Annotated in this window: 55 protein-coding genes and 3 pseudogenes; 20 read left to right on the top strand and 38 right to left on the bottom strand. The window is 70.4% G+C overall.

Going from position 1 to position 55,648, the window contains the following annotated elements; all coding sequences use genetic code 11:
- From ETD86_RS14915 to ETD86_RS14925, 3 genes and pseudogenes are all read left to right on the top strand, one after another.
- Positions 1-319, top strand: a pseudogene (locus ETD86_RS14915) (NADH-quinone oxidoreductase subunit H); the annotation flags it as partial.
- 56 nt (positions 320-375) lie between these two features.
- Positions 376-696 (top strand): ArsR/SmtB family transcription factor, encoded by a 321-nt coding sequence (locus ETD86_RS14920; protein WP_211370043.1) that lies wholly within the window; start codon positions 376-378, stop codon positions 694-696.
- Positions 693-1,211, top strand: coding sequence for an SRPBCC domain-containing protein (locus tag ETD86_RS14925; RefSeq protein WP_138666749.1), 519 nt, complete (start codon positions 693-695; stop codon positions 1,209-1,211). The genes ETD86_RS14920 and ETD86_RS14925 overlap by 4 nt, the downstream gene beginning before the upstream one ends.
- A gap of 60 nt (positions 1,212-1,271) precedes the next feature.
- On the opposite strand, the gene ETD86_RS14930 is transcribed toward ETD86_RS14925, so the two are convergent.
- The 9 genes and pseudogenes from ETD86_RS14930 to ETD86_RS14970 all read right to left on the bottom strand — a co-directional run bounded on the left by ETD86_RS14930 (position 1,272) and on the right by ETD86_RS14970 (position 8,689).
- Complete coding sequence (locus ETD86_RS14930; protein WP_138666750.1) at positions 1,272-2,312, bottom strand: VWA domain-containing protein; 1,041 nt, start codon at positions 2,310-2,312, stop codon at positions 1,272-1,274.
- The gene (locus ETD86_RS14935; RefSeq protein WP_138666751.1) at positions 2,313-3,263 is read right to left on the bottom strand and encodes a VWA domain-containing protein; all 951 of its coding nucleotides are present in this window, start codon (positions 3,261-3,263) and stop codon (positions 2,313-2,315) included.
- 64 nt (positions 3,264-3,327) lie between these two features.
- Complete coding sequence (locus ETD86_RS14940) at positions 3,328-4,212, bottom strand: DUF58 domain-containing protein (protein WP_138666752.1); 885 nt, start codon at positions 4,210-4,212, stop codon at positions 3,328-3,330.
- Between the two features lie 2 nt (positions 4,213-4,214).
- Positions 4,215-5,204 (bottom strand): AAA family ATPase, encoded by a 990-nt coding sequence (locus tag ETD86_RS14945; RefSeq protein WP_138666753.1) that lies wholly within the window; start codon positions 5,202-5,204, stop codon positions 4,215-4,217.
- 27 nt (positions 5,205-5,231) lie between these two features.
- Positions 5,232-6,020 (bottom strand): trypsin-like peptidase domain-containing protein, encoded by a 789-nt coding sequence (locus ETD86_RS14950; RefSeq protein ID WP_138666754.1) that lies wholly within the window; start codon positions 6,018-6,020, stop codon positions 5,232-5,234.
- A 243-nt stretch (positions 6,021-6,263) separates the two neighbouring features.
- Positions 6,264-7,241, bottom strand: coding sequence for an aldo/keto reductase (locus ETD86_RS14955; RefSeq protein ID WP_138666755.1), 978 nt, complete (start codon positions 7,239-7,241; stop codon positions 6,264-6,266).
- Between the two features lie 2 nt (positions 7,242-7,243).
- Complete coding sequence (locus ETD86_RS14960) at positions 7,244-7,630, bottom strand: DUF2255 family protein (protein ID WP_138666756.1); 387 nt, start codon at positions 7,628-7,630, stop codon at positions 7,244-7,246.
- Between the two features lie 66 nt (positions 7,631-7,696).
- Positions 7,697-7,846, bottom strand: a pseudogene (locus ETD86_RS14965) (IMP dehydrogenase); the annotation flags it as partial.
- A 288-nt stretch (positions 7,847-8,134) separates the two neighbouring features.
- Positions 8,135-8,689, bottom strand: a complete 555-nt coding sequence (locus ETD86_RS14970) for an MmyB family transcriptional regulator (protein WP_246147912.1) — start codon at positions 8,687-8,689, stop codon at positions 8,135-8,137.
- Between the two features lie 539 nt (positions 8,690-9,228).
- Here ETD86_RS14970 and ETD86_RS14975 point away from each other — a divergent pair.
- Positions 9,229-9,633 carry a hypothetical protein gene (locus ETD86_RS14975; protein WP_138666757.1) on the top strand — a complete coding sequence of 135 codons (405 nt, stop codon included), beginning with the start codon at positions 9,229-9,231 and terminating at the stop codon, positions 9,631-9,633.
- Positions 9,634-9,944: 311 nt separating this feature from the next.
- Positions 9,945-10,682, top strand: a complete 738-nt coding sequence (locus ETD86_RS14980; RefSeq protein WP_138666758.1) for a hypothetical protein — start codon at positions 9,945-9,947, stop codon at positions 10,680-10,682.
- Here ETD86_RS14980 and ETD86_RS14985 read toward each other — a convergent pair.
- Entirely contained in the window at positions 10,676-11,467 is a 792-nt protein-coding gene (locus tag ETD86_RS14985; protein WP_138666759.1) for a maleylpyruvate isomerase family mycothiol-dependent enzyme, read from the bottom strand. The two genes, ETD86_RS14980 and ETD86_RS14985, sit on opposite strands and share 7 nt — an antisense overlap.
- A 312-nt stretch (positions 11,468-11,779) precedes the next feature.
- Here ETD86_RS14985 and ETD86_RS14990 point away from each other — a divergent pair, with 312 nt between their 5' ends.
- Positions 11,780-12,139, top strand: coding sequence for a hypothetical protein (locus ETD86_RS14990; protein WP_138666760.1), 360 nt, complete (start codon positions 11,780-11,782; stop codon positions 12,137-12,139).
- A 281-nt stretch (positions 12,140-12,420) separates the two neighbouring features.
- Positions 12,421-13,485: a serine hydrolase domain-containing protein gene (locus ETD86_RS14995; RefSeq protein ID WP_170223082.1), complete on the top strand. Its 1,065-nt coding sequence runs from the start codon at positions 12,421-12,423 to the stop codon at positions 13,483-13,485.
- Positions 13,486-13,711: 226 nt separating this feature from the next.
- Here the strand turns inward: ETD86_RS14995 and ETD86_RS15000 are convergent.
- A pseudogene (locus tag ETD86_RS15000) lies at positions 13,712-13,852 on the bottom strand (YbhB/YbcL family Raf kinase inhibitor-like protein); the annotation flags it as partial.
- Positions 13,845-15,023, bottom strand: a complete 1,179-nt coding sequence (locus tag ETD86_RS15005) for an MFS transporter (protein ID WP_138666761.1) — start codon at positions 15,021-15,023, stop codon at positions 13,845-13,847. The pseudogene ETD86_RS15000 and the gene ETD86_RS15005, both read right to left, overlap by 8 nt.
- A gap of 120 nt (positions 15,024-15,143) precedes the next feature.
- On the opposite strand from ETD86_RS15005, the gene ETD86_RS15010 reads away from it, so the two are divergent.
- On the top strand, positions 15,144-16,109 hold the full coding sequence (locus tag ETD86_RS15010; RefSeq protein ID WP_138666762.1) for a GlxA family transcriptional regulator: 966 nt from the start codon (positions 15,144-15,146) through the stop codon (positions 16,107-16,109).
- An 87-nt stretch (positions 16,110-16,196) separates the two neighbouring features.
- Positions 16,197-16,709, top strand: coding sequence for an isochorismatase family protein (locus ETD86_RS15015; protein ID WP_138666763.1), 513 nt, complete (start codon positions 16,197-16,199; stop codon positions 16,707-16,709).
- A 72-nt stretch (positions 16,710-16,781) separates the two neighbouring features.
- On the opposite strand, the gene ETD86_RS15020 is transcribed toward ETD86_RS15015, so the two are convergent.
- From ETD86_RS15020 to ETD86_RS55110, 5 genes are all read right to left on the bottom strand, one after another.
- Complete coding sequence (locus tag ETD86_RS15020) at positions 16,782-18,185, bottom strand: hypothetical protein (protein WP_138666764.1); 1,404 nt, start codon at positions 18,183-18,185, stop codon at positions 16,782-16,784.
- A gap of 119 nt (positions 18,186-18,304) precedes the next feature.
- Entirely contained in the window at positions 18,305-19,018 is a 714-nt protein-coding gene (locus ETD86_RS15025) for a cadmium resistance transporter (protein ID WP_246147913.1), read from the bottom strand.
- A gap of 97 nt (positions 19,019-19,115) precedes the next feature.
- Positions 19,116-19,958, bottom strand: a complete 843-nt coding sequence (locus tag ETD86_RS15030; protein WP_138666765.1) for an SMP-30/gluconolactonase/LRE family protein — start codon at positions 19,956-19,958, stop codon at positions 19,116-19,118.
- Positions 19,959-20,136: 178 nt separating this feature from the next.
- Entirely contained in the window at positions 20,137-21,111 is a 975-nt protein-coding gene (locus ETD86_RS15035; RefSeq protein WP_138666766.1) for a hypothetical protein, read from the bottom strand.
- A gap of 124 nt (positions 21,112-21,235) precedes the next feature.
- Positions 21,236-21,424: a hypothetical protein gene (locus tag ETD86_RS55110; RefSeq protein ID WP_170223083.1), complete on the bottom strand. Its 189-nt coding sequence runs from the start codon at positions 21,422-21,424 to the stop codon at positions 21,236-21,238.
- Between the two features lie 165 nt (positions 21,425-21,589).
- Between ETD86_RS55110 and ETD86_RS15040 the strand changes: the two genes are divergently transcribed.
- Positions 21,590-22,183 carry an XRE family transcriptional regulator gene (locus ETD86_RS15040; RefSeq protein ID WP_170223084.1) on the top strand — a complete coding sequence of 198 codons (594 nt, stop codon included), beginning with the start codon at positions 21,590-21,592 and terminating at the stop codon, positions 22,181-22,183.
- Here the strand turns inward: ETD86_RS15040 and ETD86_RS15045 are convergent.
- Genes ETD86_RS15045 through ETD86_RS15065 form a run of 5 tightly spaced genes read right to left on the bottom strand, consistent with a single transcriptional unit; the run spans position 22,168 to position 29,188 of the window.
- Positions 22,168-23,955: an ABC transporter ATP-binding protein gene (locus ETD86_RS15045; RefSeq protein ID WP_138666768.1), complete on the bottom strand. Its 1,788-nt coding sequence runs from the start codon at positions 23,953-23,955 to the stop codon at positions 22,168-22,170. The genes ETD86_RS15040 and ETD86_RS15045 overlap by 16 nt on opposite strands.
- A 1-nt stretch (position 23,956) precedes the next feature.
- The gene (locus ETD86_RS15050; RefSeq protein WP_138666769.1) at positions 23,957-24,772 is read right to left on the bottom strand and encodes an ABC transporter permease; all 816 of its coding nucleotides are present in this window, start codon (positions 24,770-24,772) and stop codon (positions 23,957-23,959) included.
- Complete coding sequence (locus tag ETD86_RS15055) at positions 24,769-25,722, bottom strand: ABC transporter permease (RefSeq protein WP_138666770.1); 954 nt, start codon at positions 25,720-25,722, stop codon at positions 24,769-24,771. Before ETD86_RS15055 ends, ETD86_RS15050 begins: the two co-directional genes overlap by 4 nt.
- Complete coding sequence (locus ETD86_RS15060; RefSeq protein ID WP_138666771.1) at positions 25,722-27,569, bottom strand: alpha/beta hydrolase family protein; 1,848 nt, start codon at positions 27,567-27,569, stop codon at positions 25,722-25,724. Before ETD86_RS15060 ends, ETD86_RS15055 begins: the two co-directional genes overlap by 1 nt.
- Complete coding sequence (locus ETD86_RS15065; protein WP_138666772.1) at positions 27,569-29,188, bottom strand: ABC transporter substrate-binding protein; 1,620 nt, start codon at positions 29,186-29,188, stop codon at positions 27,569-27,571. The genes ETD86_RS15060 and ETD86_RS15065 overlap by 1 nt, the downstream gene beginning before the upstream one ends.
- Before the next feature lie 160 nt (positions 29,189-29,348).
- Here ETD86_RS15065 and ETD86_RS15070 point away from each other — a divergent pair, with 160 nt between their 5' ends.
- Positions 29,349-30,332: a TAXI family TRAP transporter solute-binding subunit gene (locus ETD86_RS15070; RefSeq protein ID WP_246147914.1), complete on the top strand. Its 984-nt coding sequence runs from the start codon at positions 29,349-29,351 to the stop codon at positions 30,330-30,332.
- 51 nt (positions 30,333-30,383) lie between these two features.
- Here the strand turns inward: ETD86_RS15070 and ETD86_RS15075 are convergent, their stop codons facing one another.
- On the bottom strand, positions 30,384-31,913 hold the full coding sequence (locus ETD86_RS15075; protein ID WP_138666773.1) for a sensor histidine kinase: 1,530 nt from the start codon (positions 31,911-31,913) through the stop codon (positions 30,384-30,386).
- Positions 31,914-31,919: 6 nt separating this feature from the next.
- Entirely contained in the window at positions 31,920-32,603 is a 684-nt protein-coding gene (locus ETD86_RS15080; RefSeq protein ID WP_138666774.1) for a response regulator transcription factor, read from the bottom strand.
- Between the two features lie 172 nt (positions 32,604-32,775).
- Between ETD86_RS15080 and ETD86_RS15085 the strand changes: the two genes are divergently transcribed.
- From ETD86_RS15085 to ETD86_RS15095, 3 genes are read left to right on the top strand one after another with little or no spacing between them, the layout of a single operon-like run.
- Complete coding sequence (locus ETD86_RS15085; RefSeq protein ID WP_138666775.1) at positions 32,776-33,813, top strand: tripartite tricarboxylate transporter substrate-binding protein; 1,038 nt, start codon at positions 32,776-32,778, stop codon at positions 33,811-33,813.
- Position 33,814: 1 nt separating this feature from the next.
- Positions 33,815-34,276: a tripartite tricarboxylate transporter TctB family protein gene (locus ETD86_RS15090; protein WP_138666776.1), complete on the top strand. Its 462-nt coding sequence runs from the start codon at positions 33,815-33,817 to the stop codon at positions 34,274-34,276.
- A 20-nt stretch (positions 34,277-34,296) separates the two neighbouring features.
- The gene (locus ETD86_RS15095) at positions 34,297-35,802 is read left to right on the top strand and encodes a tripartite tricarboxylate transporter permease (RefSeq protein WP_138666777.1); all 1,506 of its coding nucleotides are present in this window, start codon (positions 34,297-34,299) and stop codon (positions 35,800-35,802) included.
- A 54-nt stretch (positions 35,803-35,856) separates the two neighbouring features.
- On the opposite strand, the gene ETD86_RS15100 is transcribed toward ETD86_RS15095, so the two are convergent.
- The gene (locus ETD86_RS15100) at positions 35,857-36,513 is read right to left on the bottom strand and encodes a maleylpyruvate isomerase N-terminal domain-containing protein (RefSeq protein WP_138666778.1); all 657 of its coding nucleotides are present in this window, start codon (positions 36,511-36,513) and stop codon (positions 35,857-35,859) included.
- A 316-nt stretch (positions 36,514-36,829) separates the two neighbouring features.
- Here ETD86_RS15100 and ETD86_RS15105 point away from each other — a divergent pair, with 316 nt between their 5' ends.
- Positions 36,830-37,438 (top strand): dihydrofolate reductase family protein, encoded by a 609-nt coding sequence (locus ETD86_RS15105; protein ID WP_211370044.1) that lies wholly within the window; start codon positions 36,830-36,832, stop codon positions 37,436-37,438.
- 139 nt (positions 37,439-37,577) lie between these two features.
- Here ETD86_RS15105 and ETD86_RS15110 read toward each other — a convergent pair whose 3' ends face one another.
- The 3 genes from ETD86_RS15110 to ETD86_RS15120 all read right to left on the bottom strand — a co-directional run bounded on the left by ETD86_RS15110 (position 37,578) and on the right by ETD86_RS15120 (position 39,140).
- Positions 37,578-37,994 (bottom strand): VOC family protein, encoded by a 417-nt coding sequence (locus ETD86_RS15110; RefSeq protein WP_138666780.1) that lies wholly within the window; start codon positions 37,992-37,994, stop codon positions 37,578-37,580.
- A gap of 5 nt (positions 37,995-37,999) precedes the next feature.
- Positions 38,000-38,380 carry a helix-turn-helix transcriptional regulator gene (locus ETD86_RS15115; RefSeq protein WP_246147917.1) on the bottom strand — a complete coding sequence of 127 codons (381 nt, stop codon included), beginning with the start codon at positions 38,378-38,380 and terminating at the stop codon, positions 38,000-38,002.
- Between the two features lie 163 nt (positions 38,381-38,543).
- Positions 38,544-39,140: a TetR family transcriptional regulator gene (locus ETD86_RS15120; RefSeq protein WP_246147915.1), complete on the bottom strand. Its 597-nt coding sequence runs from the start codon at positions 39,138-39,140 to the stop codon at positions 38,544-38,546.
- A gap of 98 nt (positions 39,141-39,238) precedes the next feature.
- On the opposite strand from ETD86_RS15120, the gene ETD86_RS15125 reads away from it, so the two are divergent.
- Positions 39,239-39,499: a hypothetical protein gene (locus tag ETD86_RS15125; RefSeq protein WP_138666782.1), complete on the top strand. Its 261-nt coding sequence runs from the start codon at positions 39,239-39,241 to the stop codon at positions 39,497-39,499.
- Between the two features lie 51 nt (positions 39,500-39,550).
- On the opposite strand, the gene tnpA is transcribed toward ETD86_RS15125, so the two are convergent.
- The gene (gene tnpA, locus ETD86_RS15130; RefSeq protein WP_138666783.1) at positions 39,551-39,967 is read right to left on the bottom strand and encodes an IS200/IS605 family transposase; all 417 of its coding nucleotides are present in this window, start codon (positions 39,965-39,967) and stop codon (positions 39,551-39,553) included.
- A 455-nt stretch (positions 39,968-40,422) separates the two neighbouring features.
- Here tnpA and ETD86_RS60065 point away from each other — a divergent pair, with 455 nt between their 5' ends.
- Positions 40,423-40,659, top strand: coding sequence for a transposase (locus tag ETD86_RS60065; RefSeq protein ID WP_425465635.1), 237 nt, complete (start codon positions 40,423-40,425; stop codon positions 40,657-40,659).
- Here ETD86_RS60065 and ETD86_RS59620 read toward each other — a convergent pair.
- Positions 40,634-41,854, bottom strand: a complete 1,221-nt coding sequence (locus tag ETD86_RS59620; RefSeq protein WP_138666784.1) for a cytochrome P450 family protein — start codon at positions 41,852-41,854, stop codon at positions 40,634-40,636. The genes ETD86_RS60065 and ETD86_RS59620 overlap by 26 nt on opposite strands.
- A gap of 200 nt (positions 41,855-42,054) precedes the next feature.
- On the opposite strand from ETD86_RS59620, the gene ETD86_RS15145 reads away from it, so the two are divergent.
- Positions 42,055-42,723, top strand: a complete 669-nt coding sequence (locus ETD86_RS15145; RefSeq protein ID WP_138666785.1) for an HAD family hydrolase — start codon at positions 42,055-42,057, stop codon at positions 42,721-42,723.
- A gap of 58 nt (positions 42,724-42,781) precedes the next feature.
- Here ETD86_RS15145 and ETD86_RS15150 read toward each other — a convergent pair whose 3' ends face one another.
- Positions 42,782-43,756 carry an aldo/keto reductase gene (locus ETD86_RS15150; RefSeq protein WP_138666786.1) on the bottom strand — a complete coding sequence of 325 codons (975 nt, stop codon included), beginning with the start codon at positions 43,754-43,756 and terminating at the stop codon, positions 42,782-42,784.
- Between the two features lie 80 nt (positions 43,757-43,836).
- Between ETD86_RS15150 and ETD86_RS15155 the strand changes: the two genes are divergently transcribed.
- Positions 43,837-44,475, top strand: coding sequence for a TetR/AcrR family transcriptional regulator (locus ETD86_RS15155; RefSeq protein WP_138666787.1), 639 nt, complete (start codon positions 43,837-43,839; stop codon positions 44,473-44,475).
- Between the two features lie 55 nt (positions 44,476-44,530).
- Here ETD86_RS15155 and ETD86_RS15160 read toward each other — a convergent pair whose 3' ends face one another.
- The 5 genes from ETD86_RS15160 to ETD86_RS15180 all read right to left on the bottom strand — a co-directional run bounded on the left by ETD86_RS15160 (position 44,531) and on the right by ETD86_RS15180 (position 52,934).
- Positions 44,531-45,718, bottom strand: coding sequence for a YncE family protein (locus ETD86_RS15160; protein ID WP_138666788.1), 1,188 nt, complete (start codon positions 45,716-45,718; stop codon positions 44,531-44,533).
- 151 nt (positions 45,719-45,869) lie between these two features.
- Positions 45,870-48,422 carry a polysaccharide lyase family 8 super-sandwich domain-containing protein gene (locus ETD86_RS15165; RefSeq protein ID WP_211370045.1) on the bottom strand — a complete coding sequence of 851 codons (2,553 nt, stop codon included), beginning with the start codon at positions 48,420-48,422 and terminating at the stop codon, positions 45,870-45,872.
- A 53-nt stretch (positions 48,423-48,475) separates the two neighbouring features.
- A complete protein-coding gene (locus ETD86_RS15170) occupies positions 48,476-51,466 on the bottom strand; it encodes an AfsR/SARP family transcriptional regulator (protein WP_138666789.1) in 2,991 nt (996 codons plus the stop codon).
- 10 nt (positions 51,467-51,476) lie between these two features.
- Positions 51,477-51,908, bottom strand: coding sequence for a pyridoxamine 5'-phosphate oxidase family protein (locus ETD86_RS15175; RefSeq protein WP_138666790.1), 432 nt, complete (start codon positions 51,906-51,908; stop codon positions 51,477-51,479).
- 12 nt (positions 51,909-51,920) lie between these two features.
- On the bottom strand, positions 51,921-52,934 hold the full coding sequence (locus ETD86_RS15180; protein WP_138666791.1) for an NADP-dependent oxidoreductase: 1,014 nt from the start codon (positions 52,932-52,934) through the stop codon (positions 51,921-51,923).
- 61 nt (positions 52,935-52,995) lie between these two features.
- Here ETD86_RS15180 and ETD86_RS15185 point away from each other — a divergent pair, with 61 nt between their 5' ends.
- On the top strand, positions 52,996-53,556 hold the full coding sequence (locus ETD86_RS15185) for a hypothetical protein (protein ID WP_138666792.1): 561 nt from the start codon (positions 52,996-52,998) through the stop codon (positions 53,554-53,556).
- A 107-nt stretch (positions 53,557-53,663) separates the two neighbouring features.
- Here the strand turns inward: ETD86_RS15185 and ETD86_RS15190 are convergent, their stop codons facing one another.
- Complete coding sequence (locus ETD86_RS15190; protein ID WP_138666793.1) at positions 53,664-54,878, bottom strand: hypothetical protein; 1,215 nt, start codon at positions 54,876-54,878, stop codon at positions 53,664-53,666.
- Positions 54,879-54,897: 19 nt separating this feature from the next.
- Complete coding sequence (locus ETD86_RS59100; protein WP_138666794.1) at positions 54,898-55,623, bottom strand: DUF4386 domain-containing protein; 726 nt, start codon at positions 55,621-55,623, stop codon at positions 54,898-54,900.
- Positions 55,624-55,648: the final 25 nt, after the last annotated feature.

The following is a 55,648-nucleotide window of genomic DNA, read 5'->3' on the forward strand; positions in this document are numbered from 1 at the left end:
GCGCTATGACCAGCTGATGTCGCTGGGCTGGAAGGTGCTGATTCCGGTCAACCTGGCCTGGATCTTGCTGGTGGCGGGTGTGCGCACCGTGGTGCTCAACGAGGACAGCAGGATGATCGCTCTTGCGATCACCGGGATCATCGTGGTCGGGGCGCTGGCCATCTGGATGCGGTTCGACACGGTCAACCAGCGGCGCAAGGAAGCCAGGAAGGCCCAGGTCGAAGCCGAGTTCGAGGAACTGTCCAACGAGCCGACGGCCGGCGGCTTCCCGGTGCCGCCGCTCGATCTGCCGCACTACCACGGCGTTTCGCGGCCGTAGCGCCTGGGACAGGACGCGTCGCGGTCCGTAGCCCTGGGTTGCAGAATCATATTTCTATGTGGAAATATGAGGAGGTGAGCGCCTACGCAGCCCTGGCTGAGCCGCACCGCAGGCAGATCCTCGACCTCCTGCGTGAAGGCGAGCGGCCTGTCGGGGAGCTGGTGAAACGCCTTGATCTCAGCCAGCCCGGCGTGTCCAAGCACCTCAAAGTGTTACGCGAGGCCGGACTCGTCGTGGTGCGCACGGAGGGCAAGCAACGCGTGTACGCGCTGCGCCCAGACCCCCTTGCCGAGGTGGACCAGTGGCTGGAGCCCTATCGCGCGTTCTGGTCGAGGCGCCTCGAGGCCCTGGAACAACACCTGGAGGAGAACCCATGATTCACGGAACCCTGGAAACGATCGACGGTCGCCCGGCGCTGCGCTTCGAGCGCACGCTCGCCTACCCCGTCGAGCGCGTGTGGCGAGCTGTCAGCGTGCCGGCCGAGCTCGAGCGCTGGTTTCCCGCAGCCGCCGACTGGACACCGGCGACGGGCGAGACCTTCGAGGCCTACGGTGCGACCGGCGAGGTGACTGAGGTCGATCCACCCCATCGCCTGGCTTGGACCTACGCCGGCCAGCTGTACAGCTTCGATCTGGCCGCTCATGGAGACGGCTGTCGCTTGATCTTCACCCACGTCATCGACGACCGCGACCTCTCGGCGCAGACCGCCACCGGATGGGAGGCCTACCTTTCGCGGCTCGAGCCTCATCTCGCCGGCAAGGACCTCTCCGAAGAGGAAGCACACGAGCAGTGGGCGGAAATGCACGAACGCTACGCCGAGCGCTTCGGGGTCGACCCGACGCCGGGTCGGCGCTTCGCGGCGGCTCTGCGTGGAGACAACGGCGACGCCTGAGCTATCGCACTCCTCAGAGAACCGGCTGGGACCGCCGAGGCGTTTCGGCCACGGGTACCGTCAGCGGGTCGGCGTCCGGGGGCGGTTCCACCAGAGGGAGAGGGACAGGGCCGCGGTGATGAGGATGGCGCCGCCGGCGGCGAAGGCGGCGGCTGTGTCGACCCGTTGATGGATGACGGTGAAGCTGCCGGGGAGGGCGTCGAGGGCGGTTCGGAGCTGGTCGGCGTTCTCGGCGCGGTGGTAGGAGCCGCCGGTGGTCTGGGCTATCTGTTTGAGTGCGGGCTCGTCGATGGTGCGGGGGTTGCGACCGCTGTCGAATCGGCCGCGGCTGAAGCCGCCGAAGCCACCGTCGAACTGTGAGTTGTCGCACACCATCGGGGCCGGGTTCGTGGTGCCGAAGCCGATGGTGAAGACGCGGACGCGGCGCAGGGCTGCTTCCTGGGCGGCGATCTGCGGGTCGACGCCCTGGGTGTTGGCGCCGTCGGTGAGCACGACGATCGCGGCGCCGACGTGGCCTTCTCCGCCGCCCCGGGGGTTCGCCCCGGTGGCGGCAACCGACGGGTCGACCTCGGCGATCGCGTCGATCGAGGCGAGCATGGCCTGCCCGATCGCGGTGCCGCGGGACACGGTGAGGTTGTCCAGCGCCTCGAGCAGCGACTTGGTGTCGTCGGTGGGAGGGACGAGCAAGCCCGCGGTGCCCGCGAAGGTGACCAGGCCGATGCGCGGCCCGCCCCGCTGCGACTCGATGAACTCCGCGGCGGCCTTCTTCGCGGCGGTGATGCGGTTGGGGTCGACATCCGTGGAGCACATGGAGCCGGAGGTGTCGAGCGCGAGCAGGATCGTCGCCGACGTCTGCGGCACGGGCACCGACGCCTGCGGCCGCGCGGCCCCGACCGCGAGCAGCGCGAGTCCGGCCACGAACAGTGCCGCGGGGATCTTCCGCGTCCAGCGCGTACGGCCGGGCAGGGCGCTGCGTACGAGCGCCATCGAGGTGACGCGCACGGCGGCCCGCCGGCGGCGGCGCCGCGCCCACTCGCGGATGGCGAAGATCAGCGGGATGACCAGGATTGACAGCAGCGCCCACGGCCATGAGAACGACATTCAGATCACCCGTCCAGACCGGAGCACGGTGAGCGCCGCTCCCGCGGTGAGCAGCGCGAGGGCGAGCCCGATCAGCCCGCCGGCGAGGGGCAGCGGCTCGTCGGAGACGGTGAGCCGCAGATCGATCGTGTCGGCGATCCCGTCGAGCCGCGCAGTGTCGGAGGCGGGGTGGTAGGCGCCGCCGGTGGTCTGCGCGATCAAGGTGAGGGTGTCCTCCTCGAGCGAGGTCTGCAGGTGGTAACCGTCGACCTTCACCGTCGCCCCGGCCGTGGTGCCGACCCCGACGGTGTGGATGTGGACGCCCGCCTCCTGGGCCACGACTGCGGCCTGTTCGACGTCCGCACCCTGGTTCTGGCCGTCGGAGAACATCACGATCGTCGCCGACGGCCAGTAGCCGATGTCAGGCGCGGTGCCGTCGCGGCCGATGGCCACCGGCTTGCCAGTGATCGCCGACAGCGAGGCCGTGATGGCCGTCCTCAGCGAGGTGCCACCGGTGATCTTCAGCCGGTCGATGGCCTTGAGCGCGATGGAGTGGTCGGCGTCGGGCCGTGCGACGGTGAGCGCCCCCCGTTCGAACGCGACGACTCCGATGTCGACACTGTCAGGCTGCGCCGCCACGAACGCGCGGGCCGCCCGCTGCGCTGCCGCCAGCCGGGTGGGCGCGACGTCGTCGGCACCCATGCTGTTGGAGACGTCGATGGCGAGGATGACGGTGCCCGCGGTCCGCGGGACCGGCATCATGGCCGCCGGTCCGGCGGTGGCGATCGCGAGTACCCCGACGCCGGCGATCGTCAGGCCGATGCCGAGGTACGCCTGGCGGCCGCCCGGCACAGCGACGCCGGCCGCGGCGAGGGCGGCCGCCCGGCGGCGCGCCGAGACGACGGTCGCCCAGGCGAGCGCCGCCGTGACGAGCAGTCCGACAGCCAGCAGCAGCGGGGAGGACAGGGTCATGAGACCTCCTTCGTCGGCCTCATGACCAAGGTGCTGTGTCCATTGATGACCTCGACAGGCTCGGTCATGTCGACCGGTCCCGGGTTCGGGCGACGACCTCGACGAGTGCCTCGGCCAGATCGCGGTCGGTGTCGATGCGGTGGACGGGCACCCCGGCCCGGCGCATGCCCGCCGCGAGCCGGGCGTCGCGGGCGTCGACGGCGGCGCGGAAGCGGACCCGTAACAGCGGGTCGGCGGAGTCGACGACGAGTTGCTCGCCGGTCTCGGCGTCCTCGACCACGATCAGCCCGGCTTCGGGCAGCACGTCGTCGGCCGTGTCCACGATCCGCAGGGCGACCACCTCGTGCCGCCGGGCCAGGCGCTGGAGCGAGCGCTCCCAGTCGCCGTCGCCGATGAAGTCCGACAACACGACGATGAGTGCACGGCGGCGCGCGAGCCGTCCGGCCGCGTCGAGCATCTCCGCCAGGTCGGTGGTGGCGCCACCGCGCGCCTCGGAGGTGCGTTCCAGCTCGGCGCCGATCCGCAGCGTGTGCCGCCGGGAGGTGCCGGGCGGCACGACGCGCAGCGTCCCGGTGTCGAACAGGAGGGCGCCGACGCGGTTGCCGCCCCGGCCGAACATCCGGGCGAGGACGAGCGCGAGCTCGGCGAGCACGTCGTGCTTGCCGCGTCCCGGCCGGCCGGCCGCCATCGACGCCGACCGGTCGAGCACGAGCCACACCGTCAGCTCGCGGTCCTCGGTGAACACTCGCAGGTGCGGCTCGTCCAGTCGTGCGGTCACGTTCCAGTCGATGTGCCGGGCGTCGTCGCCGTCGCTGTACGCGCGCAACCCGGTGAAGTCGATCCCGGAGCCGCGGTGCGCGGTGCGGTGGGCGCCCTGGAGCCGGCCGTCGAGCCTGCGGACGACCTTCCACTCCAGGCGGAGCAGGAGCCTCTCGGGGGCGGTGGCCATGGTCAGCGGTTCTGCAGGACGACGTCGGGGGCCCGGACAGCTCCGAGCACCCTGGTGATGATCGTGTCGGCGTCGACGTCGTCCGCGAGAGCCTCGTAGGACAGCACGAGGCGGTGGCGCAGCACGTCGAGCGCGAGCTCGGACAGGTCGTGCGGCAGGACGTAGTCGCGGCCGCGCAGGAACGCCAGCGCCCGGGCGCCCGTGACGAGCGCGATGGACGCCCGCGGGCTCGCCCCGTAGGTGACGTACCCTTCCAGCTCGCCGAGCCCGGCCGTCGCGGGGGAACGCGTGACGGCGACCAGCCGTACCGCGTAGTCGACGATCGCCGGATCGACGTACACCTCCTGCGCGCGGGCTCGCATCGCGATCAGGTCCTTGGCCGTCACCGTCGGCTGTGGCGGCTCGGGCGGACGCAGCGCCCGTCCGACGATCGCTTGCTCTTCGGCCTGCGTCGGATAGTCGACGACCACCTTCATCATGAAACGATCGACCTGCGCTTCGGGCAGCGGGTAGGTGCCCTCCGACTCGATCGGGTTCTCCGTCGCCATGACCAGGAACGGCTCGGGCACCCGGAACGTCTCACGGCCGATCGTCACCTGATGCTCCTGCATCACTTCCAGCAGGGCGCTCTGCACCTTGGCGGGGGCGCGGTTGATCTCGTCGGCCAGCAGCAGGTTCGCGAAGACGGGGCCGAGCTCGGTTCGGAACTCCCCGGAGTGCTGGTGGTAGACCCGCGTGCCCACGAGGTCGGCGGGCACCAGGTCGGGGGTGAACTGGACGCGCTGGAAACTCCCGGCCATCGCGGCGGCCAGCGACCGCACCGCGAGCGTCTTGGCCAGGCCCGGCACGCCCTCGACGAGCAGGTGACCATCGGCGATCAGCGCGACGGCCATGCGCTCCAGCAGGACGTCCTGCCCGACGATCGTGCGTTTGACCTCGAACAGCAGACGTTCGAGCGGATGCGCAGACTCGGGGGACTTGGTCGAGGTCATATGGTTTCCTTCTCGTGACGCATCCGGTCAGATCTCAAGTCCGTCGCCCGGCGGGCCGTCGCCTTCGCCACCACCCAGGGCCGCGCCGATCGGCACCGCGAACGCGATGCCGGCGAACGCCTCGTCGCCTCCCGGGTCGGCGATCGAGACGACGATCCCGATGACCAGGCCGCGAGCGTCCAGGAGGGGACCGCCGGAGCTGCCCGGGTTGACGGAGGCGTCGAACTGGATGAGCCCGCTCAGGTCGCCGTCCTCGGCACTCCGGTTCAGGCCCGACACGACGCCGGTGGAGACGCTGTAGGTCAGGCCCAGCGGATTGCCGATCGCCACCACGGGCGCGCCCACTGCCACGCCGCCGCCGAGCGTCGCCGGGACGACGATCTCCGGGAGCTCCGTGGGCTTGAGGGCCGCGACGTCGCGCTTGGGATTCGACGACACGACAACGGCCTTCGCCTTGGTGCCGTCAGCGAACGTCAGGTCGACGTCCTTCGTGCCTTTGACGACGTGGTGCGCGGTCAGAATCGTCCCGTCCTCGGCCGCGATGACCCCGGTTCCGAGCGACCGCCCGGCCCGGATGACCACCACCGACGGCCCGACCCTCTTGTAGACGTCGGCCACCGTGAGCGTCGCACTGGGCGTCGGCGTCGCGCTCGGCCTGGGCGCGGCCCCTTCGCCGTTCCCACCGCTGCTTCCCAGCCAGTACGCCAGCACCGCCACGACGACAAGTGCGCCACCCCCGGCGACAAACCGCCGAGCCCTCCCGGCCACGACTCCCTGAGCCTTGGCCGCACCAGCCTCCTGCGGTACGCGCTCCATGTCCCCAATTTATAAAAATCAGGTAAAAGTACTATAAAGCCCGCTTAAGAACTCCCTGAGAACCGGCTCCGCAGTCGAACGCGCGCAGCACGGAGAGGATGGCGGGCGCCAACTGGCATGGCGGTGCCAGGCCGCACGCGAGCAGGGCACGTCGGCGGCGCACGACGACCGGCCTCGGATCCGGGGCTGCGGATGCCCTGGCGCCGGCCAAGGGTCAGTCCGGGAGGCGGATGTCGCCGGCGATCAGCGTTGGATCATCCGCATCTGCTCCTCGTTGTGGTCCTCCCCGGCGGCCGGGGGCAGGCTGTCGAGCTCGGCGAGCTGTTCGGCGGTCAGCTCGATGCCGTCGGAGGCGATGTTCTCCTCCACCCGGGCGACCCGCTTGGTGCCGGGGATCGGGGCGATGTGCTCGCCCTTGGCAAGCAGCCAGGCCAGCGCGATCTGTGCCGGGGTGGCGCCCACGTCGGCGGCGATGGCCCGCACCTCGTCGGCGAGGGCCAGGTTGCGCTGGAAGTTCTCGCCCATGAAGCGCGGGCTGGTCTTGCGCCAGTCGGTGTCGTCGAACTCCTCGGGCGAGCGGATCGCGCCGGTCAGGAAGCCGTGCCCGAGCGGCGAGTACGGCACGAAGCCGATGCCCAGCTCGCGCAGCACCGGCAGCACCCGCTCCTCCACGTCCCGGGTCCACAGCGAGTACTCAGACTGCACGGCGGTGACCGGGTGCACGGCGTGCGCGCGCCGGATCGTGTCCGGCCCCGCCTCCGACAGGCCGATGTGACGGATCTTGCCCTGCTGCACGAGCTCGGCCAGGACGCCGACGGTGTCCTCGATCGGCGTGTCCGGGTCGACGCGGTGCTGGTAGTACAGGTCGATGTTGTCCGTGCCCAGACGCTTGAGGGAGCCGTCCACGGCGGTGCGGATGCTGGCCGGACTGCTGTCGAGGCGGCCGGGGCCGCGGCCGGTGTGCGAGATCATCCCGAACTTGGTCGCCACGACGGCCTGGTCGCGGCGGCCCTTCAGGGCCTTGCCGACGAGTTCCTCGTTGGCGTACGGGCCGTAGACCTCGGCGGTGTCGAGGAAGGTGACGCCCAACTCCAGTGCCCGGTGGATGGTACGGATGGATTCGGCGTCGTCGCTGCCGGCGCCGGTGTAGCCGAAGGACATGCCCATCGCACCCAGGCCGATGCGGGAGACGTCCAGATCTCTCAGAGTGGTGTGCTTCATGATCACCTTTCCGGAACGAACTTGATCGTCGCGGCTCGCGACTCGGGGTTGACGACGCCGCCGATGACGCCGGCGCCGTGGCGGTGGTACTTGGTGCGGTAGACCTCGTCGATCCGCTCGTGGAGGGCGGAGTCGGCGGGATCGACGTCGGAGAAGCCGACGTCCGCCGCTACGCCGCCGGCCGAGATGCGGCCCTGTCGGCGGGTTCTGGTACCGCGGTACCAGGCGCCGGAGCGTCCGTTCATGCAGCGGACGTACAGGTCGTCGCCGACGCGGACGACCCACATCGTCACCGGCCGGCGCAGTATGCCGTCGTCTCGCCGGGAGGCGAGGTCCAGTTCTTCGGCGTCGCCGATAGCGGTGAGTTCATCGTTCGTCCAGGTGGCCATCGCGGTCGTCTCCTTCGCGTCAGGGCTGGATGAGGACCTTCAGCGCGGTCCGGCCGCGACGCCGGCGGCCTGGGTGTCGTGGTGCGGGTGCAGGTCGCTGCCACAGATGCACGAGCGCACGATGCGTACGATCGCGTCGGTGGGCTGCCGCAGGACCGGGTCGGGCGGGTTCTCCACGCGCACGTCACCGGCGCCGTAGATGAAGGTAGCTCGCATCAGAGTTTCCGTATCTCGCATTCGTCGTCGGACCTACCCGCGGCCGATCGACCGGCGGGCCTGGTCCAGGTCCGTTACGGGTAAAGCCGTGCGGCCTCGGTCGACCTCCATCAAACGTGCAGGCTCGGGCGCGCGGCAGGGCCTGTTGTTACAGGTAATGGCAGGACCCCCCAGCCGGGATGTACGACCCGCTGCGCGGCCCCTCCCGCCGGGCATCGGCGCGGTGCGGGGAATGCGCAGTGGATCGCGCGCTCGGGAGATACGGAGCAGGATGCCGGTGGCGGTGGGTCAGCTCTGGTCCGGGGCCGCCTGCTGTGCCTCGGCGAGGTCCTGGGTGGCCGCCCAACTGGCGAGCATCTTGAGGGCGTCGGCGGTGGGGCTGCCAGGGGTTGCGGTGTAGACGTTGAGGGTCAGGCCGGGCTCAGACGGCAGCTCCATCGATTCGAAGTTCAGGTCGAGCCGGCCGACCACCGGGTGGCGCAGCCGCTTGTGACCGCTGCGGTGGAACTGCACGTCGTGGGAGGCCCAGCGTTGCCGGAAGACCTCACTCCGCGTCGACAGCTCACCGATCAGCTCGATCAGCGCCGGGTCGTGCGGGTTGCGGCCCGCCTCCAGCCGGAGCATGGCGGCCGCGTCGTTGGCGACCCGGTCCCAGTCGACGAAGAACTCACGCGCCGCCGGGTCGAGATAGACGAACCGGGTGGTGTTCGCCGGGCGGCGCGGGACGGCCAGGACGGGGGCGTACAGGGCGCGGGCCAGGCCGTTCATGGCGACGATGTCGTGGCGGCCGTTGCGCACCCAGGCCGGGGTGTCGGTGATGGCATCCAGCACCTGCTGGATCACCGGCCGCACCGTGGCCGGGACCGTGCGGCGGCGGCGCCGGCCCGGGCCGACGGCCCGGGCCAGGGAGAACAGGTGCTCCCGCTCGGCCTCGTCGGGCGTCGCTCCCTCGGCCGCCCGGATAGTCGTTGACCGGGATCATCCGACCCGCACAAGAGGGGCGGCATACGATCCGTCCGCGCCGATCTGGCCGCCTGGATCTCTGGCGGGCCGCCGTCCTGACCTGGCTGCGGCGCGTCGGCCTGCGCTGAGCACCTCGGCGGGCGTTCATCACCGGAGCCCCCCACCAACTGCACCAACCCTCGCGCTGACCATGCCGTGTCGTGTCAGCGGCCGCGTCAGGACGGCAACGGCCCGGTATCAGGGCGGTCGGCGAAGGTGGACGCCATGAACGGTTCAGCGATCGCGGCCTCAAGGCCGGGAGAGACCCCCTCGGACGACCCGGCCTGAGCACTCCAGCCCCCCGAGCACCAACAGGACCGCAGTCCACCAGCCGTCCATTCCATCGGACTTTCGTAACAGATTCAAAGGAGCACACCACCATGTCCATCACCCTTAACGACCAGGACAAGCTCACCCTGCGGACCGCCGCGTGGGGCGCTGTCTCGCTGATGTCCGCCGCCGGTGCCGCCGGCTCGGCCCACAAGGTCGCCACCCACGGCTCCATCGCCCTGACCTCCGCCACCGGCCTGGTCGGGCACGTGCTCACCAAGGCGCCCAAGGGCGTGAAGTACGGCAAAACCGTCGCCGAACTCGCCGACCAGGTGCTGCCGGCCCTGACGGCAGCCATGAGCCTGCTGAACAAGCAGGCTCCGGCAGAGGCCGGCAACTTCCGCCGCACCGTCACCGTCGCCATCGACGCAGCCGCCCGGACCCACCAGGGCGAGCCCAGCCCCACCCTGGCGGAGATGGCCCGCAAGATCACCGAAGCCCTCGACGCCGCTTGACGGCATGCCGACCCGCGCAGCACAGCCCGTCACGGGGTCCTCTCCGGACCCCGTGACACGGCGGCGTGCCGGCGGGGTCATGCCCTGATGGGCGTGCACGCCCGTCCGACGACTCAGTTCCCCGATCAGTATCGAAACCTCACTTGACCTTCACACCGGTATCAACGTCAACGATGCTGCCATGAGCAGCCTCGCACTGTACGACCGAGCCATGCGGAACCGGCTCGAGCGACGGTTGCGGGGGCGGCTGATCGCTGGATCGTATGGGCCATCGGCCGTACAAATCATGGTCTTTACAGTAGGAAGGCATCGTGACCAACGATCAACGGCATGGCAGTCGATGGCAGGACCGCTCGCGCATGACGCGTCCCCTGGAGATCCTGGTGAGCGCCCTGGCGGTCGGAGCGGGATTCGGCGCGGCGACCTCCCTCGTGAACGCCCTCTCCCACAACAACGCCGACCTCGAAAGCAGTGCCTATACGACCAGCGGGTGGTCAATCGCGGAAATCATGAGCCTGCTGCTCGACTCCGGTTGGGCTTGGGCGGGTTTGGCGGTCGCAGCGGGGTGGCTGGTCACCCGCGCCAGGGAGAGCCGTCCCAGAACACTGGCGCAGGGTGGTGCTGCCGCTGGTGCACTGGCCCTGCTCGCGGCCACGGCTGCCTACAGCATCGTGGACTCCATCCGTAGCGGCGAGCAGATCCCCTGGTACATGTCCGAACCGGCCGTGTGGTGGGTCGCCAGTGTCGTCCTCGGAGCGCCCTTGGGTGCCGTTGGTGCATGCGTCAAACGACCGGGAGCGATCGGTTTGCTCGCGAGATTGACCGTGCCGGTCGGCGCCGCCGTACAGATGGTCGTGCTTCCGCCCGGCAGGAACGAGGTGGTCGAGACCGCAGGGAAGACGATCGTATGGACGGTGGCTGCCGCGAGCATCGGCTACATCGTCGTCCGCTACCTCCTCGTCGAGCGACGTCGGCGCTCCCTGGCAGTTGCGGAATCGCTGCCGAGCACGGCGGGTATTGCCAGACCGCGGTCATCGTCAGCTCAGTAGCCGGGGAAGACCCGGCGCAGCAGGTCGAGGTCGGCGGCGCCGGCCGCGACCACGTCGCCGGGCGTGTACAGGGGCGCGAGCCGACCGGCGACCAGCCGCAGCCAGGACTCGGCGGGCAGGGTGAGCGTGCCGTCGGGCTGCTCGGGCACGTCGAAGTCCACGCTGATCGGCGCCTCCAGACGCAGCGCGAAGACGGAGGCGGGCTCGGTCGTGGTGACCCGGACGACCATGCGCCGGCCGTCGAGCTGGTCCGCCTTGCCGATCCAGGCGAACAGGTCAGGTGCCCCGTGCAGGAGAGCCGCCGTAGCGTCCGGGGCCAGCGTGGCGTGCTCGTCGAAGGCGACGCGGACGTCCCATGAGTGCAGGGTGAGCTCGCTGAGCCGCATCCGCGCCGCGGTCGCCACGTCCACCGGTGCGGGAAGGAACCCCAAGTCGATGCGGAGTTTCTCGCGGGTGCCCGCGTCCAGCGACTCGAAGAGTGCGGTCAGGGCCTGGTTCGCCTGCAGGAAGCCGTCGGCGCGCTCCCGCCGGGTCATGGCGTTCCACCTGTCCCAGATGGACTGGTTGGCGTCCTGGCCGGCGCGCGGCTCGCCGTCGAGCGCGGTCTGGACGACGGCCCGCAAGATCACGGCGCCGCTGCCCAGGTGGCTGAGGACCTGCGAGATGTCCCACTCGGCCGCGCCGGACGGCCGGGCCAGGTCGTCGTCGCTGAACCCGGACACCAGCCCGGCGAGGTCGTCGTATCCGGTGCGGAGTGCGGTAATGACGGTATCGGCGCTGCTCATCTCTTCTCCAAGTCGTCGATCACTACGTACGGTACTCGCAGAAGGGTGTTGTCCCGGGACGTAAGGGTGTTAGCGGTGCCCTCCGTCGATCGCCCAAGGACGTTGTCGGGCTGTCCTCGGTCGCGCCGGCCCAGTCCTTGGCCTCGGCTGGCGCGACGTCCTGCCACTCTAACGAGAGCAGGTCGAGAAAGCGCGCGCGGCAAGATCGGGATAACGTGGCGCCCATTGGAGGAGATCGACAATGTCGATGGCCCCAGACACCACCTTCAACCATCGCGCCGGCGTGGAAACGTTCCGCGAAGAGGAGGACGCGTGACAGCGACACGAGTACTGGTGATCGGTCTCGATCCCGCCAAGATCCAGGGCTGGGACCCGGAGCCGGTCCAGGTGGCGATGGCACGGGGTCAGGCCCGTTTCGACGATCATGGTATCGAGGCCGACTGGTGCCTGGTGGCACCCGACGAGAACCCCGAAGGAGCGATCGTGGAGGCGCTGACCCGCACAGACTACGTCTGCGTGGTGATCGGGGCCGGCATCCGCAAGCACGAGCCGTTGCTCGAGCTCTTCGAGAAGGTGGTCAACCTCGCGCGGCAGCACGCGCCCGACGCGGCCATCGCCTTCAACAGCAGCCCCGAGGACTGCGCCGACGCGGCTCTGCGGTGGCTGCGGTAATCAGCACGGCAACGGTGCGAAGGTGCGGGAGACGGCCTCCCGGCTGGAGAGGGCCCTCTACAGCCCCAACCTCACCCCTCCGGATCCCCAGCCCCCAGGGGTCAAGGTGTCCGGGCGATCCAGGCCCGTGGGCGGAGCACCGGGGGTCGTGGTGACCAGCCCGTTCCCGGACGAGGCAAGGCCATGGTCCCGCTGGTCGGCCTCTTGCTGTGGTTTTCCGCAGGAGGAGTAGGTGGAGCACCCCATTCTGCCGCGGGCCGGCCTTCCATAGCTTTGAGCCCATGATGCAGACGCTGATGAACGTGCTGGTAGCGGCAACCGTTGCGACAGGTGGTCAGGGCGCCGGGGTACGCCCCGAGTTGGAGACGATCGTGGCGGGCAAGGGGGCGACAGCCGCTCTGGCCCGGGTCTCCGACGGCAACCGCACCTGGTCCGGCGCCGTGGGTGTGCGCGACATCGAGCGCGGCGGGCGGCCCTCGCCCAGCGGGTACTTCCGGATCGGCAGCGTCACCAAGACGTTCGTCGCGACCGTGCTGCTCCAACTCGTGGACGAGGGGAAGGTGCGGCTCGACGATCCCATCGACCAGTACTTGCCGGGCCTGGTACCGGGTGGGGAACGCATCACGGTCCGTCAACTCCTCAATCACACCAGCCATCTGTACGACTACATGAGTGAGCCGGGATACTCGACCAACCGGTGGCGCGGAGATGCCCGGTTCCGCTCTTACCAGCCGCGTGAGCTGCTGAAAGTGGCCTTCGCCAAGAAGCTCCCCGATGACGGCAAGTGGCACTACTCCAACACCAACTACGTGGTGCTCGGGCTGCTGGTGGAGAAGCTGACCGGTAAGCCGTACGGAGAGGAGGTCTCGCGCCGCATCCTGCGCCCGCTGGGACTGCGCCACACGCTGGTGCCGGGCGACCGGGCGGGTGTGCCGTCGCCGCACGCCAAGGGGTACGAGCCGATGCCCGACCTCGTGGACGCGACGCGGATGAACCCCTCGCTCGACTGGGCGGCGGGCGAGATGATCTCGACCACGGCGGACCTGGAGCGGTTCACGTCCGCCCTGCTGAGCGGCAAGCTGACCAGCGCCGAGTCGCTGCGGGCCATGCGCACGACCGTCGCGACAGGGGTCGGATTCGGCTATGGGCTCGGCCTGCAGGCGTACACGCTGCCGTGCGGCACGGTGTGGGGTCACAGCGGCGAGCTGATCGGATACCAGACGTTCGCCTTCCGCTCGGACTCGGGTAAGTCGCTGACCATGTCGATCAACCCCTCCACCCGCAACCCGTCCACGGAGGAGGTCATGGGCATCGCGGTCAAGGTGTTCTGCGGGTCCGCAAGCTGAGGACCTCACCAAGGCCGGTCACTCACGACCAGCCACGTCGTGCGGGCGGCGCCCTCGTCTCGGCCGCCGGGGACCGTCATGCCTTGATCTGCGCGTCCCCCGCCGCCGCCTCATCACCTACCTCGCCTCCCCGAAAGCCGCCCTTCATTACTGGCGATCACACCCTCTCCGAGCTGATAGCCGGCCATCAGGCGGGGATCTCGGCGGTGGCGGTCAGGGCCGCGCGGGCGTCGTTGGGGAGCTGGAAGGCACCCTCCGGGAGGCCCGAGCCGATCTCGTCGCCCGCGCCCTCGGGCAGCTCGGTGACGGTGGCGGGGATGTCGGCCACCGCCCAGTGCCAGAATCCGGATCCGGTCGGATCAGTCGGCGACGCCGACCGGGGGCTCGGCCGGCGCCGGGCGGCGCGGCCGTACTGAGCCGGCCACGAGGACGGCGAGCCCGGCGGCGGTGACGCCGGCGCCGACCCACAGAGGGGAGACGAAGCCGTATCCGGCGGCGATGGCCAGGCCGCCCAGCCAGGCGCCGAGGGCGTTGCCGATGTTGAAGGCCGCGATGTTGGCGCCCGAGGCCAGCGTGGGGGCGTCTTGGGCGTACTTCATGGTCCGCAACTGGAGCCCGGGCGCGGTGGCCAGTCCGGCCGTGCCCATCAGCAGCAGGCAGACGATCGTCATGACCTTGCTCTGGGCGGTCAGCGCGAACACCGCGAGAACTGCGGCGGTCATCGTCATGATCGTGATCAGGGACGTGTTCAGCGCCCGGTCGGCGAACTTGCCGCCGACATGGTTGCCCAGGAACGTGCCGGCCCCGAAGAGCACCAGCAGCCAGGGCACGGTGGCGGTGGTGAAGTCGCTGACCTCGGTGAGCGTGAACGCGATGTAGGTGAACGCGCCGATCACACCGCCGAAGGCCAGCACGCTGACCGCGAGGGAGACCCAGACCTGCGGGTGGCGGAAGACGCCGAGTTCCCCGCGCAGGCCGGTGCCGGCGGGGGCCGGGGTCGGCGGCACGAGCATCCGGATGCCGGCCAGCGTGACGACGCCGGTGATCGTGAGCGCCCAGAACGTCGAGCGCCAGCCGAGCTGCTCGCCGAGCAGGGTGCCCAGCGGGACCCCGACGACGTTGGCCACGGTCAGCCCGCCGAACATCAGCGCGATGGCGCCGGCCCTCCGGTGCGGCGCGACCAGGTCGGCGGCGACCACCGAGCCGACGCCGAAGAACGCGCCGTGGCACAGCGCCGCGACGATCCGGCCCACCAGCAGCACCGGGTAGGCCGGTGCGAGCGCGGAGATCAGATTGCCCGCGATGAACAGGAGCATCAGCGCCAGCAACACCTTCTTGCGCTCGAACCGGCCGGCCGCCGCAGTCAATGCGACGGCGCCGACCGCCACGCTCAGCGCGTACCCCGAGACCAGGTGGCCGGCCACCGGCTCGCTCACCCCGAGGTCCGCCGCTACCTGGGGCAGCAGGCCCACGATCCCGAACTCGGTGAGCCCGATGCCGAAGCCCCCCAGGGCCAGGGCGAGAAGCCCGATAGGCATGTCAAACCCCTCCGTTGGCAGTCACATCAGCGGGAATCCATCCCGCCCGACCGCAAGGCTGCCGCTCGCACCCCTGCGCCCACGAGTGGCCAGATTGCCAACATGTGAAAGAATCTGGCCATGCATCGCGTCGCGATCCTGGCCCTTGAGGGCGTGTATCCGTTCGAGCTGAGCATCCCGCAGCGGATCTTCAGCCTCGCCGCCGGAGCGGACGGCGAGCCGCTCTACGAGGTCCTGACCTGCGGCGTCAGCCGTACCGTTCGGACAAACGCCGGGTTCTCGATCATGGTGGAGCATGAGATCGACGTCATCGCGACGGCCCACACGGTGGTCATCGCCCCGTTCACAGGCGCGGCGGAGGACGTGTCGGACTGGCTGCCCGCGCCGGTCGCCGAGGCCCTGGCCCGCCTCTCCCCCGGCGTGCGGCTGGTGTCGATCTGCACCGCGGCCTTCGTGCTGGCCGCCGCCGGGCTGCTGGACGGCCGTCCCGCGACCACGCACTGGAACGAGGCCGACCGCTTCCGGCGGATGTTCCCGAAGGTAGTGCTGGACGCCGACGTGCTGTTCACCGACGACGGCGACGTGCTGACATCGGCGGGTGTGGCCTCCGGCATCGACCTCTGCCTGCACCTGGTACGTCGTGACCACGGCGCCGAGGTCGCCAACCGGGTCGCCCGGCGCTGCGTCGTCCCTCCGTGGCGGGAGGGCGGCCAGGCGCAGTACGTCGAACGTCCTGTCCCGGCGATGGCCGACTCGTCCACGTCGGCGACCCGGGCATGGGCGCTCGAACGCCTGCAGCGGCCGATCTCCCTCCAGGAGATGGCCGCGCACGCTCGGATGAGCGTGCGCACGTTCCTGCGCCGCTTCCGCGACGAGGTCGGCATGACCCCGGGCCAGTGGCTCACCCAGCAGCGTGTCGAGCTCGCCCGGCGCCTGCTGGAGACCACCGACCTGACGGTGGACCGGATCGCCGCGGAGGCCGGCTTCGGCACGGGCGCCTCGCTCCGCCAGCACCTGACCGCCGCCCTGGGCGTGTCCCCCACGGCGTACCGGCAGACCTTCCGGCTCACCGAGCCCGCCGTCTGACGTTCACCCGCGGTATGACGAGGCCGCCGGCCCGCGGCTCCAGGTCCACAGGCTCGAAGACCGATGGGGATCACTACTATGGCGATCATGGACAGACTGGATCCCCGCCGCACCGCGTTGCTCCTCATCGACCTGATGACGCGCATCGTCGAGCAGCCCACGGCGCCACATTCCGGACCTGCCGTGGTCGCGCACTCCCTCGCTCTGGCCGACGCGGTGCGAAAGGCGGGCGGTCTCGTCGTCTCCGTGCGGGTCGAGCGGCCGGGCGTCGCGGAGCAGCCATCGGGCAGCGAGCTGGTGGAAGGCGTACTCGGCGACCTGGAGATCGTGAAGCGCACCTGGGGTGCGTTCCACAACACGGGGCTGGAGGAGGCGTTGCGCAAGCATGGCATCGACACCCTGATCATCACCGGGATCGCCACCAACTTCGGCGTCGAGCAGACCGCGCGTTTCGCCGACGAGTTCGGCCCCAAGGTGATCTTGCCCGAGGACGCGGTCACCGCGTTCGACGCGCGCGCCCATGAGTTCGCCTTCGACTACATCTTCCCGCGCATCTCCACTGTCTGCACGACCGCCGAGGTCGTGGCGGCGCTGGATTGAGATTCAGTACGGACTCAAGGTCGATTTGCGCGTTCGGACCTCGGTGGGGGCTCCCGTCTGGGGTTCTTGCGGTTAGCCGGCGGCGTACAGGTTGGCGACGCGCGCGCTGAGATCGGCGCCGTAGTTCTGGTGGTAGACCTGGGCGGAGCAGTACACCGGACCACCTTGACGGGTCAGGCCGGATGACCAGGTGACGGCGTTCTCCACGCCGGGGTCGCCCAGTTGCAGGCCGGTGGTCACGATGTCGTCCACGCCGACGTCGACGAAGTAGTTGCCCACGCCCTTGCGCTCGTACAGCCGCCATTGCAGCGTCGCGCTCGTCGCCCCGGTCAGTTTGGCCGTCAGGTCGATCGTCGCCTTCTGCCACGCGTCCTGATCGGCGGCGACGTCCTGCTGCCAGACCACTCGGCCGTTGAGGAGAAGTTGCTTCACGTGGTATCCGGCCGGGCTCGTAGATCCGCGGTTGTCCCGGTGCCAGAAGCTCACCGCGTACTTGGTCGCGCGGGGCGTCAGCCGTACCGTCGGCGTGGCGCCGCACCACATCCCGGCGCTGGTCGCGGTGTTGGCCTGGACGACGAAGCTGAGCCGTCCGTTGCCGGTGCGGGCGAGGTTGTCGGTGGCGGGGCGCGTCCATCCGTCGCTGCGGGACGTGTAGGGGAGCTTGTACTGCACGACCCCGGCGAGATCGCCCGCGCGAACGTGCTCGAGTGCCTTCTTGGTGATCGCCTCGACGTAGGCCACCGTCGGTTTCTGGGCGGCGTGGCTCAGCGGATAGGCGTACGGCATCAGGTAGACGTCGGTGTCGGGGAGCCGCTTGGCGAGCTGCTTGACCTGGTAGGACAGGCTCCATGTCCACGACGTGTCCCGGTGCGGATCATCCCAGAAGGGGAAGATCACCCCATCCAGCAGCGGGGCCTGCTCGGCGATGAACGCATCGGTGAAGTGGCGGTAGTAGACGACCGGGATGAACTTCAACGATGGGTTGATCGCCTTGGATGCGGCTTGCATCTGCGTGACGTACGCCGGGGTGAACGTTTCGAGATCGTAGCTGTAGTCGTCCACGGTCCAGCCGATCAGGTTCGGGTGGCTCTTCGAGAGAGTGGCGAGCTCGCGGGCCCACGTCACATAGTCGTGCTTGTAGGGCCGGGAGATGCAGCAGATCGCCTGGCTCGGCGCGGCCACCAGAACCCACACGTCGATCCCGGCGGCCGCGGCGGCCGGCAGAAACTCGTCACGCAGGTCGCTCCAGTGGTGGAAGTCACCGGCCATGGGATAGACGTAGGTGTTCACGTTGAGCGCCTTCAACGCCGTGATCATCGCCTTGGTGTCCACATGCCTGACCCCGTCGGCACGCGGCTCCACCTCCCGTACGAGGTTGGCCGCCGTCCCCACCACACCGGGGGACGCGGCGTGGGACACACCGGGGAGGATCGACAACACCAAGGCGACGACCGCTATGAGTACGGGACGGGACACGACGTTCCTTCAGCATGATTCGTAGACGAGGATTCGTCAGCATAGGGAACGTCGGTATGTCGCCGGTATAGCGTGCCGCGCCCGCTCGGAGCCGACCACCAGGCCGCCCGCGTCGATGACTACAAGCCGAAGGCGCCGCCCTCGATCAGGATGAGCACTCCGATGCCGATCAGAACGATCGGCAGCAGGATGTGGCCCCACCGACTCAGCGCCCGGGCGATGACCGGACGGGTGGCGAAGAATCGTCCGGCAGCACACCACACAGCGACCAGGGCCAGGAAGACGATGATGTAGACACTCATCGAGCCGACACCGGCGGTGGCGAACACCGGGACGTACACACCTATGTTGTCGCCGCCGTTGGCGAAGGTGACCGCAGCCACCTCCAGCGCCTTCGGTCCGCCAGTGTGCTCTCGCGCCGGCTGTTCCTCGGCGCTGTCGCGGTGGTTCCTCCATGCTTGCCAGGCCGACTTGAGCCCCAGGGCGAGCGGCAGCAGCCCCAGATAGGGCAGGACCGGGTCGGGCAGGAAGGTGGCGCCGAAGGCGGCCGCCGCCGCCGCCGCGGTCAAGATGCCCAGGAAGCCGAGGTACTGGCCGGCCACCACCCGCGCCGCCACGCCGCGGCGCCCGGCACCCTGGGCGAAGAACAACGCCAAGATCAAAATGTCGTCGATGTTGGTGACAGCGAACAACCCCACTGCCTGCCCGACGACGCCCACGTTCACGCCAAGGTCTTCCCGTTCGCGCCGATGTCTCCCGGAGACCTTACTGGCAACGTTCGGAACCGGCGATCGCAACGTCAGCGGGCGAGGACAGGCGGCGCCCTTCGGCATGGCCAGGCAGGGCGGGGTCGGATGAGCTGATGTCCTCGGCGCTCCGACGGGCGTGACCGCCGGCGGGGGACGCTGGTGGCGCTGTTCCAGCCGGCCATCACGGCCAGCCCGCTCCCGGTACGTCGACCTGCGTAGCGAGCACCTGGCCCGTGCCGGGCGTCACCATCTCGGACTCGGTCATACCCTGCCATTCGGCGGCCACGACGAACAACGTGGTTTTTCCGGGGCCGCCCAGCGCGCAGGCGAAGCCGCCGCGGTCCAACTCCACGACCTGCAGGACCGTGCCGCCCTCGGCGACGCGCACACACCGCTGGTTGGGCACGTCGGCGTACCAGACAGCGTTCTGCGCGTCCACGCAGATGCCGTCCGGCACACCCTCACCCAACTCGGCCCAGATACGCCGGCCGGACAGCCCGCCGTCCGCGCCGATGTCGAAGGCCACCAGCTGGTGCCGATAGGAGTCGGCGACGATCAGTGTGGAGTTGTCGGGCGTCACCGCCATCCCGTTGGGGAACGCGATGTCCTCGGCCACCTGGCGTACCGAGCCGTCCGCCGTGACCAGGGAGACGGAGCCAGGCCTGAATGTCTCCCCGGCCATCGGGTCGAAGCCGACGCCGTTGACGTACACGTTGCCGCGGCCGTCGGCCACGACGTCATTCCAGCCTGGCCGGCCGAGGTCCGCGTGAGTGACCAGAGTCCCGTCGGGCTGTCGGCGCAACAGCCGCCCGTCCGCCGATGAGACGATCACCAGCCGATCGTCCGGAAGCCACGCGATGCACAGCGGCAGCGACTTCACACGCGCCACCACCTCGCTGCGGCCGGCCAGGTCGACGGCGACGACCTCGCCCACCGACCAGTCCGAGAAGTACAACCGGTCACCGTGCCAGCGAGGCGACTCGACCAGACCCCGACCGGTCAGCAGCGTGCGTATCTCAGCCATCCCATTACCGCCCTTCTCCGACGCCGGCACGATGTCGGCGTCCCGACCTCTACACGAACGGCCACCGGCCGGATCGACACGGCCCAACCATCGCTCTCAGGTGGGAGCGGAGCGGGATCGGTGGTCACGAGCCGGCGATCAGGATCGACGATCGAGAACGGTCACGCCCAGATGCCCTTCACCATCCAGACCCGTCACGGGCACCGGCCTGTTTCCGTTTCGCGATGGTCTGGGAGAGGGTGGCGGTGATCGTGCTGACGCAGAGCCCGATCAGCAACGCCACGATGGAGTTGAACCACAGAGTGGCCTGAAGGCTGTCCTGGTCGTTCAAGCCCGGATCGATCGTGAGATAGACAGAGCAAAGCAGAAGTGGGCCGGCCGTGCCCGCGAGGGCACCGATCATCCATCGGCCGCGCTGTGCCGCCGCCCATGCCGCGATGGTGCCGCTGACCATGACTGGTCCGATCAGCCCGGCGGTGACCCCACCGGCCTCGATGAGGGTCGCCTGCACCACGTACTCACCGGTTTCGCTGCTCAACACGCCTTCCGTGAGCATGGGGTCGAAGGTCGGCGGCCTGTCCCACCACCAGGGTCTGGTGAATTCCAGGATGGAGACCCACAGGGTGTAGGCCACCAGGCCGATCCCGACCTCCCGATGCCGCAGCGCCGCCATCGCTGCGGCGACGCCGATCGCGCCGCCGATGATCGTCGCCCAGGCCACCTCGGATGGGCTGGAGTTGATTCCGTCTTCCGGCGCCGCGGATGCCAGGCCGTACAGAAGTGGGACAGCGGACAGGGAGGAGCCGAGCCAGGCCGCCGGCGGCAACCACAGCCAGGACCACGGCGCACGCTGGAACACGCGGTACGTGATCGCGGAGGCGACCAGTGTGGAAGCGGCCGGATACCAGGTGGAGCGGGTCACCGCGTGGTCCCAGTCGATGTACTCCGAGTACGAGCCCCCTTCGATCGTCCATTCATTGACGCCGAAGCGGTGCGCGGTGAGGACCTGTACGGCGGCCAGAGCCGCAGCGGCAAGCGCGCAAAAGGTTGAGGCTGCGAGCCGCCACCTCACGCTTTCGCCCCAGGACTCTGCCGACGGGGCGGAGCGTCCAACCCGCCGGCCGGCACTCGCAATACCGTCATGGCCCAGCATTCTGCAGCACGAGGATCCGGGATGAAATGGACTCAACCTGAACACTGCCCTGACCGGGGAGCGTCGGCGACCAACATCAACCCCATCGGCATGGCCGGTGACAAGAACGGTCCGCAGCAGCGCGTCAGCGCCAGAAGAACACCAGGGCAGTGAGGGCGAGGCTCAGGGCAACGAAGGCCGGCGTTCTGGGATGGCGCGCGGCCTCCCGGTGCGAAGAGATCACCAGCGTGGCTGCCAGGGCCAGCGCGGCCAGCACGTGCAGGCCGTACCACGCGATGATGGGGAGCGTGCCCAGGACGGTGCCGGACAACAAGTCGTCGACGGAGCCGTAGCCGGCGAGTGCGCCGAGCAGGGCCAGGCCCAGGCCCAGCAGCGCGGGTGCGGGCCGGAGCCCGGAACGGTTCGCGGGGAGGCACGTCTTCGATCATCAGGCCGGGCACGGCATGATGGAGGCAGCGTTCGACGGGAGGGACCCCACGTGCGGCACGACAAGACCCCCGCAGTCGCGGCCACCGCGGGGCCGGCCTCGGGGGTGCGCGGGGCGATCGCCGGCAATCTGCGCGGCACCCGGCTGGCGCGGGGGTTCAGCGTGCGCGAGCTGGCCGAGCTGACCGGGGTGAGCAAGGCGCTCATCTCGCAGATCGAGCGCGGAGTCGCCAACCCCACGATCGAGGTGCTGACCCGGCTGGCGGCGGCGCTCGACCTGACGTTCGCCGAGCTGACCCGCACTCACCTGCTCGGGCCGGAGGTGCTCCGGCGGGGTGAGGGCATGCCGCTGCAGGTGGGTGACACGACGGTGCGCAGCCTGTTCGCGGCGCCCGACCGGCGGCGCTTCGAGTTGGCCGAGGGCGACCTGCCGCCGCTGACGCGCAGCGCGAAGAGCGCCCACGGGCGGGGGTCGGTGGAGCACGCCTACGTGGTGGCGGGCGAGGTCACGGTGGAGACCGGCACGTGGTCCGTGCTGCTGGGCGAGGGTGACGCGGTGCGCTTCGCCGCCGAGCTCGACCATGTCTACGTCACCGGGGAGCAGGGCTGCCGGGTGCTGACGCTGATCTCCTATTCGGAGGACTGACCCGGCCAGGCACTCGACCCGTCGGGGACGCTGTCCAGCAGTTTCCTGGTGTAGGGGTGGTCCGGCGCGTCGAGCACACGCTGCACCGGCCCGCTCTCCAGGCACTCGCCGGCGCGCAGGACGTACAACCGGTCGGCCAGCTGGCGCACCACGGCCAGGTCGTGGGTGATGAACAGCATGCCCATGGACAATCGTTCCCGCAGCCCGGCCAGCAGGGTGAGCACCTGCGCCTGGACGGAGACGTCCAGGGCGGAGACGGGCTCGTCGCAGACCAGCAGGCGGGGCTCGCCGGCGACGGCCCGGGCGATGGCCACGCGCTGGCGCTCGCCGCCCGACAGGTTGGCGGGCCGGAGCGCGGCCAGGGCGGGGTCCAGGCCCACCAGGTCCAGCAGCGCGCCGACGTCGGGCGGGCGGCCGTCGGCGGCGAGGGCCTCCTTGAGCGTCGCGCCGACCGTCCTGGCAGGATTCAGCGTCGAGTACGGGTCCTGGAAGATCATCTGTGCGGTGCGGCGGGCCCGGCGTACCGCCTGGCGGGTCATGCGGGTGTAGTCCGAGCAGTCGCCGCCGTCGAGCAGGACCGTACCGGAGTCGGGGCGTTCCAGGCCCGTCACGCACCGGGCCAGGGTGGTCTTGCCGGAGCCCGACTCGCCGACGACGGCGACGATCTCCCCAGGGGCCACGCTCAAGCTCACGCCGGCCAGCGCGGGACGGGACGCGCCGGGGTAGGTCTTGCGCAGATCGCGGATGTCCAGGATCGGCTCGGCTGCGCCGCGCGGGGTCGCCGCCACACCGAGCGGGGGTGCCGGCGCGACCGGCAACTCCTCCGCTCGTACGCACGCGGACAGCCGTCCCCCGTCCAGCGGCCGCGCCTCCGGCACGCCGGCCGCGCCGATGGATCGCAGCTCTGGTACGCCCACCCGGCAGGCGGCCACGGCGTGCGCGCACCGATCGGCGAAGCCGCATCGATCGGCGACCGCGTCGTGCGCCGGGACCGAGCCCGGCACCGACGGGATGACGGCCAGCCGCCGGTCCGCCGGTGGCTCGGCGGCGAGCAGCGCCCGCGTGTACGGGTGGTGCTGCTCCTCGCGCAGCTCCGCCGCGCGCCCCACCTCCATGACCCGGCCCGCGTACATGACCATGATCCGGTCGCACATCGAGAAGGCCAGCCGCAGGTCGTGGGTGATGAGCAGGAAGGTCATGTCCCGCTCGCGCTGGACGCGCCGGATGAGGGCCAGCACCTCCCGCTGGGTGGTGGCGTCCAGAGCGGTGGTCGGCTCGTCGGCCACCAGGACGCGCGGCGCGGCCGCGAGCGCGGCGGCGAGCCCCACGCGCTGCCGCATGCCGCCGGAGAGCTGGAACGGGTAGCGCTCGGCCACCTCGGCGGGCAGACCCACCTCGGCGAGAAGCCTGGGCACCTCGGCCTTCGGGTCGGCTCCGGACGGCAGGCCGTCGGCGATCTGCCTGCCGGCCTTGCGCAGCGGGTTGAGGAGGGTGAACGGGTCCTGCATGAGCAGGGACACGGTGCCGCCGCGCTGCCGCCGGCGGGCCCGGGGGTCGTCGTCCACCCGCTGCCCGTCGATGACCACCTGTCCGTGCGACTCCAGCCCGCCGGGCAGCAGCCCGAGCAGCGCCCGCACGGTCAGCGACTTGCCGGAGCCGGACTCGCCCACGATCGCGACCGACTCCCCCGGCGCGACCTCGAAGGACACGCCGGAGAGCAGGGTTCGCCCGGTTGCGGGCTGCCGTACGGTGAGGTCGTCCACGCGCAGCATGTCAGCGCGTCCTTCCGCGCCGGTCGACGCGCTCGTGCAGCCAGTCGCCCACGATGTTGAGCGCGGCGGCGGTGGCGATGATGGCCAGCCCGGGTGCGACGACGGCCCACGGGTTGGCGAGCAACTGGGTGCGGTTGTCGGCCAGCGTCCGCCCCCAGTCCGGAGAGCCTGCGGGCACGCCGAGGCCGAGGAACGACAGCGACGACAGCGACACCAGCGCGTAGGCGAAGTTGAGGAAGGCGGAGGCCAGCGCGACCGAGGCGATGTTGGGCCAGATGTGCCTGGTCATGATGCGCCAGGAGGACAGGTTCTTGAGCAGCGCCGCCTCGATGTACGGCCGGTGCCGCTGCTCAAGGACGGCTCCGCGCACCACGCGGGTGTCCGTGGGCGCGAACAGGACGACGAGCACGCCGATGGCCGGCCCGTACCCGCCGCCGAGCACACCCGCCACGACGATCGCGACGAGCAGCGCGGGCAGCGAGAACATCAGGTCGGCCCAGCGCATGGCCAAGGTGTCCACCCATCCGCCGAAATATCCGGCGGCCAGCCCGATCAGGTTCCCGATCAGCATCGACCCGGCCGCCACGGCGAGCGCCCCCGGCACGGCCGTGCGGGCCCCGGCGACGAGCAGTTGCAGCACGTCGCGGCCGAGGTCGTCGGTGCCCAGCGGGTGGCCGGGGCCGGGGCCCGAGATGCCGGTCATCAGGTCCTGGGCGGTGGCGCCCGGCACCAGCCAGGGCGCGAACGCCGCGGCGACGGCGACCGCCGCGAGCACGGCCAGCGACACGCTCACGCCGACCGGCACGCGGCGGCTCACGACACGCTCCGGCCGAGCCGTACCCGGGGATCGATGATCGAGTAGCCGATGTCGACGAGCAGGTTGACGCCGGAGATGAGCACGGTGAGCAGCAGCGCGAGCGCCTGCACGACCGGCACGTCCTTGAAGGTGACCGAGTCGACCAGCAGCGACCCCAGCCCCGGCAGCGCGAACGTCACCTCCACCAGCACGGTCCCCGCCAGCATGCCGGTGACCACGAGCCCGGCGGCGGTCAGGATCGGCACCAGGGAGTTACGCATCGCGTACCCGAGCACGAGCGGCCCGCTCAGCCCGCGGGCCCGGGCGAACACCACATAGTCCTGTTCCATCTCGCGCACCAGAGCGGCCCGGCCGAACCTGATGAGCAACCCCACGGCTCCCAGCGCCAGCGCGGCGGCGGGCAGCGTGAGGTGCCAGAGCTGGTCACCGGCTCCCTGCCCGGTGCCGTAGACAGGGAACCAGCCGAGCCAGAGGGCGAACACCACGAGCAGCAGCAGCCCGACCGCGAACGGCGGCGCGCTGAGCCCCACCACTCCGGCGGTCACCACCAGCCTGTCGGTGACCCGGCCCCGGCGCAGCGCGCCGAGCACGCCGAGCGGGATCCCGGCGAGTGCGGCCAGCAACGTGCCGTACCCGACGAGGGCGAGGGTGAGCGGCAGCCGCTGCCCGAGCATGTCGGAGACGGGCATGCCCGTCCTGATGGAGGTGCCGAGGTCGCCGCGCAGGACGTCGCCGAACCAGCGCAGATACTGCAGGGCGACCGGGTCGTTGAGGTGGTGGCGGGCCTGGATGGCGGCGATGGTCTCGGCGGTGGCCGGACGGGTGCCGAGCAGCGTCTGCTGGATGGAGCCGGGGGCCAGGTAGAGCAGGAGGAACACGCCGACCGACAGCAGCAGCACGACGGCGGCGGTGCCCGCGAACCTGCGCAGCAGGAACCCGGCCCAGCCCATCACAACACCCCGCCCCTGGTCAGCCAGCCGATCACACGCTGGGCGGCGTCCGTGCGGTGGGCGCCCTCGACCAGTTCGTGCCCCTCCCGAGGGTAGACGACGAGCTCGGTGCTCACACCCGCCGCCGACCAGGCACGATACAGCTGCTCCGCCTGGCCGGGCGGGGTGGTCCGGTCCTCCTCGCCGTGCAGGATCAGCGTGGGTGTGGCGGCGCCGGCCGCGTGGTAAACGGGCGAGCGGGCGGCCAGGTGCTCACGGCCCTGCGGCGTCGTGGGGTCGGCCCCGCCGTGGTAGAGGGGGTCGAAGCCGCCGGCGAGGTTGCTGGCCGTGCTGAAGCTGAGCCAGTCGCTCACGCCTGACATGACGACGGCGGCGCGGAAACGGCCGGTACGCGTGGTGGCCCAGGCCGTGAGGTAGCCGCCGTAGCTCAGGCCCATGACGGCCATCCGCTCCGGATCGGCGACTCCGGCCTTCACCAGGTGGTCCACCCCGGCGAGCAGATCGCCGAGGTCCACCTCGCCGACCCGCCCGATGACGGCGCGCGCGTAGTCCTGACCGCGGCCGCTGCTGCCGCGCGGGTTGGGCAGCAGGACAGCGGCGCCCGCGTGCGCGAGCGGCACGGCGAGCTGGTTGGATTCGGCTGGGGCGAACGCGCTGGACCACAACCAGGTGGGCCCGCCGTGCGCGATGACGACCAGCGGCCGTGGCCCCGCCGGCCCCCGCGTGAGCAGGAGGCCGGAGACGACCTGTCCGTCGTCGCCGGTCCAGGACACCTCAGCCTGGCGGACGGCCAGGCGCGTCAGGCCGGCGTTCTCCGTGGTGATCGGGCGCCAGTCGCCGCCGCCGAGCGGGGCGACGGCGACCTCGGGCGGGCACTCGGCCGTCTCCCACACGGCGGCGGCCAACGTGCCCGAGCGGTCCACCGACAACGACGGCTGGCCGTCGCGACCGCCCAGGGTGCCCCAGGCGGTCCAGTGGCTGAGCACCCGGCCGTCGACCGCGCTCAGGACGCCGCCGTGCACACCGGTGCCCGACCAGCCGGTGAACCAGAGGGTCTGGTCGTCCAGCCAGCCGAGGTCGGTGACGTCGTCCACCTCTCCCAGGTACGCCACCCGGCCCGTGTCGAGGTCGGCGCGCAGGATCCGCCCCGAGACGATCGACAGCCCTTCGACCGCCACCGCCGTCCGCCCGCCCGGGGCCAGCCTGGGCCGGTTGAGCTGCCAGGACGTCGTGTGCAGAACCCGCACGTCGCCGGTGCGGGCGTCGATCAGGTCGAGCCTGGGACGGTAGTAGCCCGCAGGCGTCTCGTCCTCGGAGGTGACCGCGAGCGCACGGCCGTCCCGCCAGTCGGCGTCCCACACGCTCAGGCCCGGCAGCACGATCTCGTGCGGCCCGTCACCGTCCGCGCCGAACCAGGCCAGCCGACGCAGCCGCCCGCCAGGCGTCCGGACGAAGGGGTCGCTGGGGTCGTGGACACGCAGGCCCAGGTGGCTTCCGTCGCGCTCGCTGCCGGGGTCGGCCAGGCGCACCAGTACGGTGCCGTCGTCGCCGGGGATGAGGTCCTCGATCTCCCCGCGCACCCGGCCCTGCCAGAGCGGTTCCAGGGTGGTGCCCGACCTGATCTCCACGCGGTCGCCGCCGGAGGCGAGCAGCAGCCGCCCGCCGGGCAGCCACCGCGTCAGCGTGTGCTGCCGCCCGGGCACGGGCGTGCGGTCGCCGTCGAGGCCGATCAGGTGCGCCACCCCGTCGAGCACGCACGCGACCCGGTCGCCCTCCGGATGCAGCGCCACGGACTCCGGATACCGCATCCCCGCCAGTGCCCGATGAACATCGATGGGCGAGGTCATCAGCGGGCGGCCACCTTCGAAGCCCACGGACCGACGAAGAAGTACGGGCCGAATCCGTCGGCGGTGACCGCCTTGCCGAACGCGGTCGCCGCCTCCCCCCACCACAGCGGCTGGTACGGCACGTCGGCGGCGGCCTTGACGAGCGCCTCGCCGAGCGACTTGCCCCGGACCGCGTCGTCGGTGCCGCCCTTGGCATCGTCGAGCAGTCTCGTCACCTCGGCGTTGTCGTACTCGGCGATGTTGGTGCCGTTCGCGCCGGTGGCCGAGCCGTGCAGGAGCTGGTTGACGTACTCGGCCGGGTCGCCGGTGGTGGCGAAGTACCAGCCCAGGTAGATGCCGGAGGCGTGCTTGCCGAGGTCGGCGATCCACTGCTCCAGCGGCACCTCCTTGACCTCCAGCGTGATGCCGATGCCCTTGAGGTTCTCGGCCAGGGTGAGGGCGGCCCGGCCGAGCTGCGGGCCGCTGCTGGGGTAGGTCAGCACGTCGCTGAAGCCGCCGGGGGTGGCCGACTGGGCCAGCTCCGCCTTGGCCTTGGCCAGGTCGAACTCGTACTGCGGGATGGACGCGTACAGGCTGGTGACCTCGGCCTGGTCCAGCACGCCGCCCCACTGGGCGGGGTCGGGGATCGTGGTGGCGACCGTGCCGTGCCCGCGCAGGACGCTCCTGACGATGCCTTCCCGGTCCACGGCATGGGCGACGGCCTTGCGTACGTGCACGTCGTCCCAGGGCTTCTTGGCGGTGTTGAAGGCGAGGGTGACCAGGGAACGGTCGGCGGCGGTCTTGAGCTGGACGTCCGGGATCGTCTGCCACTGGTCGAGCTGCTCGGCGGGGACGTTCAGCGCGACGTCCACCTGCTCGCCGCGCATCGCCAGCAGGCGCGTGGACTCCTCGGGAATGAAGTCGATCTTGATCTGCCGGAACGGCGCCCGGCCGCCCCACCAGGTGTCATTACGCTCCAGCGTGACGTGCGAATCCGGGGCGAACTCGGCCACCTTGTACGGCCCGGTGCCCAGCAGCTTGCCTTCGGGCGTGCCGATCCGCTCGCCGGTGGCCTCGATGAACTTCTCGCTGGTCACCAGCAGCGTGCCGGGCGAGGGGGTCCAGGCGAAGGACGCGTCGGGGCTCTTGAGCGTGATGGTCACCTCGGCAGGACCGGTGGCCTCGATCGCGTCCACGTTCGCGTAGGCGTACGCGAACGCCGTACTGGAGCCCTTCTTCGCGTGCAGGTTCAGGCTGGCCACCACGTCCTGGGCGGTCAGCGGCGCGCCGTCGGAGAACGTCACACCGGCGCGCAGCTTGTAGACGTAGGTCCTGGCGTCCTTCCTGGTCCACGACTCGGCCAGGGAGGGATGGAGGCTGCCGTCCTGGCCGACCCCGACCAGGGCCTCCTGCACCAGGAGGCCGACGACGTAGTTCATGATCCCCGCCTCCTTGCCCGCGTCCAGCGAACCGATCGAGGAGGGCAGCGCCACCCGCAGCACGTCGACGCTCCCCTGCTGCCGCCGCGGCGCGGGGGTGGTGGAGCCGCAGGCGGCCAGCAGCCCCGGCAGGGACGCGAGCCCGCCCGCGAGCGCGGCGGACCGCAGAAGAGAGCGCCGGGAGAGGGGAAGATCGGCCACCGGAGGACCCTACTTTCGTGCGATCGGTAACCCACCTACCTGCAGTGTCTACCGGGGAAATCCAATTGACCATTGAGAGTATTCGCTGGGTTGGCCGCCGGTCAAACCCACACCTTGTGCAGGGAATGGGAGGGCTGTTTCGTGATCTCTGCTCGCTACCGTGCCGATCGTGACCGAGGCGGGCAGGGACATCCCGAACGAGCGGCGGCTCAGCCGTCGGGCGGTGCTCCTGGCCACCGGAGGGTTGCTCGTCGGTTGCTCCCAGCAGCCCGAGATCGACAGAGTCCACCTGCGACTGGCCACCGGGCCGGCGGGGGCGGTGTACCGGCGCATCGGCGGTTCGCTGGCCGAACACATCTCCGAGCAGGTGCCGGGGGCCACGGTGAGCACCGTGCCGAGCGGGGCGTCCACCGACAACATCCGGATGCTGCGGGCCGGCGAGGTGCACCTTGGGCTGACGAGCCTGGACGCGCTGATCACGACCGACGGCAGCGCGCCCGAAGGGCTCTCGGCGATATGCCGGCTCTACGACAGTCACCTGCATCTCGTGGTCATGGCCGGTTCAGCGATCGAGGAGTTCCGGGACCTCGAGGGCAAGCGCATATCCCTCGGCGCCCGTGACTCGGGCACCGAGTTCACGTCGCTGCGGATTCTCAAGCTCGGCCTGGTGAACACCGATAGCCGGTACCTCAGCCAGGCCGAATCGGCGGCAGCACTGCGCGCCGGCGCGATCGACGCGATGTTCTCCCTGACCGGCGTCCCGACACCCGCCATCACGGAGCTGGCGCAGCGGCACCCGATCCGGCTGATCCCGTTGGACGCGCAGGCAGACGCGCTGTTCACGGCGTTCCCAGGTCCCTACACTCCGGCCATGATCCCCACGACCGCCTACGCCGGCGTCCCGGCCACCCGCACCGTCGCTGTGCCGAACGTGCTTCTCGTCCGCAACGACCTGCCCGACGACCTGGTCTACGCCATCACCGACACGATCTTCACGCACACCGGCACGATCACCGCCGCCGGCCGCGACGACGCCGAAGCCGTTCCCGAAGCGTGGCAGATCAACGTGCGTACCGGGATCTCCACCGCATCGACCCCGCTCCATCCGGGCGCGGCCGCCTGGTTCCGCGACCGCAAGCGCTGAGAGCCCGGCTCCTCAGAACGCACGACGGAGCCGGGGCGAGAGCCCGGCTTCTCAGTCCGGCGACGGAGCGGGGGCGCCGGAGGACGACGCCGCCCGCGGGACGACCGGCAACGCGACCACCGCGGCGAATCCGTCCCCGGACCCGTCCGGACGCGGCAGGCCCGCCTCCAGCCGCAGCTCGCCCCCGGCCGCCCCGACGAGGTCGGCGCAGATCGCCAGTCCCAGGCCGGTCCCGGGCACGTTCTGATGCCGCGGCGACCGCCAGAACCGCCGTAGCGCCTGGGCCCGCTCGGACGCGTCGATCCCCTGGCCGTCGTCACGCACTGCGATCGTGACCACGTCTCCGGCCGCGGAGGCGTCGCCCTGCCCGGCGCCCGCACCACCGCCGCGCCCCGCGCCCGCACCATCACCGTGCCCGGCGCCCGCACCACCAGGGACCACTCGGGCGGTCACCTCCACCACCTGCGCGTCCGACAGCCGTAACGCGTTGCTGATCAGCTCGTCCAGGATGCTGCCGAGCCCGCCCGGCGGCTCCAGCAAGCGCAACCCCGGCGGCACGTCGACCGCCAGTGTCTGCCCCGCCGTCGCCGTCAACGCCCGCCACCGGTCCACCCGGGTCGCCAGCACCGCGTCGAGATCCACCGGCGACGCCGTCCGTATGCTCTCCATCCGCGCACTGGCCTGCAGCGAGTTCAGCATCCGCTGCATCGCCTTCAGCTCGTCGACGGCGACGTCGTACACCTGCCGCCCGTTGCCGGCCGCGCGCAGATGCGGTTCCAGGCTCTCCACCGCGAGCCGGAGGCTGGTCAGCGGGTTGCGCAACTGATGCGAGGCGTCGGACACGAACGCCCGCTGCCGCTGCACGGCGTTCTCGACCGCGTCCATCATGGTGTTGAACGTCTCCGCCAGGCGCCGCAGCTCGACCGGGCCGGCCTCGGCGTCCGCCCGGATGGTGAGGTCGCCCTGCGAGATCCGCGAGCTCGCCGCGTCCAGCTCCCGCACCGGCCGCAACACCCACGCCGATACCGGCCAGGCGACGGCCACCAGCGCGATCAGCGGCAGCAGCCCGAGCCCGGCGAGCTGGGCCCATCGCACGAGGATGCGCCCGCGCGTCTTCGACAGGTCGGAAATCGTCACGACGGCGCCGACGACCTCGCTGTCCCGGCCCACCGGCTCCGCGACCACGAGGGCGGAGTCGTCCCACGGCGGCCATTCCCCGGACGGTTCGGGCCTCGCCCCGGCCAGCGCCGCGGTCACGATCCGGGGCAAAGCCGGCTCGGCCCGCGCCGCCTCCTGGTACGCACCGGCTGGTCCGAGCAGCACCGTGCCCGACCTGTCGATCACCGCGACCGGGATGCCGTACAGCTCGTGGTAGCGCGCCAGCTCCTGCTGGAGCGCCTCGGTCCGCCCGGTGGACAGCGCGGTCTCGGCCAGCGACGCGAACCGGCCGACGTCGTTGAGCCGGTCGACGTACGTCTCCTGCATCTCCCGCTCGGCCACGGAGACGCTGAGCGGCACCCCCAGCGCCGCGACGAGCAACACCGCGAGGGGCACCAGGACGACGAGCAGGCGACGGTGCACGGCGCGTCAGCCGATCAGCTCCGGCCGGTCGGCCAGGAGCCGATAGCCGACCCCGTGGATCGTGCGGATGACCACGGCCGGCCCGAGCTTGTGCCGTAACGCCGCGATGTGAGTGTCCAGGGTGCGACTCGAGGACTCCCAGGTCGCGCCCCAGATCTGGTCCAGGATGACGTCGCGGCTGACCACGTTCGGAGCCCGCCGGGCCAGCAGCAGGAGCAGCTCGAACTCCTTGCGGGTCAAGGTCACGGGCGTGCCGTCGACGGTGACCTCGCGGGTGCCGACGCCGATCCGCATCGGGCCGAGGACGAGCGGCTCGTCCTCGTGGCTCAGGGCGCGGGCCACCCGGGTGCGCCGCAGGACGGCGTCGATCCGGGCCAGCAACTCCGGGATGCCGAACGGCTTCACGATGTAGTCGTCGGCGCCGGCGCGCAAGCCACGGACCCGCTCGTGCTCCTCTGATCGTGCTGTCACGGCGATGACGGCGGTCTCCGGGCGGTCACGCAGCTTGCGGATCACGTCGAGCCCATCGCCGTCGGGCAGACCCAGGTCGACGAGGACCACATCGGATGGGGCGGCACGTACGGCCTCCGCGGCGGTGGCGATCCGGTGGACCTCGAACCCCGCCTGAGCCAGGACGGTCACCAGACCCCGCGCCACGCGGTCGTCATCTTCGATGATGGTGATCCGCATACCGGATTGTACGGCCCGGGTCGATAATCGTGTTAGCCCTTCAGTTCTTGGGATTTCTCTGACATCCGGCGCATTCTTGGGATTCCTCTGACACTACGCGCGTCCCTGCCCGCCGAGACTGAGGCCGCGCACTCACCGACGAATGCGAATGCGCTGACGAGGAGGCCGCGATATGAGAACGACCAGCAGGTACCGGGCCGCCGCGCGGATGATCGCCGCGATCGGCGTCGTTTCGCTCGTCGCCGCCTGCTCCGGCAGCGGAGGCGCGCCCGGCGGAGGCGCCACTGGCGGAGCCGCGACCGGAGGCTACCCGGATCAGAACATCACGTTCGTCGTGCCGTTCAGCGCGGGCGGCCCGACGGACACCGTCACCCGCATGATCGCCGAGCCGATGGCCGCCAAGCTCGGCGGCAAGATCGTCGTCCAGAACGTCGAGGGCGCGGGCGGCACGGTCGGCGCCGGCGAGGTCGCGCGGGCCGAACCCGACGGCTACACCGTGCTCATGCACCACATCGGCATGTCGACGGCGCCCGCGCTGTACCAGAACCTGGGCTACAAGCCGCTCGAGAGCTTCGAGATGGTCGGGCTCGTCACCGAGGTGCCGATGACGATCGTCGCCCGCAAGGACTTCGAGCCCGCGACGCTCCAGGACCTCGTGACCTACGTGAAGGCGAACGCCAACAAGGTCACGCTGGCCAACGCCGGCATCGGCGCCGCGTCCCACCTGTGCGGCCTGCTGTTCCAGACCGCCGCCGGCGTCAAGCTCCAGGAGGTCCCGTACGAGGGCACCGGCCCCGCGCTGACCGACCTCGTCGGCGGCCAGGTGGACTTCATGTGCGACCAGACGACCAACACCAGCGGCCAGATCTCCGCGGGCGAGGTGAAGGCGTACGCGGTCACCACGCCGGAGCGGGTGAAGAGCCTGCCCGACCTGCCCACCACGACCGAGGCCGGGCTGCCCAAGCTCCAGGTCAGCGTGTGGCACGGCCTCTATGTCCCGAAGGGCACGCCGCAGGAGGTCGTTCAGAAGCTGACCGAGGCGCTGAAGGTGGCACTGGCCGACCAGAAGGTCATCGACCAGATGGCCAAGCTCGGCACCGCGCCGGTCCCGGCCGAGGACGCGACCCCGCAGGCGCACCGGGCCAAGCTCGAAGAGCAGCTCGGCACCTGGGCCAAGGTCATCGCCGACGCCGGCGTCAAGGCCTCCTGAGGTGGAGCGCCGCCGGTCCTTCCCTGACGTACTCGCCGGGGGGATCTTCATCCTGATCGGTGGCGCATTCGTGGTGGGGTCGCTCGGCTACGAGCTGGGCACCCCGCTGCGGATGGGCCCCGGCGCCTTCCCGCTGCTGGTCGGCGCGATCGCGGCAGCCCTGGGCCTGGCGATCGTCATCAAGGGACTCATCGCCGGCGAGGTGATCTCGTTCGGGCCGATCCCCTGGCGTGCGGTCGCCGTCATCGTGCTCGCGGTCCTGTTCTTCGGATTCACCGTCCGGGGCCTCGGATTCGTCCCGACAGCGGCGGTGACCGCCCTGCTCACCACGCTGGCCAGCACGCGCGTACGGCCGCTCACGGCCGTGGCCGTGGCCGCCGGGCTGACCCTGGCCAGCACGCTCATCTTCGTCGTCGGACTTCAGCTGCGGATCCCGCTATGGGGCCCGTGGCTGGGGTTCTGATGCGGCATCCGGATTGAGGCATGGAACTTCTCGACAACCTCGCGCTGGGCTTCTCGACCGCCCTCCTGGTACAGAACGTCCTCTACTGCTTCGTGGGAGTGCTGCTCGGGACGGCGGTCGGCGTGCTGCCCGGCATCGGGCCGACGGCGACGGTGGCGATGCTGCTGCCGATCACGTTCAACTTCGAGCCGGTGACGGCGCTGATCATGCTGGCCGGCATCTATTACGGCGCACAGTACGGCGGCTCGACGACCGCCATCCTGATCAACCTGCCCGGCGAGTCGTCGGCGGCGGTCACCGCGCTGGACGGGCACGAGATGGCCCGGCAGGGCCGGGCCGGCGCGGCGCTGGCCGCCGCCGCGATCGGATCCTTCATCGCCGGTACGGTGGCCACCGTCGCGCTGGCCGTCGCGGCCCCACCGCTGGCCCGCGTCGCGTTGCAGTTCGGCGCGGCCGACTACTTCTCGCTGGTGCTGCTCGGCCTGATCGTGTCGATCGCGCTGGCGCGCGGCTCGGCGCTCAAGGCACTGGCGATGATCGCGCTCGGCGTCCTGCTCGGCACGGTCGGCCAGGACATCTACACCGGCACGCCACGGTTCGTGTTCGACCAGCGCGAGCTGTACGGCGGCATCGACTTCGTGTCGGTCGCCGTCGGCATGTTCGGGGTGGCCGAGATCCTGCGCAACCTGGAGAACGAGCAGACCCGCACGGCGGTCGTCAGCAAGGTGAAGAACCTCTGGCCGACCCGCGAGGACCGGCGCCGGATCGTCGGCCCGATCCTGCGGGGCACCGGTCTGGGCGCCGCGCTCGGCGTCCTGCCCGGCGGTGGCCACGTGCTGGCCTCGTTCACCTCGTACGCCGTCGAGAAGCGGATCTCGAAGCGGCAGCAGGAGTTCGGGCGCGGCGCGATCGAGGGCGTCGCCGGCCCCGAGTCGGCGAACAACGCCGCCGCGCAGACGTCGTTCATCCCGCTGCTCACCCTGGGCCTGCCCGCCCACCCGGTCATGGCACTGATGGTCGGCGCGTTCATCGTCCACGGCATCACCCCCGGCCCGAACGTCATCACCGACGAACCCGCGCTGTTCTGGGGCCTCATCGCGTCGATGTGGATCGGCAACGTGCTGCTCGTGCTGCTGAACCTGCCGCTGATCGGCGTCTGGGTGCGCATGCTGCGCATCCCGTACCAGGTGTTGTTCCCCATGATCATCCTGTTCGCCGCGATCGGCACCTACTCCCTGGGGTTCAACGCGTACGACGTCTACGCGATCGTGTTCTTCGGGATCCTGGGCTACGTCCTGATCAAGTGCGGCTGCGAGCCGGCGCCCCTGCTGCTCGGCTTCGTCCTCGGCCCCTTGCTCGAGGAGAACCTGCGTCGGGCGCTCATCATCTCCCGCGGCGACGCGTCGGTCTTCCTGACCCGGCCGATCTCCGCGGTACTCCTGGCCCTGGCCGTGGCGGCGCTCGTCGTCGCCGCCCTCCCGACGATTCGCAAGCGCCGCGAGATCATGTTCGCCGAGGAGGAGTAGGACCCTGTGGAACAGCTCCGCCGCCACGTCCGAGAAGCCGGCGGAGCCGGACGATCATCCGAGGACGAGCGGGAGTTTCGCCGCCAGCTCGCCCAGCTCGGCCGTCTCCGCCTCCGTCGGGACGCGTCGTCCGGTGCCGACCAGCAGCGCGTCCTTTTCGGAGAACGACGTGGGGAACGCCGCCCCGGCGATCTTCTCCAGCATCTCGCGGGAACGAGCGAGGCCCTCGGCGGGCGGCTCCGCCGCGTCCGGGAGGTGCGCGATCAGGTCGAGGTGGTGCAGCGTCCATTCCAGGATGTACGCGGAAAGGTAGTCGCCCACGGTGAGCACCTCGTCGCGGGTGCCGACCCGGAGATCCGGGTCGGCGAGCTCGGCGGCGCGACCGGCGGCGGAGCCGACGTCGTCGAGGTGGAACTTGAGCAGCCAAGGCTCCTCGTACGCGGCCGCCAGCCGCACGGTCAGCGCGTCGAGCGGGTCGTCTCCGGTCGGCGGCGTTTCGGCGACGTCCCAGTAGGTCACCGCGTCGCGCGTCGGCGCCGCTTCGGCGGGCGTGACGAGGGTGATCAGGACGTCCTGAGCGTCGATGATCAGGTGGCACACCAGGTCCCGCACGAGCCAGCCGGCACAACCGGATGGCCGTGCGAAGTCCTCGTCAGGGAGTTCGGCGACGGTCGTGCGCAACGCCGTCCAAGAGCGTGCGAAGAGATCCACGGCCGCACGCTAGCAGCGCCCGGCCGCCGGCGGCGCCCACTGCGCCTCGGTCAGGGCAACCCGCCGCGTCACCGCTGAGGCGGCCACGAGGTCTCCGGGTATGAGGTTCGCGGCCCTTCCACCCCGGGACTGTTGAGCGCGACCCGGGCGGCGCCCGCCGCCGGTACGAGCAGACCCGCCAGCTTCCGGTTTCGTGATGCCTGGCGCCGCCCCGCCCAGAGGGCGACCTTAAGCGATCCGTAAGCAGGCCCCGCGAAGCTGAAGGCACATCAGAACGGCGGGCCGGACGGCCTCGCCCCTTCCCTGGAGAAGCATCATGAGGACGATCGTCGCAAGCCTATTCATCTCACTCGACGGGGTCGTCGAAGAGCCGGCGGAGTGGCACTTTCCGTACTTCAACGACGAGATGGGCGCCGCCGTGACGGCGCAGATGGCCGACACCCTGCTGCTGGGGCGCAAGACCTACGACAGCTTCGCCGGAGCCTGGCCGGAGCGGGAGGCCGCGGGCGGCGAGGACGCCGGCTTCGCGAAGACGCTCGGCGACGCGCGAAAGATCGTCGTGTCCCGCCAGCCCCTGGAGTTCACGTGGCGGAACTCCGAGCTCCTGCAGGGCGATCTGGTCGAAGCCGTGACCGCGTTGAAGAAGGAGCCGGGCGGCCGCATCGCCATGAGCGGCTCGATCTCGGTGATCCGCCGGCTGCTGGCCGCCGGGCTGCTGGACGAACTGCACCTGCTGGTCCACCCGATCGCCGTCCGCAAGGGCGAGCGCCTGTTCGACGAGGGGGAGAGCCCCATCCCGCTGGAGCTGATCAGGTCCGAGACGTTCACGACGGGTGTGCTGTACCTGGTCTACAAGCCCGCCGAGGCGCCCGGCGACACCTCCTACGACGACGCCAAGGCCCACCTTCCCCAGGGCGAGCAGTAGAACGATCCGCGAATCGTGGCCGGGCCTGTCTCGCCTGCGGTCCGGCTCATCATCGGTGTCCGTGCCATTCACCATCCCCGACCCGGATGTCCACGTCATCCTCTCCGCCAGGGGAGCGCACGGTTCGTGGGACCAGAGCTCACTGCTTGCGAGGCTGGTTGAAGCGCAGCATGTTGCCGGAGGGATCGCGGAAGGCGCAATCGCGGACGCCGTACGGCTGGTCGATCGGCTCCTGCAGCACCTCACCACCGGCGGCGCGGATGCGTTCGAAGGTGGCGTCGCAGTCGTCGGTCTCGAAGATGACACCGCGCAGCAGGCCCTTCGCCAGCAGTTCCGCCATGGCCTGCCTGTCGGCGGGTGACGCGTTCGGGTCCGCGAGAGGCGGTTCGAGGACGATGTTCACATCGGGCTGCGACGGCGGCCCGACGGTCACCCAACGCATCCCCTCGAACCCGACGTCGTTGCGCACCTCCAAGCCGAGAACGTCCCGGTAGAAGGCGAGCGCCTTGTCGTGGTCGTCGACGGCGATGAAGCACTGTGAAAGCTTGATGTCCATACGTTTCACGCTAGGGGCGGGGGATCGTACTTGGCTTCTCCATTCCTGACCGGTCGCGTGTAGATCTTGGCCATGCAGGCCGGGATGGCGGCGCCCTCGTCATGGCTGCGGGCCCGGTATGAGCTGGGGCTCTCGCCGACCAGCTCGGTGAACCGCGTGCTGAACGACCCCAGCGACGTACAGCCGACCGCGAAGCAGACCTCCGTCACCGTCAGGTCCCCCCGCCGCAGCAGCGCCTTGGCCCGCTCGATCCGGCGCGTCATGAGGTAGCTGTACGGCGTCTCCCCGAAGGCAGCGCGAAAGCTGCGGGAGAAATGGCCCGGCGACATGAGGGCGACCCGCGCCAGCGCCGGCACGTCGAGCGGCTTCGCGTAGTCGCGGTCCATCAGGTCACGGGCCCGGCGCAGCCGGACCAGGTCCTCCAACGTCACACGACCAGCATCCCATGGCGCCGGGCGCCACGGCAGTCACGGCCTGGCTGCTCGAGAACGCGGAGCGCCGAAGGCACGGCCCGTCGGCTGCTGCGGCAGCACTGTCGGAGCGGCGGCCCTACAAGCTCAGGCCGGACTCCAGATGTGCCAGCGCCCCATCGATCTCAGCGGGGCCGTCCATGCCGGGGTCTTGCGCCCACTGCAGCCAGGCCATGGCCACGATCCCGAAGACGGCGCCCAGGACGTTCCGTATCCGGGCGTCGTCCACGCCACAGCCGGCCTTGCCCGCCAGGATCGCGCGGACCTCACGGAGGAAGCCGGGGCTCTTGCGCAGGTTGGCCGCCACGAGCTCGGGCACGGCCGCCGCGAACACCTCTCGCGCGTGCCCCGCGGCGATCTCTTCGGCGGTCAGGGAGGCGAACGCCGCACGGAACGCGCCGCGCAGGACGGCGACCGGTGGACCTGGTGGCTGGGCCTGGAGAGCCTCGATGAGCGGCGGGAAACGATCGAGCGTCACCAGGTCTTCCTTCGTGGGGAAATAGCGGAAGAAGGTGGCGGGGGAGATCTCGGCGGCCTCGGCGATCTGCTCGGTGGTGGTGGCGTTGTAGCCGCGCTCACGAAAGAGCCGGAACGCTTCGCGCAGGATCGTCTCCCTCGTCATGGCCTTCTTGCGTTCGCGTAGCCCGCCGCCGCTCATGGCGTCATTCTGCCCCATCCAAAATGATGGTGTACGCCTATTTGGGGGTGCACCATCAGAAGTGCTCGGATCCCGTGTGTACGCGCCTAGGAGTCACCGTCGGTTACAAGGTCCGCATGGGCGACTTTACGCTCCGCCTCCAGGTCACCGACGGCGCACTCACGGTCGGCATCGGCCCCCGCACCCCGCCCCTCGACCTCATCATCGAACGGCTGGCCGGCCATCCCATCCGGGAGCTGATGAGTGGCAGCAAAACCCCGAACGAAGTGCTCCACGAGGGCAGCCTCCGTGTGGAAGGCGCTCCCGCGCTACCGGAATCGTCGGCAGTGCTCCGGCCTTCAGTTCACGCCGGGGGTGAAGCCGACCAGCCCGCGTAGCGGGGCGAGATCAGCTGTTTCGCCGCCAGGCGAAACAGCTGATCTCGCAGCTCAGACGGGCCGGTTTTGCTGCTCGATGTACTGGCGCAGAACATCAATCGGAGCACCGCCCACCGATCCAGCGAAGTAGGAGCCCGACCACAGCTTGTTCGCCCGGTAGTAGTGGCGGGCCAGTTCGGGGAACTCCTGACGCATCCGGCGCGAGGACACGCCCTTGAGGCTGTTGACCAGCTTGGACAGGGCCACCTTCGGTGGGAAGGTGACCAGCAGGTGGACGTGATTGTCTTCGCCGTTGAACTCGCGCAGCTCGGTTTCGAAGTCGGTGCACACGGATCTCATGATCTCTTGCAGTCGGGTGAGGTGCTCGCCGGTGAACACGCGATGGCGGAACTTCGTAACGAAAACCAAATGCGCATGCAGCGCGAAAACACAATGTCTACCCGTCCTGATATCGCTGTACTCGGCCATAACCCAACTGTAGGATGATCGTGTGCAGTTGCGGTACTCCTTCCGGATCGACCCGGCCATGAGCAGGGCTTGCCGTTCATCACCGACGCGGAACTGTCCCGCGTGGTGATCACCCAGGCGAAACAGACACCGCAACGCTCCTGGCTGGGCGAGGTGTCGGCGGTGGCCCTCCAGCAGGCACTGGCCGACGCCTGCGCGGCGTTCCGGAACTTCTTCGCTTGCCTGGCCCAGACCCGCAAGGGGCCCAAGCTGGGGCAGCCGCGTTTCCGGTCCCGCGAGGACAACCGGCAGGCGATCCGCTTCACCCGCAACGCCCGGTTCGCCATCACCGGGCCGGCAAGTTGCGGCTGCCGAAGATCGGTGATGTGGCGGTGCGCTGGTCACGGAACCTGCCGTCCGAGCCCTCTTCCGTCACCGTGGTCAAAGATGCCGCCGGCAGGTATTTCGCCTCGTTTGTGGTCCAAGCAGCCGAAACCCCCTTGCCCGCGACCGAGGCCGAGACCGGGATCGACCTGGGCCTGACGCATTTCGCGGTGCTGTCGGGCGGACGGAAGATCGACAGCCCGCGGTTCCTGCGCCGAGCGGAGAAGAAACTCAAGCGGGCGCACAAAGCCCTGTCACGTAAGGAGAAAGGGCCGTGGGCTGCCGGGCCACGACGATCGCGGGTCAGGGCTGGGCGGTGCCGAGGTTGACCGGCAGGGACAGCGGGCCGATCGTGAAGAACGACGGGGAGTACGGGATGTCGTCGGGGTCGATCGCGAGGCTGAACTCCGGCAGTCGCCGGTACAGCGAGGCGAGAGCCAGCCGGCTCTCCAGCCGGGCCAGCGGCGCCCCGATGCAGTACCGCGGGCCGTGGCCGAAGCCGAGGTGTCCCGTCTGCTCGCGGGTGAGGTCGAACTGGTTCGCGTTCTGGCCGTGCTCCGCGGGATCGACGCCACTCGCCTGGTAGACCACCCCCACCGCGTTGCCTTTGGGGATGTGCACCCCGGCGATCGTCACGTCCTGCGCCGTGAAACGGAAGCTGGTCATCATCACCGAGTGGCGGTAGCGCAGGGTCTCCTCGACCACGTCGGCCCACCGGTCCTCGGCCTTGGCCAGCTGGAGCTGGCCGGGATTCTGCGCCAGCGCCACGATCGCGTATCCGAGCAGGTGGACGGTGGTCTCGTGGCCGGCGACGAGCATGAGCCACAGTACGCCGACCAGTTCGTCGGTGGTGAGCTTGTCGCCCTCGTCGCGGGCCTGAACCAGGCCGGAGGTGAGGTCGTCACCCGGCTCCCGCTGCTTGCGCTCCACCAGGTCGTGCAGGAAGGCCTGGAGGTCGTTCTGCGTGGCGAACGCCACTTCCGGCGGAGTGGTGTGCGCCAGCAGCGTGGAGGTCCAGTTCCGCAGCCGGAGCCGGTCCTCGGCGGGCACGCCGAACAACTCGCAGATCACCCACATCGGCACCGCCTCGGTGAAGGCGGGAACCAGGTCGACGCCGTCGCCGGCGGCCACCACGTCATCCAGCAAGCCATCGATGATCTGCTGGATCCGCGGCTCCAGGGCCTGCACCCGGGCCGGTGTGAACGCCTTGCCGACCAGGCCGCGCAGCCGCTTGTGGTCGCCGCCGTCCACGGTGGCCAGATGACCGCCCTGAATGATGGCGCGTAACGGCCAGTCCTCGGGGATCGATCCGTCGTACAGCGCCGGCCAGTGCTGGGGATCCCTGAGGAAGGTCTTGTGGTCCCCGGCGAGGATCTCCCGCACGGCCCTGTGGGTCAGTGCCAGGTAGGCGGGCACGCCCCCAGGGAATTCCACCTCGACCACGGGAGCGATCTCCCGAAGCCGGAGGCAGGTGTCGAGCGGGCTTTCGCCCACGGCGGGGAAGGCGGGGAGGTTTGTGGTCATTTGACATCCTTAGGGAGGAAGTCGGTAAGTGATCAGCAAGCTCATCAAATATCCGTTGTGATCTAGAAACAACATGACGCAGTGATCAGTAACGTGACGGTTACCTTGCGTTCGCTCTCCCGCCTCCGGCCGAGCTGCGCCTCGACGCGGCTTCGTACCGTGAACGAATCCCACTACCTTGGTCCGATGTGATCGGCGTTGTGGTGATTGATGTGGACGACACGCTCTGCCTCACCGAGGCGGTGTGTTTCGAGCTGGAGAACGAGGTGCTGGCGCGCATCGGTCGTGAGCCGATGTCTCGGGCCGTGCACCTGTCGACGTGGGGCCGCCCCTTGTTCGACGCGATGGCCGAGCGCTCCCCCGGTGTGGACCTGGAGAACTTCGCAGCCGCCTACCACGTCGTGCTCCGCGAGTATGTCGAGGCCGGCCGGCTGGATGTCATCGTGCCGGAGAACCTCAGAGCGCTCGATGAGCTCGCCCTGGCGGGACGCCGCCTCATGCTGCTGACGTCGCGTACCGAAGCCGAGATGGCGCATCTGCTCGCCCCGGATCACGTGCTCGCCGCCCGGCTCGCCGCCGCCTATCACGGCGGGAACACGAGCTTCAGCAAGCCTGATCCCCGCGTCTTCGACGGCCTCCTCACGGCTACCGGGCTGCGGCCGGACGAATGCGTGTACGTGGGGGATTCGCCGGGCGACGCGCAGGCGGCCAATGGGGCCGGCGTGCGCTTCGTCGCCTGCCTGCAGAGCGGCGTCAGACAGCGCGACGACTTCGCCGCTCACCATGTCGATGCGTTCATCGACGCGTTTCCTGAGCTGGTCGACGCCGTGGTGGCCCTCGAGTCGGCCCGTGAAGTTCGAGGGGAATGAGGCGTTCGAGGAGAATGAAGCCGCTCCCCTCCAGTGAGTGCTCGAGTGCCCGGGCGGGTCAGTCCCAGGTGGGGAGCATGCCCTCCGGGTAGCGGGCGCCGAAGCCGCCGGTCGGGAGGATGTCGGCGATGCGCTCGAGGTCGGTGCCGGTGAGGATGAGGTCGGCGGCGGCGACGTTCTCCTCCAGGCGCTCGGGATTGCGGGTGCCGGGGATGGGGACGATGTCGTCGCCCTGGGCGAGCAGCCAGGCCAGGGCGAGCTGGGCGACGGTCGCGTCCTTGGTGGCGGCCAGGTCGGCGAGCCGGCGGGTGGCCTCGAGGTTCTTCTCGTAGTTGCCGGGCTGGAAGCGGGCGTCCCACGTGCGCATGTCGGTGGAGTCGTACTCGGCGGCGGGCTTGGCCTGGCCGGTGAGGAAGCCCCGGCCGAGCGGCGAGTAGGCGACGAACCCGATCCCGAGCTCGCGAAGGACGGGGAGAAGGCTCTCGACGTCCCGCTCGAACAGGGAGTATTCGGTCTGCAGGACCGAGACGGGCTGTACGGCGTGCGCGCGGCGGATGGTGTTGGCGCCCGCCTCGCTGAGGCCGAAGTAGCGGACCTTGCCCGCGTCGATGAACTCCTTGACCGTCCCGGCCACGTCCTCGATGGGCACGCCGGGGTCGACTCGGTGCTGGTAGAGCACGTCGATGACGTCGACGCCGAGGTAGCGCAGGCTGTTGTCGACGACTTCGCGGATGTGCTCGGGACGGCTGTCGACACCGCCCGGCCGGGTGCCGGTGAAGTCGAAGCCGAACTTGGTGGCGATGACGACCTCGTCCCGCACCGGGGCGAGCGCCGCCCCGACGATCCGCTCGTTCTCGCCCTGCCCGTAGAGCTCGGCCGTGTCGAAGAACGTCACTCCCAGCTCGTGTGCCCGGCGGATGGTCGCGATGCCCTCCTTCTCGTCCGACGGCCCGTACGCCAGGGAGATCCCCATCGCGCCGTATCCCACCGCCGACGCCGTCAAGCCCTGCTGCCCGAGGTTTCGCTGCTGCATGGTGCGCTCTTTCTGATGTTAGTAGTCTCTTACATAAGTAAGAGTACTCTAACATTGAGAAGGAGGGAGAATCGTTCGGCGTGAGCAGATCCACGACGCAGCGGCGCGGCTACCACCACGGCGACCTGCGTGCCGAGTTGGTCCGTGAAGGCATCGCGCTGCTGGCGGAGACGGGTGTCGCGGGCTTCTCCGTGGCCAAGGTCGCCATCCGCGCGGGAGTGTCGTCGGCGGCGCCGTACCGGCATTTCCCCGATCGGGAAGCCCTTCTCGCCGCCTGCGCGGCCGGCATCATCGCCGAGATCACCGGCCTGCTCGCCGAGGCGGCCGAGGAGGCGGGGCCCGACCCGGTCGACCGGCTCGCGGCCACCGCGGGCGCCTACACCCGCTACGTCCTGGACCATCGCGCGGGCATCGACCTCGTCTACGCGCACGACTTCACCGGCCCTCACCACCTGGCCGTCCAGGAGCAGAGCCGCCGGCTCACGGACACCCTCATGGACCTGGCCTCGGCCGTTCTGCCCGATGACACCTCCTGGGCCGAGATCGCCGACTTCGTCTACGTCCACCTGTCCACCACGCACGGGTACGCGGTCCTGCTCCTGAAGGGAGCGCGCCCGCCGCAGGACGCCGACGGCCACGCCGCCCGCGCCGTCACCGCCGCCCGCGACCACATCTCCGGCCATCTCGTACGGCTCCGGGATCGGTCCATGCCGTCCTGACCGGTCCCACCACACCGGCACGGTCCGGGGCCTCGACCTCCCCATACTCGGTCGCTCAGGCGGCGGCGTGGCGTACCGCGGTCAATCCCGGCACGGTGGCCAGCACCCGCGTGCCGCTCCCGTCCACCTCGAGCACCCGCTCCCCCGCGCCCACCAGCACTCGATCGCCCAGCGTGGTCACGCCCTTCGCGGCGTCCGGCAGCGGCCGGTCGGCCACCGTCGTCAGATCGGCCCCGTCCAGCGCCAGCAGCCGTCGCCCCACCGCGAGGTACAGCCGCTCGCCGGCTGCCACGGCGAACGCCTCGCCGCCCGGCCCGGCGCCCAGCGCGGCCGTCTTGACGACGGACAGTTCCGTCACGCTCGCCCGCGCCAGTTGTCCGGAGGTGGCGTCGAAGACGTACAGATGATCGCCGGTCAGCGCCAGCGCGTGCCCGGCCGCCGGGCCCACCCCGAACGGCGCAGGCAGGTCCAGGCAGTACGCCCACCGCTCATCGAGCTTCAGCACATGGACGAAGGCGTGCACACCGGGCGACCCGTCCCGCCCGGACACCAGATCACGTGTGTGCAGGTGGTCGGGCTGGTGGGTGTAGAGGGTGAACAGCGTGCGCTGCCCGTAGACCGACTGGCGGGCCTGCCCGCGCATCTCCTCCTCCTTGCCCTGCGGGACCGGCTGCTTGTCCCGTGTGAGCAGTGGAAGGGTCTCACGGGCGGCCATGTCGTACATGCGCACCCGGTAATGATCGGGTGCGCCGGGCGGCAGGTGGTCCAGGAAGTACATCACCGTGCCGTCGGAGGAGAACGCCTCGGGCTCCACGTTGCCCGGCAGGCTCACCTCCCGCACCCCGCGCGCGCCGGCGAAGGTCAGCGTCGTGTTCCGGCGTGGCCCGGGCGGCGGGCCGAGGACGGCCGACAGGCCGGAGGCCGCCTTGACGTGCCCGCCCTCCCCTACCGGCCAGGACTCCGACGGCTCGGCCGAACCGGGCGTGATCGTGTGCAGGCGCCGGCCGGTCACGTAGTACAGGCGGCTCGCGTCAGGGGTGGCCAGCGCGCCGGCGTACGCGGTGACCCGCCCGGTGGCCAGGTCGGCCACCGCCAGGCCGGACGACGTGGCGGCCAACAGCCTGCCCGCGGACCGCGGCGAGGCGCTGGGCCGCGGAGCGGTGGCTCGTGGTGCGGGTGCGCAGGCGGCCAGGGCCGTCGTGGCGAGCGCGCCGGTGAGCAGCCGGCGTCGAGTCGGGTCCATGCCTTGTCTACCGCCGCGACGGCCGGCAGGTTCCCATGGCTCAGCTCACCCCGTGAGCCACCGCGGTGGCCTTCGCCAGGATCCTCGCTCCCCGGGTGTGCTGATGAGGGCCCGGGGGCCCGCTCGTCCGACGGCGGGCCCCCGGGCCGGTTCAGCGCAGGGTGGCCGTGAAGGTGCGGCCGTGGGCGTGGCGGGTCGTCGCCTGGACCAGGGTGCCGCCCGGCACGCGCCGTACCGTCACCCCTTCGTCGGCCGCGTCGAGCCTGAGTGCGGCGCCGGAAAGGACGACGGTGACGCGGTCGCGTTTCATCGTGGGGTCGGACAGGGCGACGACCGTACGCCCGCCGGCAGACTGGACGATGACGGAGGCGGGGCCGTCGATGAGCAGGCGCTCGGCATGGCGCGGGCCATCGGCGAAGACGTTGCAGGCGACGATCCCGAGGGTCTTGTGCTTGATCGCCTGCACGTGCCGGTCGTTGGCCAGGACGGTCAGCGGCCCGTTCGTATACCCGCGCAGGCGGGTCTCGGTCGCGTGCGGGACCAGGGCGTACGCGAGGGCGGTGAGGTCGCCGGTGGCGGGATGGGCGACCGAGGCGGTGAAGACGTTCTTGGTCACGCTGGTGTCGGGATTGGCCGTCCGGACGACTCTGCGGCTGCGGGTCACCGTCTCCAACCCGGCCGCGACGGTCTGCCGGGTGAGGAAGGCGTAGCCGATCGCGGTACTGCGGGTGCCGTTGGCGTACCGAAGCCAGCGCGGGGGCGTGGTGTCGCCCGCCTGCCAGGCCCGGCCGTCCCAGGCCTCGCCGGTGAGCGCGACCGTGTCGCCGGGAGCGGCGATGCGGCTGTCCACGGTGGTGACCGCGGCGCGGCCGCCCTGGCCGGTGACGCCGGCGGCCAGCACCACGATCTCGTCGTCGAGCATGAACCAGGACTTGGTCGCGCGGGCGTTCCGATAGGCGACGAAGTCGTCGGGCAGGAGGCCCGCCTGTTTGGCGGTGTAGGCGGCGTCGTCGGACTGGACCATGCCGGCCGCGCCGTACGCGCCGAGCGTCGCGCCGCCGGAGAAGGTGTTCCCCGCGCGGGGGAAGTACACGTAGGTGTTCTGGGACTCCGAGGACGAGGTGAAGTTCAGCGGATGACCCGGGTTCTCGTACCAGAACCGGCCGTACAAATCGGGCACCGTCCGCCGCTCCTCCACCGGCGCGGTGACGCCGGCCAGCCGGTACGGCGAGACGGCCGTGTAGTAGTCGACACCGAAGACCTCGCGCTGGTCCTCGCCCGCGAGGTAGAGGTAGTAGGCGCCGTCGCCCTGGAACCAGGGCATGAGGTTCTCACCGTTCATGTACTCGTACTTGCTGATCCGGTCCGAACTCCGGGCCAGGGCGAAGGCGTAGCCGGGGCGCCGGTGGACGTTCCTGTCCATGGCGTTGAACGCCACGGAACGCTCGGACGGGTTCAGGTCGGCGGCCGGGATGGCGGAGTCGGCGCGGATGGCCGCGTAGCGGGCGATGCTGATCGGCGAGACGAAGGCGGCCGTGTCGGCGGCCGGCAGGAACTTGGCGTACTTCTTCAGGGCGAGCGCGCCGTCGCCCTCGACGTGGTCGGCCAGGTCGGCGATGGCCTCCACGATCACCCCGACGTCGGCGTAGCCGGTGGTGGTACGCGAGACCGCCCGCCCCTTGACGATCTCCATCATCCACCCCTCGAAGATCAGCGGGGCGAAGCCGTCGGCGATCCAGCGGTGCACCACGCCGGCCAGGTCGGAGGCGCCGCCGCTCGTGGCGCCCTCGAGCGTCTTGAGCGTCTGCACGACGCGGGTGAGCAGGGCCTTCCCGTAGGAGCCTGTGTAGGCGACCGAGTGGTGCTGGATGAAGGAACCGTCGCGGTAGTGACCGTCGGTGTTCCCGTGCTGGAGGTTGTACGGGTCGATCGTGGCGAAGACGGTGGCCTGGTCGGAGATGGCCTTGCCGACGCGGGCGTCGTCGCCGGTCAGCGCGCCCTGCAGGATCCGGTTGGCGGTGATGTCGGCCAGGTTCGCCCCCGTGTGGAAGCGGGAGTCGAGGTCGACGTCGCCGTTCTTGCCGTTGCGCAGGAAGGCGTCCATCGAGGTGATGTACGCCGCCGTCAGGTCGGGCCGCTCTGCCCGCACCCGGTCGGCCAGCAGGGCCAGCGTCCTGCTGACGTGGGTGGGGATGCCGATCTCCCAGTTGTGCCAGTTGCCGTAGTAGCCCGTCGACTGGTCGCCGAAATGGCGCTCGTGCAACCACTGCAGACCGTCGACGACCCGTCGCTGGACGGCGGTGTCGTCGTCGAGCTCGCCGCCCGGGGTACGGGTCGCGAGCGCGATCTCGAACAGGTATTGGTACGCCAGTCGCAGGTTGACGTCGTCGGTGCCGAGCCTCAGGCCGGAGAACAACTCATCGGCGCCTGCCTGGTCCATGGCGGTCAGCCGCTGCCTGGCGGTCCTGACGATCGTCGCGAGCTTGGCGGCGACCTCGGGCCGGGCGTTGACGTCGGAGGTCCCGGCGAAGATCGACACGGTGTTGGCGATCAGCCGTGCGTGATCGATCCCCGCAGCGGCACGCGAGGGGGCGGCTACGGCGAGCAGACCGGCCGCGGGGAGCAGGGAGAGAACCTGACGACGAGACATGTGCGGCACGCGGGCCTCCAGGCCGTTGGAGGATATGTGGGGGTCGCCCCACATGATCTATCTTTGCCCGCGCAGGACACGTTGGGCAACTATTGTCAGGCGACCATTCACCCTTGACGATAATTTTCGCGCAGGGCCGCCGTGATCCGGTCCACGTCGAAGCGCTCGGCCTCGGGGAGCGGAGCGTTGGTCCGCTCGCGCAGCACGCGGGCCGTACGCAGGAGCCGGACCGCCTCGCCCGGCTCCCCCTGCAGCAGCCGCGCGCCGGCCAGTCCTTCCAGCGCGAGGGCCTCGGCCCGGGCGTCGCCGTCCGCGCGGGCCGCCTCCAGGCTGTGGGCGTGCAGCTCGGACGCCGTACGGGCGTCTCCGCGCTGCTCGGCCACGAAGCCGAGCTCGGCCAGCAACAGCGCCCGCGGTCCGACGCCGCCGATGCGGCCCATCCACTCCAGCCCGGTACGGAAGTACCTTTCCGCCTCGTCCAGGTCACCCCGCCGGCGAGCGGCAAGGCCGAGGCCGATCCTGGCGAACTCCTCCATCGACTTGTTGGACTGCTCCACCGCAAGCCTTCGGGCGCGTTCGTGCAGTTCGTCGGCGCGCTCTGGATCGCCGGTGAGCAGGGCGATCCGGCCGAGGCGGGCGGACATCAGGGAGACCTCCGACCACAACCCCAGCTGCTCGGCGACGCGCAGCCCTGTCGCGAAGTGCCGCGTCGCCTCGGCGTATGCTCCGCCTGCCTCGGCCGGCACGCCCAGGGGCTCGGCGGTCTGCAGCAGCCCCCACTGGTCCCCCAGCTCGGCGAAGAGCTCGGCGGCCCGCTCGCCGTTCCGCCGGGCGGCGGCGAAGTCGCTGCGCATCGCGGCGTACCGGGCCAGGCCCGCCAGGACGGCGGCCGTACCCCAGCGATCCGCCATGGCCTCGAACTCACGCAGCGCCTCGTTGAGATGACCGACGCCGTCAGCCTGCGCTCCCACACCGATTTGAGCGAACCCGACAAACCACCGCAGTCGTGCCCGGGTGGCCGGATCGGCGACGGCATCCAGGGCGAGTTCGGGGTTTCCGGCCTCGCCTGCGCAGATCCCGATGCCGGCATGCCAGGCCAGCGCCTCCGCCCGCGCCCCCGGCGACGATCCTGGCACCGACAGGGCCGCAGCGATCGAGCGGCGGGCCTCGCCCAGTCTTCCGGTCATGAACCAATACCAGGCCTGCCCGTTGACCAAGCGCAGCGCGCAGTCCGCCGCACCGTGCCCACGTGCGTGATCGAGCGCGGCGCGGAGGTTGGCGCTCTCCGCCTCCAGCCGGGTGATCCAGGCATGCTGATCGTGCCCGCGTAGCTGAGCCCCGGCCTGTACGGCGAGCGCCGTGTAGTAGTCGCGATGCCGCTCGCGCATCGTCTCCAACTCACCGGCGTCGCTGAGCCGTTCGGCGCAGTACTCGGCGATCGGCTCCAGCAGCCGGTAACGCCCGTCTCCCTGCACGAGCATGGAACGGTCGACGAGCCGGGCCAGGATGTCCATGACGTCGCAGACACCGACGCCACCCCCGGCACAGGTACGCTCGGCCGCCTCCAGGGTGCAGCCGCCGGCGTGCACGGCGAGCCTGGCCAGCACGGCCCGCTCCGCCTGGCCCAGCAGCTCCCAGCTCCAGTCGATCACCGCGGCGAGCGTGCGCTGGCGGGCGGGCGCGTCCCTGGGGCCGTCGCCCAGCAGCCGCAGGCCGAGCCGGTCGCGCAACTCGCGCACGCCCAGGCCGCGTACGCGGGAAGCGGCCAGTTCCAAGGCGAGCGGGATCCCGCCGAGCCGGCGGCAGATCGTGGCCACCGCCTCGTCGTCGTCGACGGCCTCGCCGGCACGTTCGGTGAACAGGCGTACGGCATCGCCGTGCGCCAGCGGGGACACCACGATCACCGCCTCGCCGGACAGGCGGAGCGGCTCGCGGCTGGTGGCCAGCACGCGCAGACCGGGGACACCGCGCAGCAGCGGCCCCACCACCGCGGCGACCTGATCGAGCAGATGCTCGCAGTTGTCCAGCACCAGCAGCAGGCGCCGGCCGTACAGCACCTCATGGAGCGGGCGCCGTCCGTCGTCGCGGATCCCCAGTGCGTCCAGGACGACGTCCTCGTCGAAGCGGCGCAGCTCGGCGAGCTCCGCCAGGATGACGCCGTCGTCCTCGGACCAGGTGGCGGCCACCTCCAGGGCCAGGCGGGTCTTGCCGACGCCACCGGTTCCGGTCAGGGTGACCAGCCGTGAACGCTCCAGGGCAGCGCGGACCCGGTGCACCTCCTCCTCTCGGCCGACGAGCGTGGTCACCTGTGCGGGCAGGTCGGGGCGCGTCAGCCGTACCGTCTGCGGCGTCAGCGCGGGATCCTGCCGCAACATCGACGCGTGCAGGGCGGCCAACGGCGGGCCGGGGTCGGCGCCGAGCTCGTCGGCCAGGCGGCGGCGGACCTGCTCGTAGGCCTCCAGTGCCTCGGCCTGACGGCCGGCGCCGTACAGCGCCCGCAGGTAGGCCGCCTGCATACGCTCGCGCAGCGGATGCCGGGCGGCCAGGTCGCCCAGCTCTCCTACGAGTGCGCGATGCTCACCGAGCTCCAGCCGGGTCTCCGCGCGTTCCTCCAGCGCGGCCAGGCGGGCCTCCTCCAGCCGCGCGATCGCGGGGGCGACGAAGGCCGCGTCGGTGAAGTCCGCCAGAGCCGGACCGCGCCACAACGCGAGCGCGTCGGCGAGCAGCGCCGAGCGTGCCCGCGGGTCCGTCGTACGGCCCGCGCGGGAGACCAGGACGGCGAACCGCCCGCCGTCGACCGCGTCGGCCTCGATCGTGAGCCGGTAGCCGGCCGGGCCGTAGCCGACCAGGTCGCGTGCGCCCGGTTCGGCGTCGTTCAGGACCCGGCGCAGCTGTGAGACCTTCTGCTGGAGCGCGTTGGCCGGATGGCGCGGCAGGTCGCCGTCCCACAGATCGTCGATCAGCCGGTCGGCGGAGACCGGGCGGCCCTCCTGGATCAGCAGATCGGCCAGGAGGGCTCGGATCTTGGCCTCGGGAATGCGGACCGGCTCCCCGTCCTCCGTCCAGACCGCGAGCGGACCCAACACCCCGAAACGCACCCGTCACACGCTAGGCGAACTCCTTTCCGAAATCGAACGTACGCCACCGTTCTGGGCGAATCCGGAAGGTCACCCACTCACCGAGCCCGTCCCGGATGACCGCGAAGAACCGCTCCCCTTGTTCGGGGCCGAGGTACCGGATCGACCACTCGCGATACTCGTCAGGGTCGATGGGCTCGTGCCCTACGACCGGGCCATCGACCGAGACGTACTTGTACGGCATCGTCTCCTGCTGGACGGCGAAGCCCACCGAACCGGCCGTGCGGATCAGGTCGAACTTGCGTGTGCCCGATGAGGTGCTGATCCGGATGTCGCCGCCGGGCCGGTAGCCGTACCAGATCGGAACCAGCAGCGGCGCGCGCTCGTCAGGCACGCCGAGCACACCGATGTGCGTGCCGGCCAGGAACTCCTCGCGCTCCTGGACGCTCATGCGCGTGGACATGTGAGCCTCCCCTCAGCTCAGCCGGACGAGCATCTTGCCGGTGTTGGCGCCGCGTAGTACGCCCAGGAAGGCCTCCGGGGCGCGTTCGATCCCGTCGAGGACAGTCTGCTCGTAGTGCAGGGAGCCGTCGGCGATCCACGCCGACCCGCGCTCGATCCACTCGGGGAACAGGTCGAAATGGTGGTTGATCAGCATCCCGCGCAGCGTGGCGTTCTTGGCGGCCAGCTCGAAGAGGTTGTCCGGGCCGGGCACCGGCTGGGTGGCGTTGTAGGAGGAGATCGCGCCGACCATGCCGATCCGGCCGTGGAGACGCAGCTCCGCGATGGCGGCGCGCAGGTGATCGCCGCCGACGTTGTCGACGTAGACGTCGATGCCGTCGGGGGCGGCCTCGGCCAGCTGCGCCGCGATCGGCCCGGCCTTGTGGTCGAGCCCGGTGTCGAAGCCGAAGCCCGTGACGATCCGCTTGACCTTGTCCGGCCCGCCGGCCGAGCCGATCACCCTGGCGGCTCCCAGCTTGCGGGCGACCTGCCCGGCGATGCTGCCGACCGCGCCGGCCGCGGCCGAGACCCACACCACGTCGCCGGGCCTGACCGGGGCTACCCGGGTCAGCGTGGCGTACGCGGTCAGCCCGGTCGTGCCCAGCGGCCCGAGGTAGGCCTCCGCGGGCGCGAGCGTGGTGTCCACCACGGTGGCGTCCGCGGCGTCCAGCAGCGCGTACTCCCGCCAGCCCAGGAAATGCGTCACCACACTCCCCACCGGGACGGACTCTGCCCGGGAGGCGACCACCTCGCCGAGCGCGCTGCCCACCAGCGGAGCACCGATCTCGTACGGCTGGGCGTAGGAGACCTCCTCCTTCATCCACTCCCGCATGTAGGGGTCCACGGACATCCACGTGTTGCGGACCACGATCTGGCCCTCGGCCGGCTGCGGCACGCGGGTTTCGGCAAGTTCGAAGGTGCCGGGGCCGGGCTCGCCCACCGGGCGGGCGGCCAGCCGGATCTCACGGCTGATCAGTTCGTTGCTCATGGCCATCACGATGCGGGCCGGCGCTTTGGGTTCGCTTTGGGTCGGCCGTAGCGTTGTGCGCGTGGGCACGATCAGCGTGCGGTTCACCCTGGACGAGTTCGGCAGTGACCCAGGTGGCGCCGTTCACCGGCGGCGGTCCAGCGTGTTGATGGACATCGAGGCGAGTGGAGAGGAGGTGGTGGAACTGGTCGCCGTCCAGATCGACGAGGACGGCGGGCTTGTCAGCTGGACACGATGGCGAGCCGGGCAAGAGCGGTTGCTTCGCTGGAACGCGTCATCGAGGCGGATCGACGGATTGCCGCTGCCTGCCCCGCCGAATGTCACGGCTGTTCTGGCCGACACCTTCGGGCCGATGGGCGATCCGGCGGAGCACGGCTATCGCAAGATCGGAAACGACTCGTACGAAGTCGAAGAGGGTCTCGGCGTCTTTCGTCTCAGCTTTCCCGACGATCTCGACCGGCGTGTTTTCGAGGCCGTCGACCCGGATGACGAGCAGGTGATGAGCCGCATCAGCGGCATCCACGTCGGCGACAGCCCGGCGATCACGCCGGAGATTCTGGAGATGATGGCGACGGTCCCGACCAGGGCGCGCATCGCATTCCTCCGTCCTGAAGGGCCATGAACCGGCATCGGCCGGCCCCCGTCACACGGTGACGTCGAGGAAGCAGCCCCCCATCACGGCGGCCGCCCCTTCCTGTCCACAGGGGCCTTTCCGGCGGGCTGCGCATTTCACGCAGGCTCAGCGTCCAGACGCCAGATCATGCCGTTGGTGAAAGGCATTTCCTCGGCTTCCGTCTGGTCCTCGCCGACCGCCCACAACGTCGCCGCCCCGGGACGCCGGGCGAGTGCCGCCACCGACCGGCCGCCGAACGGACCCCGAGTGATCGGGTACGTCTTCCACTTCCCGCCGGTGAAACGGCCCAGACCGCGGGAGACGACCATCCACAGGCCCCCGGCGCCGTCGGAGACGATTCTCTGGCCGATGACGAACTCCTTGGACATGGCCTTGACCAGCCACTGGCCGCCGCTCCACCTCATCAGCACGGGGCGGGTGCACTGCGTCTCCTCTTCTCCGCAGGTCCAGTACATCGAGGCCAGCACCCACACCTCACCCTGCTCCCCCACCGCGAGGTCGTGCACCATCGTCTCCCCCTGCTTCGACCCGTACAGGCGGGGGATCCGCGGGCGAGGGAGCAGATCCCAGCGATGACCGCTCCAGCGGGCCAGCGTCACCTGCCCGTCCTTGTCCCCCGCGATCCACATCTGCCCGGACGGAGCCCGATTCAGGGCGCGGATGTGGAGGGGTGGCCGCCGGTCCTGCCAGCGCTCGCCGTTCCAGTGGTACAGCGCATCGTAGGTGGCCGTCCAGACATCGTTCCTGCCGAGTACGGCGGCCCCCGCGACCTGCGGATTGTCCAGCACGGACGGGCTCCACGACGTCCCGTCCCAGCGGGCCGCGCAGCCGTCGGGGTCGCCGCTCGCCACGGTCGCGGGGCAGTGGCCGAAGACCCACAGGTCGCCGTCGTCGGAGGCGGCGATCTGTTGCGGTTCCACCACCTCGCCGAGTTCGGGGAGCTCGTGCCAGCGGGTGCCGTCCCACCGCAGCGCATACGACCACGTGCGGCGGGGACCGCAGGGGTTGCCGTCCCGAGGCTCTTCACGCTGTCCGACGGCGTAGACGGTGCCGTCGGGCAGCGCGACCACGCCACGGAACCCGTCGCTGTAGGGGTAGGCGTTGTAGTGCACCAGCCGCGCCCCGTCCCCGGACGGAAGCGCCGGCGGGGTGGGGGGCAGCGTGGAACTCGGATCGAGGTGGCAGCGCCGTCGCGAGGCTTCGGCCTGCGGCGTCGAAGTCGGCTCCGCCGTGCCGGAGTCGGTCGCGGGCGAGCATCCGCCCAGCAGGAGCGCCGCCGCCAGGCCTAAGCACATCGCTCTCCGGCGCATGCGAGGCATCCTGCCACACCTACCCCTGCCAGGGGCCGAGCGTGTCAGACGAGCGATGCCAAGGCTCCCCGCGCATGTCGGCGCAGCCACCGAGCGCCAGCCAGACACCGAGGAGCCGCGGCACGTACCGCGATCTGTACAGCAGGATGCCGAGCAGGAGGATATGGCCGGCGAAGAACAACAATGCGATGGTGAACCCGTCGTGGTACGCGTCGAGTGAGAGCATGGCGAGCGCGGCCCGTTGTGCTTCTGACAACGGCGTCAAGTACGGCTCGTCGGCGAGCAGGCGTAGCGGCCCGTACAGGTTGAGCACATTGGTGATCACCATGGCGGTGAACGCCAGCCTGAACATCGCCATGACGAGCGCAAGCGTCCTGTCCACCGGCTTGAGCAGCACGTAGAACAGCGCCGGCAGGGCGACCTCGCACAACGACGTGACCAGATCGCCGGCGACCGCGAGATGCAGCATCCATGGAGACGCCGTGATGTTGGCCGCCGTCGCGACCGGATCCCCGGCACGACGAGTCTGGGCAGGATGTGCACCGGGGCGACGCCGGCGGTGATGATGCTGATGAGGTACAACAGGCCTGCGACCCGCGCATGGGGGCGGTGCGGTGTCTCGGGGGTGTGGGTTGCCATTCGGTCTCCTGGCCGTGTCGGCCGGTACGACTTCCGGAGGTGAGCGGCACCGGTCTGGACGATCGCCTTCCTCACTCATGGTGATGAACGGGGAGACGCCGCTCATCGGAGCACGGGCCGCAGCCGTACCG

The sequence above is a fragment of the Nonomuraea turkmeniaca genome, from assembly GCF_005889735.1.
GTDB classification, from domain to species: Bacteria; Actinomycetota; Actinomycetes; order Streptosporangiales; family Streptosporangiaceae; genus Nonomuraea; species Nonomuraea turkmeniaca.

Bases quoted from the DNA above. Each gene is read 5' to 3' on its own strand.
- ETD86_RS14920 (WP_211370043.1), top strand. From the start codon at position 376: ATGTGGAAATATGAGGAGGTGAGCGCCTACGCAGCCCTGGCTGAGCCG.
- ETD86_RS14925 (WP_138666749.1), top strand. From the start codon at position 693: ATGATTCACGGAACCCTGGAAACGATCGACGGTCGCCCGGCGCTGCGC.
- ETD86_RS14930 (WP_138666750.1), bottom strand. From the start codon at position 2,312: ATGTCGTTCTCATGGCCGTGGGCGCTGCTGTCAATCCTGGTCATCCCG.
- ETD86_RS14935 (WP_138666751.1), bottom strand. From the start codon at position 3,263: ATGACCCTGTCCTCCCCGCTGCTGCTGGCTGTCGGACTGCTCGTCACG.
- ETD86_RS14940 (WP_138666752.1), bottom strand. From the start codon at position 4,212: ATGGCCACCGCCCCCGAGAGGCTCCTGCTCCGCCTGGAGTGGAAGGTC.
- ETD86_RS14945 (WP_138666753.1), bottom strand. From the start codon at position 5,204: ATGACCTCGACCAAGTCCCCCGAGTCTGCGCATCCGCTCGAACGTCTG.
- ETD86_RS14950 (WP_138666754.1), bottom strand. From the start codon at position 6,020: ATGGAGCGCGTACCGCAGGAGGCTGGTGCGGCCAAGGCTCAGGGAGTC.
- ETD86_RS14955 (WP_138666755.1), bottom strand. From the start codon at position 7,241: ATGAAGCACACCACTCTGAGAGATCTGGACGTCTCCCGCATCGGCCTG.
- ETD86_RS14960 (WP_138666756.1), bottom strand. From the start codon at position 7,630: ATGGCCACCTGGACGAACGATGAACTCACCGCTATCGGCGACGCCGAA.
- ETD86_RS14975 (WP_138666757.1), top strand. From the start codon at position 9,229: ATGTCCATCACCCTTAACGACCAGGACAAGCTCACCCTGCGGACCGCC.
- ETD86_RS14985 (WP_138666759.1), bottom strand. From the start codon at position 11,467: ATGAGCAGCGCCGATACCGTCATTACCGCACTCCGCACCGGATACGAC.
- ETD86_RS14995 (WP_170223082.1), top strand. From the start codon at position 12,421: ATGATGCAGACGCTGATGAACGTGCTGGTAGCGGCAACCGTTGCGACA.
- ETD86_RS15005 (WP_138666761.1), bottom strand. From the start codon at position 15,023: ATGCCTATCGGGCTTCTCGCCCTGGCCCTGGGGGGCTTCGGCATCGGG.
- ETD86_RS15010 (WP_138666762.1), top strand. From the start codon at position 15,144: ATGCATCGCGTCGCGATCCTGGCCCTTGAGGGCGTGTATCCGTTCGAG.
- ETD86_RS15015 (WP_138666763.1), top strand. From the start codon at position 16,197: ATGGACAGACTGGATCCCCGCCGCACCGCGTTGCTCCTCATCGACCTG.
- ETD86_RS15025 (WP_246147913.1), bottom strand. From the start codon at position 19,018: ATGCCGAAGGGCGCCGCCTGTCCTCGCCCGCTGACGTTGCGATCGCCG.
- ETD86_RS15030 (WP_138666765.1), bottom strand. From the start codon at position 19,958: ATGGCTGAGATACGCACGCTGCTGACCGGTCGGGGTCTGGTCGAGTCG.
- ETD86_RS15035 (WP_138666766.1), bottom strand. From the start codon at position 21,111: ATGCTGGGCCATGACGGTATTGCGAGTGCCGGCCGGCGGGTTGGACGC.
- ETD86_RS15045 (WP_138666768.1), bottom strand. From the start codon at position 23,955: ATGCTGCGCGTGGACGACCTCACCGTACGGCAGCCCGCAACCGGGCGA.
- ETD86_RS15055 (WP_138666770.1), bottom strand. From the start codon at position 25,722: ATGGGCTGGGCCGGGTTCCTGCTGCGCAGGTTCGCGGGCACCGCCGCC.
- ETD86_RS15060 (WP_138666771.1), bottom strand. From the start codon at position 27,569: ATGACCTCGCCCATCGATGTTCATCGGGCACTGGCGGGGATGCGGTAT.
- ETD86_RS15080 (WP_138666774.1), bottom strand. From the start codon at position 32,603: ATGCGGATCACCATCATCGAAGATGACGACCGCGTGGCGCGGGGTCTG.
- ETD86_RS15085 (WP_138666775.1), top strand. From the start codon at position 32,776: ATGAGAACGACCAGCAGGTACCGGGCCGCCGCGCGGATGATCGCCGCG.
- ETD86_RS15095 (WP_138666777.1), top strand. From the start codon at position 34,297: ATGGAACTTCTCGACAACCTCGCGCTGGGCTTCTCGACCGCCCTCCTG.
- ETD86_RS15105 (WP_211370044.1), top strand. From the start codon at position 36,830: ATGAGGACGATCGTCGCAAGCCTATTCATCTCACTCGACGGGGTCGTC.
- ETD86_RS15110 (WP_138666780.1), bottom strand. From the start codon at position 37,994: ATGGACATCAAGCTTTCACAGTGCTTCATCGCCGTCGACGACCACGAC.
- ETD86_RS15115 (WP_246147917.1), bottom strand. From the start codon at position 38,380: ATGGACCGCGACTACGCGAAGCCGCTCGACGTGCCGGCGCTGGCGCGG.
- ETD86_RS15120 (WP_246147915.1), bottom strand. From the start codon at position 39,140: ATGGGGCAGAATGACGCCATGAGCGGCGGCGGGCTACGCGAACGCAAG.
- ETD86_RS15125 (WP_138666782.1), top strand. From the start codon at position 39,239: ATGGGCGACTTTACGCTCCGCCTCCAGGTCACCGACGGCGCACTCACG.
- tnpA (WP_138666783.1), bottom strand. From the start codon at position 39,967: ATGGCCGAGTACAGCGATATCAGGACGGGTAGACATTGTGTTTTCGCG.
- ETD86_RS59620 (WP_138666784.1), bottom strand. From the start codon at position 41,854: ATGACCACAAACCTCCCCGCCTTCCCCGCCGTGGGCGAAAGCCCGCTC.
- ETD86_RS15150 (WP_138666786.1), bottom strand. From the start codon at position 43,756: ATGCAGCAGCGAAACCTCGGGCAGCAGGGCTTGACGGCGTCGGCGGTG.
- ETD86_RS15160 (WP_138666788.1), bottom strand. From the start codon at position 45,718: ATGGACCCGACTCGACGCCGGCTGCTCACCGGCGCGCTCGCCACGACG.
- ETD86_RS15165 (WP_211370045.1), bottom strand. From the start codon at position 48,422: ATGTGGGGCGACCCCCACATATCCTCCAACGGCCTGGAGGCCCGCGTG.
- ETD86_RS15175 (WP_138666790.1), bottom strand. From the start codon at position 51,908: ATGTCCACGCGCATGAGCGTCCAGGAGCGCGAGGAGTTCCTGGCCGGC.
- ETD86_RS15180 (WP_138666791.1), bottom strand. From the start codon at position 52,934: ATGAGCAACGAACTGATCAGCCGTGAGATCCGGCTGGCCGCCCGCCCG.
- ETD86_RS15190 (WP_138666793.1), bottom strand. From the start codon at position 54,878: ATGCGCCGGAGAGCGATGTGCTTAGGCCTGGCGGCGGCGCTCCTGCTG.
- ETD86_RS59100 (WP_138666794.1), bottom strand. From the start codon at position 55,623: ATGAGCGGCGTCTCCCCGTTCATCACCATGAGTGAGGAAGGCGATCGT.